The organism is Paracoccus hibiscisoli (assembly GCF_005048265.1).
Classification (GTDB): Bacteria; Pseudomonadota; Alphaproteobacteria; order Rhodobacterales; family Rhodobacteraceae; genus Paracoccus; species Paracoccus hibiscisoli.
In genome coordinates, this window is the sequence record NZ_SUNH01000014.1 from 1 (window position 1) to 56,929 (window position 56,929).

The following is a 56,929-nucleotide window of genomic DNA, read 5'->3' on the forward strand; positions in this document are numbered from 1 at the left end:
GCGCTCATGAACCGCATCAACGCACTCGGCACCCCCGAAATCGAGCGCGTGGAATGAGCTTAATGGGGTAAGCGGGAGCCCCGCTTCAACGCCCAGTTCTGAAACAATGCCGTTGCGATGGGGCTTGTCGCTCCGCTGACGCTGTTCCTGGGGACGGCCTCCGGCACGGCCGCCCTGGCCGCGATGGCCGCCCAATCGGGCAACCGGGCGATCCTGGCCGTGGGGCTGGTCTTTTGCCTGGGGATCGCCGTTGTTCTGCTGCGCAACGCGCTGGCGGTGCTGATCTTTGCGCTGGCCATGGCGCTGTCCTACAACCGGCAGTTCTACAGCTTTGACGACTGGCTGGGGGATTACGGCTCGTTCGGGCTGTTCTGGACCCTGGCCGACGGGCTGATGGTCGTCATCATGCTGGTGGCGCTGGCACGCGCCGCCGTGACGGGGCAGGGGTCCGCATCCGGGCCCCGCGGCCTCAGCGTCGAGGTCCCCCTGGTCCTGCTGGTCGCGGCGATGGCCCTGTCCGCCCTGCACACCGAAACGCTGCCGCCCGCGCTGTTCGAGATGATGCGCGTGGCCAAGTTCCTGCTGTATTTCCTGGTGCTGCGCGCGATCATGGACCGGGACCTGGCGCGCGTTCTGATGGTCGCCGTCGGCGTCATGATCGTGCTGCAATGCGCCTTGGGCGTGATGCAGGTCGCGCGGGGGGCGGGGGGCAGCGGCCTCGGCTCGCTTGAGGCGCAGACCGGAGAGATGGCCTATCGCGCGACCGGAACGACCGGGCATCCCAACATGTATGCGCCCTTTCTGCTGATGCCGACGCTTGGCTTTGTCGCGCTTGGCCTTGCCGGGCGGGCAGGGGTGCACCGCCTGGCCCTGCTGGCGGGGGCGGCGGGGGCGCTGGCGATCGTGCTGTCGCAGTCGCTCGCCCCGGTCGCCGCGATGCTGGCGGGGCTGGCCTGTCTGGCGGTGGCCCATCTGGCGCGCGGCGTGGTGCGGCCCCAGCGCGTTCTGGGCGCGGCGGTGGTTCTGACCACGCTGGGGTTTCTTGCGGTGCTGCCGCTGGCCTCGCGCATCATGGAGCGGCTGGCGGGCGACTTGGGCGGTTCGGTCGAATTTCGCGCCAGCTATAATGACGCGGCCATCGGCATCTGGCGGCTGGACCCGGTCGTGGGGGTCGGCCCGGCGCATTTCATGACCGAACTGCCCGCCTTTCACGCCGATTACGCGCGCATCAACGACGACATCCAGGCGGGCCGCAAGATCGCGAATGTCCGCGCCATCGCGCCGGTGCACAACGTCTATCTGTGGATCCTGGCCGAGATCGGCCTGCTCGGGCTGACCTGTTTCCTGCTGTTTCTGGGCGCGACGGGGTGGCTGTTCCATCAGGCCGCACGCGGTGCCGACCCGGGCAACCGGTTCTTTGTGGGCGTGTTCTGGGGCTTTGCGGGGCTCTGTGCCGTGCAGGTCACCGATTTCTCGCTGTGGTGGGACCATCAGCTGATGATGCTGACGCTGCTGCTGGCTTTGGCGGTGCAGGTGCGGCGGCAGGGAGGCGTGCCATGATCCGCGTGTCGGTCATCATCCCGACCTATAACCGCGCGGGCGATCTGCCACGCGTCCTGGATGCGCTGGCGGCGCAGAGCATGCCCGATTTCGAGGTGATCGTCGTCGACAATGGATCGACGGACGACACGGCGGCCCTGCTGTCGGACCGTGCGTCGCGGATGGCGCAGCCGCTGATCCACCTGCCCATCACGCCAAGCGGCCCGGCCGGTGCCCGCAATGCGGGCATGGGCATCGCGCGCGGCGCTTATCTGGCCTTCGTCGATTCCGATGTGGCCCTTGCCCCGGACTGGCTGGCCCTGACCCTGGCCGAGCTGGACCTGCATCCGGGACTGCCAGCGGTCGGCGGTGTCGTCATCTATCAGAACGATACGGGCCATGTGAACGCCTATGGCGGCCAGCTTAGCCCCATCGGCTTGGCCTGGGACGCCTGCGAGGGGCAGCCGGTCGCCCGCATCACCGGGCCCGCGCCACGGTTGTGGATCAACTGTTCGGCGCTGCTGGTGCGGGCCGATGCGGCCCGCGCGGTGGGCGGCTTTGCCCCCGATTTCTTCTACGGGTTCGAGGACAGCGATTTCGGCTGGCGGCTGTCGGTGGCCTTCGGGCCGCAGCGCGTCATTCCCGGGGCCCGCAGCTTTCACAATGTCGGCGACACCATCGGCCGGGCGGCGGGGCCGCTGGTCTATCACGGCTGCAAGAACCGGCTTGCCTCGCTGATCGCGAATGCGCGGGGGCGGCACCTGGTCTGGGCGCTTCCCGTGGCGCTGGCCTATGGGGTGGCGGACGCGGCCCTGCATGCGCCGCGGGGGCCCAGATGGCGGGCGCTGGCCTGGAACCTGGGGCATCTGCCCGCGACGCTGGCGCGCCGGCGCCTGCTGGCCCCGCTGCGACGCCACGACCGCGCCGTCGCCTGGCTGTTCGCGGATCGCTGGTTTCCCGCGATCCGGCTGCGGGGCATGCGGCGTCGGCCCAACCGGGTGCAGGACGTCTCGGACCCCGGCGCGCGCGACGACCGCATGACCGAGGGCGCATCATGAGCACCACCCCCCAACCCGCGCGCCTTGTCTGGCTGGACGCCCTGCGCCGCCTTACCATCGTGCTGATGGTCGCGGGCCATGTCGCGCGCGGCCTGTGGGCGACGGGGCGGATCGACTGGCCCGATTACCGGCTGTATGACGCGGCGCTCTATGTCTTTCACGGTCCGCTGTTCTTCGTGCTGTGCGGCATCACACTGTGCTGCGCGGGCGGCCGGGCGCGGCTGCTGGACGACTGGCCCCGCCGGCTTGGCCGCCTGGCGCATCCCTATCTGGTCTGGACGCTGATCACCGCGACGGCGACGCTTGCGATGGGCGGCGCGGTAAACAACCCCTTGGGCTGGTCGGCCTTTCTGACGATCGTGCTGGGCATGCCGGTCTGGCCCTACAGCATCTTCTGGTTCCTCTATGTGCTGATCCTGTGCCAGATCGCCATGGCCATCCTGCGAGAGCGTTTGGGCCACGGCGCAGGCCGCATCCTGGCCCTGTCGGTCGCCGGTCTGGCCGCGGGCTATGTGATCCGGGCGCTGGTCGGACCCATAGAGGCGTTCCAGGTCACGACCTTTCTGACGATGTTCTTCTTCTTCAGCTGGGGGCATTGGCTGGGCGCGCGGCCCGACATCCTGACGCGGCGGGTTCTGGTGGTGTCCTGCATCCTGTCGCTGCTGTGCTGGGGGGCGATCCTGGGCTTGGGCCGGACCATCGACACGCCGTTCGGCGGCTTTGCGGGCCTGTGCATCACGACCTTTCTGATCGCGCTGGTCCGACGCGGGGCCGGTTCTGTGCCCGGCGCCGTGATGGCCGCAGCCGCCACTGTCGGCATCATGTCGATGGAGATCTACGTGATCCACCACCTGCTGGCCGGGTTCGCGCGCATCGCGCTCAGCAGGCTGGGTGTCGAGGCGCTGTGGATCTATGGGGCGGTCGGCTTGATCGCAGGGGTGGTGGGGCCGATCCTTGTGGCGGCGCTGTTCCGGCGGGCAGGGGTCGCGGGCCTGCTGGGTCTGCCCCCGCCACGGCGGCCCGCGCCGGTCGCCCGGCCCGCCGTCGGTGCGGTGCCATGACCGGCCGGCACCCCGCAATCCTTGTCGACCATTGTGCAATTTTTCCTGGGGGAGGTTTTGGTCCATGATCAGCAACGAACAAACGCCCGATGTGCTGGTGCCCTTCGCGGGCATCGACGACGGCCCCGCCGCGCGCCCCGGCCCGCGCATCTGGCCCTTGGTCAAGCCGGTCTTTGACAGGCTGTTCGCGCTGGCCGTCCTGGTCTGCATCGCCCCGGTGCTGATCGCCATCGCGATCAAGCTTGATTCCCCCGGGCCGGTCCTCTTTCGCCAGCACAGGTTCGGGCGGCATCGCCGGATCATCCCGGTGACCAAGTTCCGCACCATGCGCCATGATCTGACCGATCACGGCGGGCGTCAGCAGGCGCTGCGGGGCGATGCCCGCGTCACCCGTCTGGGGGCCGTCCTGCGCCGCACCTGCCTGGATGAGCTGCCGCAGTTCTGGGACGTGCTGGCGGGCCGCCTGTCGGTGGTCGGCCCGCGCCCCCATCCGTTGAAGATGGAGGTCGAGGGCATTCCCGCCGAACTGGCGATCGCGAACTATCACGCCCGCCACGAGGTCAGGCCGGGCATCACCGGCCTGGTGCAGGTCCGCGGCAACAGCGGCCCGGTCGAGACGATCGCCAAGGGCCGGGACAGGATCGCCCATGACATCGAATACGCACGGCGCCAGTCGCTGTGGCTGGACCTGCGGATCATCGCCCGGACCTTTCACGTGCTGCTGGTCCAGCGCAGCAACTATTAGCCACGCGGCCCTGCCGATGGCGGTGACGGGTGCCCCCGCGGGGGGATCGCACCGGCCCGGTTCGGCCCCGGCGGTCAGGCCATAGCGTCAGGCGGAATGCGGTGCGACCAGATGCCCGTGGCCCGTGTCGATCAACGCGGCGGGCGCGGGCGGATCGCCGATCCGGCGCAGGGGGGAGGGGCTCTCTCCGGTCGGGCGCAGGTGGCCGCGTGACCGGCGCGTGGGGTCCGGGACGGGAACCGCCTCCAGCAGGCGGCGCGTATAGGGATGCTGCGGATTGCCAAAGACCTGATCGCGGGTCCCCATCTCGACGATCTGGCCCAGATACATCACCGCCAGGCGGTCGACGACGTTCTCGACCACGGCCATGTCGTGGCTGATGAACAGATAGGACATGCCCAGGCCGTCCTTCAGCTCCTGCAGCAGCGCCAGCACCCTGGCCTGGACCGACACGTCCAGCGCCGACACGCTTTCGTCGCAGATGATCAGCCGGGGGCGCAGGGCCAGGGCGCGGGCGATGCAGATGCGCTGGCGCTGCCCGCCGCTGAATTCATGCGGATAGCGCGACATCTGGTCGTCACCAAGACCCACTTGCCGGAACAGGTCGCGGGCGCGGGCGCGCCGTTCCGCCGGGGTGCCGATGCGGTGGATGACCAGCGGCTCCTCGACGGCGTCCCCGACCTTCATCCGGGGGTCCAGCGCGGCCATCGGGTCCTGGAACACCATCTGGACGTCGCGGCGGATTTCCTTGCGCTGGCGCGCGGACATCGCGGACAGGGGCCTGCCCCCGATCTCGATCAGCCCCTCATGGGGCACCAGCCCCGCCAAGGCGCGGGCGATGGTCGACTTGCCGCAGCCGCTCTCGCCCACCAGGCCAAAGGTCTCGCCGGGGCGGATGTCAAAGGACACGCCAAGCGCGGCGTGAACGCGGTGGGTCGGCCGGCCCAGAAGGTTGGCCCCGACATCGTAATGGACCGAGGCGCGGGACAGGCGCGCGACAGGAACCGGCGCCTCGGGGGGCGGGGGGGCGCCCCGCGCGGCCCCGGCGCCAAGGCGGGGCACGGCGGCCAGCAGATCGCGCGTATAAGCAGCCCGGGGCGCGGCGAATATCCGGGTGGTGGGGCCTTCCTCGACCATGCGGCCGGCCTGCATCACGACGACGCGGTCTGCGGTCTGGGCGACCACCCCCATGTCATGGGTGATCAGGATCAGCGCGGTGCCCGTCCGGGCCTGCAGGTCGCGCAGCAGGTCCAGCACCTCGCGCTGGACCGTGACGTCCAGCGCGGTCGTCGGCTCATCCGCGATCAGCAGGGCGGGGCGCAGCGCCAGGGCCATCGCGATCATCACGCGCTGGCGCATGCCGCCTGACAATTCATGCGGATACTGCCCCATCCGCCGCGCGGGCTCCGAGATGCGGACCTGGCGCAGCGCCTCGATGGCCTGCTCGCGCGCCACGGTGCGACCGACGGGGTCATGGGCGCGGATCGCCTCGATCAGCTGCGCGTCGATGGACTGCACCGGATTCAGCGAGGTCATCGGCTCCTGAAAGATCATCGCGATCCGGGCGCCGCGCAGGGGCCGCATCCGGGCCTCGGACAGCTGCGCCAGATCGGTGTCGTCCAGCATCAGCGTGCCGCCGGTGACGGCGACATTCGCGGGCAGCAGCCCCATCAGCGCCAGCGAGGTGATCGACTTGCCCGACCCGCTCTCCCCGGCGATGGCCAGCGTCTCGCCCGCCCGCAGATCAAAGGACAGGTCCGAGACGAGGGGGCGCACCACCCCCCGGTCCCGGACCGAGACGGTCAGGCCCCGCACCGACAGAAGCGGTGCGGCGATGGCCTGCTGCGGCATGATCATTCGAAGACCGATCGCGGGAAATAGAACGACACGACCCAGTTCGGCATGTCCACGATCTCGGATATCCGCAGATCGCCGCAGGTCGAGACCAGCATATAGGCATCGACCGCCGCCATGCCGTGCTGCGCGCACAGCAGCTCGACCATCTGTTCCACCGCCTGGCGCGCGCCGGTCATCAGGTCGGGGCCGATGCCGGTGGTGACCTCATAGCCCTTGGCATCCAGGTGCCGCGTGACCGGCCCCGGCGTGGTAAAGCGCGGCATCCGCAGGTTCGCGCCCTTGACCAGGTCCAGCGTCAGCGTGACATCCATCGGGCTTTCGATGGCGGTGCCGCAGACCTCGCCGTCGCCCTGCGCGGCATGGGTGTCGCCCACGGAGAACAGCGCCCCCGCCACTTCGACCGGCAGGTACAGGACCGTGCCCTTGGCCAGATCGCGGATGTCCAGATTGCCCCCCGTCCGGCGCGGCGGCACGATGGAATGCAGGCCCGGTTCCGCCTGCGCCACACCGATGGTGCCGGTAAAGGGCTTCAGCGCCACCTTGCCGTGCCGTCCCCACAATGCGGGGGCCAGGGTGTCCGCGTCGTATTTCCAGATCGTCAGGGCAGGGTCGGTGAACTGATCTGCCAGCAGACCGAAACCAGGAATGTTCGCCGTCCAGCCCCAGGCCGATCCGTCCTGCACGCGGGGGGCGAAATCCTGCAGCGTCACCTTCAGCGCGTCGCCGGGTTCGGCCCCCTCGACATAGATCGGGCCCGAGACCGGGTTGATCTTGCCGAAATCCAGCGCGGTGACATCGGCCACGGTGCTCGACGGGCCAAGCTGGCCCGCCGAAGAATCCATGCAGTTGAAAAGGATCGTGGAGCCCGGCGCGACCGTCTGGACCGGGGCAAGCGAATTGTCCCAACCGAAATGGTGCTGCGCGCCGTGGATCGTATAGTCGCAGTTCTTGCACATGGGATTACTCGGTCACGTAGACATAGTCGTAATTGACGGGGATCGACACCGGATCGACATAGAGCGCGTCATCGCCACCCATCCGGGCCGACTTCATCGTGTATCGCTGTTCGTTGAAGACCGGCACCCAGGGGGCCTGCGCCATCACCTGCTGATAGACCTGGGACCACAGCTCCAGCCGCTCGGGCGCGGTGGGGTCGGTAAAGCTGTCGGCCTCGGTCGCCATGGCGTCGATGCCCTCGTCGCAGAACCGGGACCAGTTCCAGCCGCCGTCGCCCGCCCCCGCGCAGCCCAGGATCGGCCCGTAGAAGTTCGAGGGGTCGGGGAAATCCGCGATCCAGGCCATGCCGCCCGACCAGATCATCGGCGCCTCGCCCGCGCCGCCGGCCTCGATCACGTTGGCTTGCGCCAGGCTGCGGATCTCGACCTCGACGCCGATGGCGGACAGGTCCTGCTGGATCGCCTGCGCGATGCGGGGGTTCGGGTCGGTGTTCATCACGTAAAGCTGGGTGGTGAACCCGTCCGCCAGCCCGGCCTCGGCCAGCTTGGCTTTCGCGCCTTCGGGGTCATAGGCAAAGCCGTCGAACCCTTGGGTATAGCCCGGCATGGACGGCGGCAGGGGCTGGGTCGCGGGCACGGCGCGACCGTTGATGACCTGGACGATGCGGTCCTTGTTGATCGCCATGTTCACGGCCTCGCGCACGGCCAGCTGATCGAACGGCTCCATGCCCACGTTCAGCGTGATATAGCCGGTGTGCAGCTGCCCGCCCTCGACCACGCGGGCGGCCTGATCGGGATCGTTCATCACCTCCTGGAACTTGGCGGGCGGGATGCCGTCGCCGGGCACGTCCACCTCGCCCTGCTGCAGGCGCAACAGCGCCACGACCGGTTCCTGCCCGACCTCGAAGGTGATGCCGTCCAGATAGGGCACGCCGTCGCGCCAGTAGCCCTCGTTCTTCTCCAGCACCAGGCGCTGGCCGATGACCCAGTCCGCCAGCCGGAAGGCGCCCGTGCCCACCGGAACCTTGCCGAAATCGGCGCCCGCCTCCTCGACCGCCTCGCGCGGCACGACCGAGGCAAAGTTCAGCGCCATCACGTGCAGGAAGGTGGCGTCGGGCCGCGACAGGGTGATGCGGACGGTCTGCGGGTCGACGACCTCGACCCCCGACAGCGTGTCGGCGGCCCCGGTCGAGATCTCGTCAAAGCCCTGGATCGAGGCAAAGAACCCCGCCCCCGGCGATTGCGTTTCCGGCAGCGTCACCCGGTCCAGCGAGTATTTCACATCCTCGGCCGTCATCTCGCGGCCGTTGTGGAAGGTGACGCCCTGGCGCAGCGCAAAGGTGAAGACGGTGCCGTCCTCGGACACCTCATAGCTTTCGGCCAGGCCGGGGCGCAGCTCGGTCGTGCCGGGAACGTAATCCATCAGCCCGTCGAACAGCGACTTGATCATGGACCAGTTCTGCCAGTCGTACCCGATGGCCGGGTCCAGCGTGGCGACGTCGTCCTTGTAGGTGATGGTGATCATCCCGCCGGGCGTGGCGTTCGGATCGGGGGTGTAATCCTGCGCCGCGACCGGCAGCGCAAGGGACAGCACGAGGGCAGAGGAGCAAAGCAGCTTTTTCATCTTGGTCTTCCCTGTTGTGGTTGTGGTTTCACCGCATCTTGATGCGCGGATCGATGAAGGGGGTGATGATGTCGGCCAGCAGGTTGCCCAGCACGATGAAGGCGGCGGACACCATCGTGACCCCCATGATGACGGGAATGTCGACGCGCTGGATCGCCTGCCAGGCCAGCTGGCCGATGCCGGGCCAGCCGAACACGCTTTCCACGACGACGATGCCCCCCATGAAGATGCCGATGTCGATGCCGATCATGGCGATGATCGGCAGGATCGCGTTGGGCAGGGCGTGGCGGAACAGGATGCGGCCCCGCGTCAGGCCCTTGGCACGGGCGGTGCGGATATAGTCCTGGCGCATCACCTCGATCATGGAGGAGCGCATCATCCGCGAATACCATCCCGACCCCATGATCCCCAGGGTGACGGCGGGCAGCACCAGATGCGCCAGCGTCCCATAGCCGCCGATGGGAAACCAGCCCAGCTGCACCGCAAAGACGTAAAGCAGCAGCAGCCCCACCACGAATTGCGGCGCCGACACCGCGACAAAGCTGGTCACCATCAGCCCCTGATCCAGCGGTCGCCCGCGATAGATCGCCGCGATCACGCCAAGGGTCAGCCCGATCAGCAGCTCGCACACAATGCCGCCCGCCATCAGCAGCAGCGACGCGGGCAGGCGCGATGCGATCAGCGTGCTGACCTCGGTCCGCTGCAGATAGCTGCGGCCCAGATCGCCCTGCACCAGGCCCGCCAGATAGCGCCCGTATTGCACCAGCAGCGGCTGATCCAGGCCCAGCTGCTGGCGGATGTTCTCGACCGTCTGCGCGGTGGCGGACCGTCCGGCGATCTGGCGCACCGGATCGGCGGGCAGCACGTAGAGCAGCACGAAGGTGATGAAGCTCACGCCCAGCAGGATCATCAGCGCGGCAAAGATGCGGCGCACCAGGTATCCGGCCATCAGTCGCGCCCCCGCTGCGTCGGGTCCAGCACGTCGCGCAGCGCGTCGCCGACCAGGTTGAAGGCCAGCGCCAGAGCCAAGATCGCCGCGCCGGGGATGAAGACCAGCCAGGGCGCCGCCTGGAAATAGGTCTGGTTCTCGAAGATGATGTTGCCCCAGCTGGGGGTGGGGGGCTGAACGCCCACGCCCAGAAAGCTGAGCGTCGCCTCCAGCAGCACCGTGACCGAGATGCCAAGCGTGCCCCAGACGATCAGCGTCGGCACCAGATGCGGCAGGATGTGGTGCCACAGGATGCGGGCGCGCGACGCGCCAAGCGTGCGTTCGGCGGCGATGAATTCGCGTTCCGACAGGCTGGTCGTCTCGGTATAGACGACGCGCGCGGTCTGGACCCAGTTCACCAGCGCGATCACCATGGCCACGATCCACAGCGACGGCTGAAAGATCGCCGCCAGGCAGATCGCCAGCAGCAGCGCCGGAAAGGCCATCATCAGGTCGGTGAAGCGCATCAGCACCGCCCCCACCCATCCGCGCAGGAACCCCGCCGTGATGCCCACCAGCGTGCCGATGGTCAGCGCCGCGCCATTGGCGACGATGCCGATGATCAGCGAGGTGCGCGCCCCGTACAGCATGCGGCTGAACAGATCGCGGCCCAGCAGGTCGGTGCCCATCAGGAAATCGCCGCCGGGCGGCATCGGCGCGCCCTGCAGGGTCAGACCGTCGAACAGCTGCTCGTTCGGGCCGAAACGGACGATCCAGGGCGCAAGGATCGCCCCGCCCACCACCGTCAGGATGATGGCCAGCCCGAACAGGGCCAGCTTGCGCCGCATCAGGCGGCGCAGCACGCCGGCCGGGGCCAGCGGCGCCTGTGCGGGGATGGGGGCGGCCTCAACCATCGTTGACCTCCTTGTCGCCGCCGGGACCGTCCATGATCCGCGCGGCGGCCTCCTCAAAGCTGACGCGCCAGGCCATGGCCATGTGCCGCAGCTGCTCGAAGGCCGCGTCCTCGGTCTTGCCGCGCGCGGCCAGCCGGGCCACGGCGCGCACGACCGTCTGCCGCTGTGCCAGGCGGGTGCGCAGGCTGTCGATCTGGTCGTTCATCTCGGCCCGCGCATCAAAAGTCGCCCGCGCGATCAGCAGCGCGGAATAGACCCCGGCGGTGCCCACGGGTTTCAGGATCTGCGCATCCGCCCCGAAGTTCATCAGCCACTCGATCCGCCCCGGCGCCTCGGACCCGATCAGCGCGATGGTGGGCATGGGCGCGCGGCCCGGCGGCCAGGGGAACTGGTCGTCATGCGCGGTGTCCACGTCCAGAAACAGGTAATCGGCGGCCTGGACGGCGGGCGACAGCTCGGGCCACTGGCACTGGGTCCGCAGGCCGATCGCCTCCAGCTGGCGGGACAGGGCCGCGACCGTCGCATGGGGGCGGTGCAGGATGACCGCGACCGCGCCGCCCAGATGGGGGATGCGCAGGTGCCGCCTCATGTCACGACCCGCAGCGCGGCACGCGGCATGTCGCGGGCGCCGGTCAGATAGGGGTCGCCGTCGATCGGCTCCAGCGCCCTGATGACGCTGAAGGCGCCGTCCTGCACCCGCGCGATGGCGACCGGCAGGCGGGTGTGATGGGTGCGCGCGCTGATCCCCAGCTGTCCGGCCACGGGCAGGGACAGCAGCTGCGACAGGGGCAGATCCTCGGCGCCGGGGCGGTTGTTCAGCAGCCGCGCCAGCATCATCACCGAATCATGGGCCGCGACCTCGAAGGACGATCCGAACCCGTGACCCCGGTCCCGGCCCGCCGACCGGGCTGGCATGCCCCGGAACCATGGCCCGGCGGCAATGATCCCGTCGGCGGCATCCCCCATCACCGGCAGCTCGCATTCCGTCAGGTTGCAGGACAGGACGGGGCAACGGGGGCTGGCGAAATGGGGGTCGCGCTGGCGCAGCTTGGCCATCTCGGCGATGAATTCGTATTGCGACGGCCCGATCAGCTGGTTCAGCACGAAATCCGGGCGCAGGGCCGCGATCTCGGCCACGATCCTGGCCACGTCGGTCGAGCCGAGCGGCAGATAGCGTTCCCCAAGGATCTCTCCCCCGGCGGCCACGGTCACCTGGCGCGCCAGGCGGTTCATCTCCCAGCCCCAGATATAGTTCGACCCGGTCAGATAGCCGCGCCTGCCATGGGCCCCAAGCGCATGCTCCAGCAGCGGCAGCAGGTGCTGGTTCGGGCAGGCATGGGTATAGACGATCCGGTCCGAGGCCTCGAACCCCTCATAGGGCACCGGATACCACAGCGCGCCGTTCAGCCGTTCCAGCGTGGGAATGACCTCCTTGCGGCTCCAGGATGTGGTGCAGCCGATGATATGGCGCGCCCGCGACGTGGCCAGGATATCCTCGCCAAGCGGCGCATAGGCATCGACATCGCCCGCCGGATCACGCTCGACAGGCTCGAAGGTCAGGTCCAGGTCGTTGTCCGCGTTGACGTCGGCGATGCCTTGCATGACGCCGCGATGGCTGGCCTCTCCCATCAGCCGGTAGGGCCCCGACCGGGAGAACAGAACGCCTATTTCCAGTTTTCGTGCCAAGGGGTTGCCCCAAACAAAAAAGCACCGCAGATCCCTTTGCTCAATCGAGCGAACGGATCGCGGGGCGCGGTTGCCAGCTATGTCCCGTTGAGGATGGCTCATGCCCCGCATGCCGGTCAACAGTTTATCCATGCGCAGGACGGTCGCTGCTGAAACAATGGGCAGGTCGCGGGTGTCGCTGACATGGACGCGCTTTGGTTCAGAGGCGCATTGCCGGGCCGGATAGGCCGCCCGTGATCGCAGTGGGGGCTGATCGTGCCCGAAGCGGGCCCAGCTCTAACCCAACCCGTCCAGAACGTCGCCAGCGATCTGCGCGGTGTCGGGCCAGCCGGGCAGGGCGGCGCCCGCGCGGGCGGCGGCGGCGGCGCGGGCGGCGCGGTCCTGGGGGTCGCTCAGCATCCGGCGCAGGGCCTGCGCCAAGGCGGGGGCGTCGTCCGGCGCGACCAGCAGGCCCGCATCGGCGGGCACCGTGTCGGGCACAGCCCCGGTCCGGGTGGTGACGATGGGCAGGCCATGCGACAACGCTTCGTCGAAGACGATGCCGTAACCTTCGTAGCGGGTGGCCAGCGCGAAGACCGAGGCGCGGCGATAGAGTTGCGCCAGGCGGTCCGCCTCGACCCGGCCCGCCAGCTCCAGCCGCGCGGACAGGCCCGAGGCCGCGATCTGCGCCTGCAGGTCGGTCACATGCGCCGCGTCCCAGGGGTTGCCCACGATCACCGCCTGCCAGTCCAGATCCGCCAGCCGGGCCAGCGCCGCGATCAGCACGTCATGCCCCTTGCGCGGATGCAAGATGCCCACCGACAGGATCAGCGGCGGGCTGACCGGCGCAGGCGCGGGGGGGATCGCCTGGCGGTCTGTGCCGGGTCGCGCCACCGTGATCCGGTCGGGGGTCACGTCATAGCGGTCGATCAGCATCTGGCGGGTATGCGGGCTGGGCACCAGGATGCGGCGGGCATGGGCCAGGTTCGCGCGTTCCGTCCGCCACAGGTGATCGGCCAGATCGGCGGGCAGGGCGCTTTCCTGCGCCAAGGGATGGTGGATCATCGCGACGATGGGTGCGCGTATGGCGGCCACGCCCTGGGGGTCCAGCGCGCCAAAGGCCAGCCCGTCGATGATCACCGGCTGATCGGCGGGCAGGGCCTGCAGCGCATCCAGCGCCTGGCTCATCTGCGCGGCGTCGGGGGTGGGAAAGGCGTCGGACAGGGCGATGACGCGGACGCTGCGGCCCTGGGCGCGCAGCCCCTCGACCAGGCGGCGGTCATAGATATAGCCGCCGGTCAGCGTGGTGATGTCGCCGGGCAGGGCAAAGGCCAGGGTGCGGGGGTCGGTCACGGATCGGCCTGTGCGGTTGTTGCGGAAACGGGGACGGGAACGGGCGCGCGCCGGTCGTGGCGCTGCGCCAGCAGGACCAGCAGGCCGGGCAGGGTGCTGGCCAGGAACATCAGCCCAAAAGCCAGGCTGGCCGCCAGCCCGGCCTGTGCGCTGGCGCCGACCAGCGGGAACAGCCCCGCCGCGGCCCCTTCGCGCAGGCCCCAGCCACTGACGGTCAGCGGCAGGATCATGGTCAGCAGGATCAGCGGCACCAGCACGGCAGTTTCTGTCACCGACAGCGCAGTGCCGGTGGCGCGGGCGCAAAAGGCGAAGGCGGCCAGGTTCGCCGCCGTGATCGCCAGGTTCAGCGCCGCCTGACGCGGCAGCGCACCGGGCGCCAGCAGCGTGACGCGCAGCGCGCCGCGCAGATCGCGCGCGGCGGTGCCCGCACGACCGGGCAGTTGCCCCGCGCCGCCCAGGGCCACCACCACGACCAACCCTCCGGCCAGCAGCGTCCCGATCAGCCCCAGCACCCAATTGGGCAGGGCCAGCCCGCCCGGCAGCACCGTCACCGCCAGCGCACCGGCGGCCAGCACCAGAAACAGCGCGACCTGTCCGGCCAGACGCTCGATCGCGACGGCGGCGCCGGCGCGGCGCAGGCCCGCCTGATGGCGCGCCCGCACGGCGCGGCCCGCATCGCCCAGAACGCCCCCCGGCAGCGACTGGTTGACGACCTGGGCCAGATAGTATTCGCCGATGGCATGGGTCAGCGGGATCGACTGGTCCAGCTGCCGCGCGGTCAGCCGCCAGCGCAGCGCCGACAGCACCGTCTGCGCCGTCAGCGCCAGCATCGCCGCCCCCAGCCACATCGGATCGGCCCGCGCCAGCAGGCGCAGCGCCTGCTGGCCGTCCAGACCGAACCACAGCAGCGACATCACCCCAAGGGCGACCAGAATTTGCACGGCGCGAAACTTTGTCATGCAGGAGCTACGTCCGCGCCCCCGGAAAAGTTGCGCAAAAACATGTCGCGCAGGCGTTCCATGTCGATGACCGGGCTGGCCGGGTCGGGAATCAGCCCCGGCGTCAGGCCCCAGCCCAGGGTGCGTTCGACCAGATGCGGCGGCCCGATCACGTGCATCGGCACCTGCCGACGGTCGTCCAGGCCGATGCTGCTGGCGGCCTGGTGATCGCCCACCAGCAGCATCAAGGGCGGCGTGTCGCCCTGGCGCGCGGCGTAATCCAGCACCGCCTGCAGCGTATAGTCGATGGTGTCGCGGTAATGCTCGCGCACCCGGTCGCGGTCGCGCCACAGCACGTTGGGGGGGTCGCCCTCCTGCGCCATCTCGTTGAAGACGGTGCCGTCGCCCAGCTGGTCCCAGTCCAGCATCCGCGGCACCGGCGTCCAGGGCGCATGGGACGAGATCAGGGCGATCTGCGCGAACAGGCGGCGCGGGTCGCTGCCGTCGCGCAGCAGCCGGTCGGTGGCGGCCAGGGTGAACTGGTCGGGCATGGTGACCCAGTTGAAGGGCAGCCCGCGATAGCCCAGATCGGGCGCGGCCAGGATGCGCTGAAAGCCCATGGTGGATGCCTCGGGCCAGGGGCGGACGATGGCGGGCATGACGGCGGCGGTGCGGAACCCCGCCTGCGCCGCGCGGTGGAACAGCGTCTGCCGCCCACTGGCCAGCGCCGCCTGATAGCGGGTCTGGTCGTTGATCCACAGCCCGTTGGACAGCGTGCCATGCGCCAGCCAGCTTTGCCCGCCATGCGTCGGAGAGGTCAGGAACCCCGATGCCATGGCCAAGCCGCGTTCCTCCAGCACGGTCTGGGCGGTGCGCAGGGTGGGCAGGTGCAGATCGGCAAAGATCGGGGTGTCGAAACTGGTCCGGCCATAGCTCTCCAGATAGATGATCAGCACGTCGCGGTCGATCAGCCCCAACGGATCGGCCAGACCCGCCGTGTCATCGACCAGCGCCATCTCTCGGAAGCGGCGCAGTTCGGTGATGGTGCGGTTGGCCAGCTGGGTCCGGTCGATGGCAAAGCTGGCCGTGGCAGGCGCAAACGCCGCGATGCCGTGGCGCGGCACGGTGGCCGTCGCCGCCAGCGCCAGCACCCCGAAGGCCAGCGCCACCCCGCGCAGGCCGATGCGCGCCGGGGCCAGCCGCAGCAGCACCCCCATCGCCCACCACAGCGACACCACGATCAGCAGGGTGGCCAGAACCGCGCCCACGACCGCCGCCGTGGCGGCCGGCACACCGATGCTGCCCGCGATCAGCCGGACCGAGGCGTCGATCAACGGCAGGTCCGCGACCGGGTTGAAGCGTCGGCCCAAGCTCTCCAGCATGGCCAGATCGGCGACCTTGAGGACGCTGACCAGCCCCAGCACCGCCGTCACCGCCAGCCGCAGCGCAGTCCCCGCAAGGCCGCGCCCCAGGGCCAGCGCCAGCAGCAGCAGGACCGCCAGTTCAGGCGTGGGGCGCGCCCAGGCCAGCCAGCCCAGCTGGTCGGGGCGCGGCGGCAGCGCGATCAGCGCATGCAGGACCGCCAGGGCGGCGGCGACGGTCAGCGCGCGGCGGATCACCGGTTGCGCCCCAGCCACACGACGTCGCGCGCAAAGGACCAGATCAGCGCGACCGAGGCCACGCGCGCCAGCACGATCCCCAGATCCTGCGGCATCAGCGGAATCTGCAGCGCGATCAGCGTCGCCAGCTGCAGCACGCAGCCCCCCTTGCGCCAGTAGCTGACCGGCAGGGGCGCCATGATCCACGGCCAGATCAGCCCGGCGCCCACGAACAGATAGCGCATGACCCCCAGGATCAGCACCTCAAAGCCCACGGGACTGCCCGACAGGGCGTGCAGCGCCAGCACCAGGGCCAGGGCCGCGTCGACCTCCATGTCGAAGCGGCCGCCGAAATCGGAACACAGCCCGCTGCGTCGCGCCAGATAGCCGTCCACCCCGTCCAGCGTCAGCGATATCGTGGCGATCGCCGCCACCGCCCAGCCCGCCGCCTGTCCGCCGACCAGCGGCGCGATCAGCGCGGCGGTCAGCGCCAGCCGCATCAGCGTGACCGCGTTGCACGCGCCCAGCCTGGCGTGCGGGTAGTGCTTGCGCATCGCCACGCAGACCAGCACGGCCCCGGCCAGATAGGCCCCCCCCGCGATCAGTGCGCCGGTGCCCTGGCCCAGGACCAGCACCCCGACCCCCAGGTTCAGCGCCAGTCCTGCGGGCAGGGCCAGGATCATCCCCTCGGGCAGGGGGCGGGTTCGGGGGACGGGCCGGGGTGCGGCAAGCTCGGGGCGCGATATCTGCATCGGCTGAACATATGACAGGGGTATGACGCGTCAAGCGGACATCGCGGGGGCTTGTTCCGTTGCGCCATCCCGCTATCGTATGAAAACAGAGAGGGGCTGCGCATGACGGACCGACCCACGGACCCGGCCAGGGGCTATGGCACGACGGCCCGCGTGCTGCACTGGCTGGTGGCGGCGCTGATCGTGCCGATGATCGGGGTCGGCCTGCTGATGGTCCGCCCGGGGCTGGAGCGGCCCTTGGGCGACGCGCTGTATCTGTTTCACAAGAACGTGGGCAGCCTGCTGATCGTGCTGGTCGCGCTGCGGCTGGTGTGGCGGCTGACCCATCCGCCCGCGCCCTTGCCTGCGGCCATGCCCGCCTGGCGGCGGCGCGCGGCGGGGCTGTCGCACGGCGCGCTTTATGCGCTGATGGTGGTGATGCCCCTGTCGGGCTATGTCCGGGTCCGGGCCGGCGGCTTTCCCATCGAGGCGCTGGACGCCATGGGCCTGCCCGCGCTGATCCCACGGTCAAAGGCGCTGGCCGATGCGGCCAGCAGCCTGCACCAGGCGGCGGGCTGGGCGCTGATCGCGGTGGTGGTGCTGCATGTGGGCGCGGCGGCGCATCACGCGCTGATCCGGCGCGACGGCATCTGGCGGCGGATCTGGCCGCCGCGCGCGCGGTGAGCTGTCGGGGGGCACCGGGTGACGGCGGTTCTGCCCCCTCGACAGGGGCGTGTGGTTTCGCTATGGCGGGTCCGCGCCGAGGGTCGGGTTCCACCGTTCGGCGACGATCATTCAAAAATCAATCACGTCCCGTTGAACGAATTCTCACCGCCGGGCGTTCGACGGTACCGTCGAGTTCATCAGTGACCTTCGCCCGCCAGGAGACTCCGTGCCCAAGACCCTAGACGTGACCATACCGGTCGTCATCGCGGCCGCCCTTTGCGGTGTTTTCCTGCTGGACATGATGGTTCCCCTGGGGACGGCGGTCTGGCTGATCTACATCCTGCCGCTGGCCCTGGCGATGTTCGGGCGCTGGCCGGCCCTGCCGGTTGTGACGGCCGTCGCCGTGTGCCTGGCGATGGTCATGGCCTTCCAGAAGGACAATACCGGGATCGACCCGACGGTTGCCGCGATCAATCGCGGGCTGGCGGGGCTGGTCTATCTGTGTCTGGGGTTGATCGGGCGGAGCCTGATCCTGAACCGCCAGCGATTGACGGACAATGACTGGATCACCGGCGCGCAGGTCGCCGTGTCGCGCGCGTTGCAGGGCGAGATGTCGGCCGACCGTCTGGGTCGCCAGATGCTGCAGGTTTTGGCCGAGCGGATCGGCGCGCGGGCGGCGGTGGTCTATGCCCGTGACGGGCAGGGGCATCAGCTGTTGGCGCAATGGGGCACGGACGGCACCACGCTGGCGGATCGCACTGATGCCGAACAGGGCCATCTGGGCCGCGCCGTCGCCGAGGGGCGCATGCTGCAGCTGTCGCTGGCACCCGATCAGGCCCTGGGCTGGGCCACGGGGCTGGCGCGCGGGCGCACGCCGCATGCGCTGATCGTGCCGATGCGCGACGGGCAGGCAGTCAACGGCGTGCTGGAATTCGGGCTGGACGGCCCTGCCTGTCCGCGCGTGCTGGACCTGTTCGAGCGGATGGGCGACAATCTGGGCATCGCGCTGCGGTCGGCCCAGTATCGCCAGCAGCTGCGCGACCTGCTGGAGGAGACCCGCCATCAGGCCGAGGAGCTGCGCGCCCATGGCGAGGAGCTGGCCGCCTCGAACGAGGAGCTGGAGGAGCAGACCCGCGCCCTTCAGGACAGCCAGCGCCGCCTGGAGGCCCAGCAGGCCGAGCTGGAGAGCCAGAACACCCAGCTGGAGGGCCAGACCCAGGAGCTGGAGGAACAGCGCGACGCCTTGGCCCGGTCGCGCCGCATGCTGGAGGATCAGGCCGAGGAGTTGGCCCGCGAGAGCCGCTACAAGTCCGAATTCGTCGCCAACATGAGCCACGAGCTGCGCACCCCCCTGAACGCGCTGCTGATCATGTCGCGCCTGCTGTCCGAGAACCGCGGCCGCACCCTGACCGAGGAGCAGGTCCGGTGGGCCGAGACGATCGAGGCCTCGGGCAAGGATCTGCTGGCGCTGATCAACGACATCCTGGACCTGTCCAAGATCGAATCGGGCAAGCTGGAGCTGTCGCGCGACACGGTCGATCCGCAGGCGCTGGCCGACAAGGTGGTGCGCGCCTTCGAGGCACAGGCCCGCCAGAAGGGGTTGACCCTGCAGGCCCGCGTGGCCCCCGCCGCCGTCCCCTTCGAGACCGACCGCCAGCGGCTGGAGCAGGTGCTGCGCAACTTCATCTCGAACGCGCTGAAATTCACCGAAAAGGGGCATGTGACGCTGCATGTGACGCCCGCCCCACAGGGTATCGACTTTGCGGTCGAGGATAGCGGCATCGGCATCGACACCACGCAGCAGGAGGCCGTGTTCGAGGCGTTCCGCCAGGCCGACGGCACGATCTCGCGCCGGTTCGGGGGGACGGGGCTGGGGCTGTCGATCTCTCGTGAATTGGCCGATCTGCTGGGCGGGCGCATCTCGTTGTCCAGCCAGCCGGGCAAGGGCAGCACCTTCACGCTGACGCTGCCCGCGACGCCCGCGCGGCAGTCGCCCGCCCCGGCGCGCCGTGCTGCCGCGCCCGCAGCCCTGCCCGTCCCGGCAGAGGACAGCGCGCTGATGCTGGACGCGCTGCCCGGCCTGACCGACGACCGCGCCCGCATCGCCCCCGGAGAGCGGGTGATGCTGGTCGTGGAGGATGACCCGGCCTTTGCGCAGGTCCTTTACGGTCTGGCGCAGGAGCTGGGGTTCCGCTGCGTCTGCGTGGGGCGCGCCGATGACGCGGTGCGCGCGGCGCGGCATTTCCTGCCGCATGCCATCGTGATGGATGTGGGCCTGCCCGACCATTCCGGCCTGTCGGCGTTGGACCGGCTGAAACGCGACACCACCACGCGCCACATTCCCGTGCACATGGTCTCGGCCGACGATTACACCCAGGAGGCGCTGGCCCAGGGGGCGATCAGCTACATGATGAAGCCGGTGCAGCGTGACCATCTGGCGACCGCGATCCGCAATCTGGAATCGCGGCTGGAGCAGCGCCTGCGCCCGGTTCTGATCGTCGAGGACGACCCCGCGCAGATGCTGGGCCTCAAGGCGCTGCTGTCCAGCGACGAGGTCGAGACGGTCGGCGCGGGCACCGCCGCCGCCGCGCTGGAGATCTGCCGCACGCAGACCGTCGATTGCATCGTGCTGGACATGACGCTGCCCGATGCGTCGGGGTTCGACGTGCTGGAGCGGCTGGACCAGGACGGGACGGCGTCCTTTCCGCCGGTCATCGTCTATACCGCCCGCGCCCTGTCCGAGGCCGAGGAGCAGCGCCTGCGCCGCTATTCGAAATCGATCATCATCAAGGGTGCGAAATCGCCCGAGCGCCTGATCAACGAGGTCACGCTGTTCCTGCATCAGGTGGTCAGCGACCTGCCCGACAAGCAGCGTGAGATGCTGGCGGCATCGCTGAACCGCGACGCCCAGCTGGAGGGCCGCCGCATCCTGGTGGTGGAGGATGACATCCGCAATGTCTATGCCCTGACCGGCGTGTTCGAGCCGCATGGCGCCACCGTCCAGATCGCCCGCAATGGCCGCGAGGCGCTGGAGGCCCTGGGCCGCATCAATGACGGGGCCGCGCCCAAGGTGGATCTGGTCCTGATGGACGTGATGATGCCCGAGATGGACGGCCTGACCGCCACGCGAGAGATCCGCAAGATCGACCGCTGGAAGACGCTGCCCATCATCATGCTGACCGCCAAGGCCATGGCCGAGGATCAGAACCAGTGTCTGGCGGCGGGCGCCAACGACTATCTGCCTAAGCCCCTGGACGTGGACAAGCTGCTGTCGCTGACCCGCGTCTGGATGCCCAGATGAGCGTCGAGCCCATCCCCCTGCGTCCCGCCGATTCGATCGAGCTGGACCTGTTCCTGGAGGCGCTGAACCGGCGGTATCACTATGATTTCCGGTCCTATTCGCGCAGTTCCCTGGCGCGGCGGGCCGATCTGGCCCGCGAGCGGCTGGATTGCGCCACCCTGTCCGAGGTGCAGGGCCGCCTGCTTCATGACCCAAGCGTGCTGCCCGACATCATCGACGCGATGACGGTGCAGGTCAGCGAGCTGTTCCGCGACCCGGATTACTATCTGGCGCTGCGCCGCGAGGTGCTGCCGCATCTGTCGACCTTCCCCTCGCTCAAGGTCTGGGTGGCGGGCTGCGCCGACGGAGAGGAGCTGTATTCGCTGGCGATCCTGTTCCAGGAGGAGGGGCTGTTCGACCGCACCCTGTTCTATGCGACCGAGATCAACCGCCGCGCCCTGAACCGGGCCGAGGCCGGGGTCTATGACATCGCCCGCCTGCCGGTCTTTTCGCAGAACTATCAGCGGTCGGGCGGGCGCGGGTCGCTGTCGGATTACTATACCGCCGCCTATGGGCGCGCGGCCTTTGACCGGCGGCTGCGCTCGCGCACGGTGTTTACGGAACACAACCTGGCGACCGACCAGGTGTTTTCCGAGGTTCATCTGATTTCCTGCCGCAACGTGCTGATCTATTTCGACAACACCCTCCAGGACCGGGCCGTGGGCCTGTTCGCCGAGGCCCTGGCCCGCGGCGGGTTCCTGGGCCTCGGCTCTCACGAGACCCTGCGTTTTTCCACCCACGCGACAGCCTTTGCCGCCTTTGCGGAACCTGACCGGATCTGGCGCCGCACCGCAGCCCTAGGGACAGACAATGCCTGACAGACCCATCCGTTTCCTGATCGTCGACGACACCGCCCAGAACATCATGGCGCTGGAGGCGCTGCTGCGCCGCGACGGGCTGATCGTGGACAGCGCCCAATCGGCGGCCGAGGCGCTGGAGCTGATGCTGCGCCACGACTATGCGCTGGCCTTTCTGGACGTGCAGATGCCCGAGACGGACGGCTATGAGCTGGCCGAGCTGATGCGGTCGACCGAACGCACGCGGGGCGTGCCGATCATCTTCGTCACCGCGGCCGAGATGGACGAGGCGCGCCGGTTCCGCGGATATGAGGCGGGGGCGGTCGACTATATCTTCAAGCCGATCGACCCGGTGGTGCTGAAATCCAAGGCCGAGGTGTTCTTTCGCATCGGCCGCCAGGCCAAGGAGCTGGAGCGGCAGCGCGACGAGATGCAGGACATCGCCCGCCACCGCGACCGCGTGATGGCGCAGCTCAAGGCGCATGCCGACAATTCGCCGCTGGCCTTTGTCACGCTGGACAGCAACCTGTGCGTGCGCAGCTGGTCCAAGGGCGCGGAGCGCATGTTCGGCCGCCCCGCGGGCGATCTGCTGGGCATGACGGCGGTCGCGGCGGGCTGGCTGGACGAGCAGGGGGCCGCGCTTCTGACCGGCTGGCTGGACAGCCAGCAGGAGGGCGCGCCGCGCTTTTCCGCCGAGATAAGCCTGGATCACGCCGATATCGGCCCGATCTGCTGCGAGGTCTATGGCTCGGTCCTGTCCGAGGGGGCGGGGCGGCAGTCGCTGTCCCTGCAGGTCCAGGACATCACCGAACGCAAGCAATCCGAAGAGGTCCGCGCCCTGCTGATCGGAGAGCTGAACCACCGCATCAAGAACACGCTGGCCAACGTGCAGGCCATCGCCCGCCAAAGCCTGCGCCAATCGGGCAGCCTGGCCGATTTCGAGGTCAGCTTTGGCGGCCGCCTGCAGGCGCTGGCACGGGCGCATTCGATCCTGTCCGATGCGACCTGGGCCTGCGCGCCGCTGGATCAGCTGATCGACGACCAGATCAGTTCGGGGACGCTGGACGGCGACCGGCTGCGCCGCGACGGACCGCCGGTGGAACTGTCGCCCGATACCATGCTGCGCCTGGCGCTGACCCTGCACGAACTGGGCACCAATGCCGCGAAATACGGCGCGCTGTCCGTGCCGCAGGGACGGATCGAGCTGTCTTGGCGGCTGGACGGCCCCTGCCTGGAGTTGACCTGGCGCGAGACCGGCGGCCCCCCCGTCACCCCGCCCGAACGCAGCGGTTTCGGCACCACGCTGATCGGGGCCGCGGGGGGCGGGGACGCCTCGGCCGCACTGGCCGACTGGCGGCCCGAGGGCGTCGTCTGGACCATCCGCCTGACCGAGGGGGTGACGCGGCTGGCCGCGTCCGCCTGTCCCGATGTCGCGCCGGTGACCGACGGTCCGCGCCGCCCCGCCACGCTGCAAGGCTCGCGCATCCTGCTGGTCGAGGACGAGCCGCTGGTCGCGCTGGACCTGCGCTATGAGCTGGAGGATGCGGGCGCCACCATCACCGGCATCGCCCGCACCGTGACCGAGGCCATCGCCGCCGCGCAGGCCGGCGGGATCGACCTGGTGCTGCTGGACGGCAACCTCAAGGGAGAGCCGGTGGACGAGGTCGCGCAGGTGCTGGACGGCCTGTCGGTGCCGTTCTGCTTTGTCTCGGGCTATGGGCGCGAACATCTGCCGCAGGGCTTTGACCATGCGCCGCTGATCGAAAAGCCGTTCCGCCCCGACATGCTGCGCGGCATCCTGACCGCGCTGCTGGCGCGCGGCCTGCCTGACGCCGCCGAATGATCCGCGCGCGATAAGGACGCCCATTCCGCCCCGCCCGGGGCGTGCCGCCCCCCTGTTCCGCGCGTCGCCGCCGCCCCCGCGCGCCGTTCCGCCCGGCGCGGGGCGGGGCGAACGGGCGTTTCGCGGCGCGGGCAGGGCGCTCGTTCCGACCGGCTTGCGCCCGGCTGCGCTTTCGGGCAGGACCGCGCCCTGACTTTCGACAGGCCATTCGGGGACGCATCATGACCGGCACGGCGCAGGGCGCGGCGATCTCATTTCAGGGCGTGGGCAAGGCCTACCCCAAGGCGGGCGGCCAGGTGACGGCGCTGGCCGATGTCACCCTGTCCGTGCCCACGGGCAGCATCACCGGCATCATCGGCCGGTCCGGCGCGGGCAAATCGACGCTGCTGCGCATGGTCAACGGGCTGGAGCGCCCGACCGAGGGCCGCGTCATCGTCGCGGGCCATGACGTGGGCGCGGCCCGGGGCGGGGCCTTGCGCGCGATCCGGCGCGACGTGGGCATGATCTTTCAGCATTTCAACCTGCTGGCCTCGCGCACGGTGCGCGGCAACGTGGCCCTGCCGCTGGAGGTCGCGGGCACGCCGCGCGCCCAGATCCGCGCCCGCGTCGACCAGCTGATCGAGCAGGTGGGCCTGGGCCCGCTGGCCGACCGCTATCCGGCAGAGCTGTCGGGCGGGCAGAAACAGCGTGTGGGCATCGCCCGCGCCTTGGCCACCGGCCCCAAGGTCCTGCTGTCGGACGAGGCGACCAGCGCGCTTGACCCCGAGACCACGCAGACCGTCCTGGACCTGCTGGCGCAGATCAACCGCGATCTGGGGCTGACCGTCCTGCTGATCACGCATGAGATGGCGGTGCTGCGCGACATCGCCAGCCACATGGCGGTGATCGAGGCGGGGCGCATCGTGGAATCCGGGGCCACCTATGACATCTTTGCCCGCCCGCAGCACGCAACCACGCGGCGGTTTCTGTCGGGCGTGACCGGGGCCACGCTGCCCGCCTTTGTCGCGGCGCGGCTGCAGGCCGAGCCGCCGGGCGATCAGGTGATCCGCGTGACATTCGCGGGCGCGCACGCGACCGACCCAATGCTGGCGCGGCTGGCGACCGATCTGGGCATCAGCGCCAACATCCTGGGCGGCACCATCGAGGAGATCGGCACCAAGCCCTTCGGCAACCTGCTGATTTCCGTCCCCCACGACCGGGGCGATCAGGCCCGCGCCTTCCTGGAAACCCACGGTCTGACCACGGAGGTGCTGGGCCATGTCCGCTAACCTGATCCCGATCCTGTGGGACGCCACCATGCAGACGCTGTACATGGTCGCCATCTCGGCGATCTTGGGCACTCTGGGCGGGCTGCCTCTGGGCGTGTTCCTGGCCTGCTCTCAGCGGGGGGAGCTGCTGTCCGCGCCCTGGGTCAACAAGGTGCTGGGGCTGGTGGTGAATGCCACGCGCTCGGTGCCGTTCATCATCCTGGTGGTGGCGATCATCCCCTTCACGCGGGCGGTGGTCGGCACCTCGATCGGGACGAACGCGGCCATTGTGCCGCTGACCCTGGCCGCGGTCCCCTTCATCGCGCGCCTGGTCGAGAACGCCATCCGCGAGGTCGATCAGGGCCTGATCGAGGCCGCCCGCGCCATGGGCGCCACGCCGTTCCAGATCATCCGCAAGGTGCTGATCCCCGAGGCGCTGCCCGGCATCACCCTGGGCCTGACCCTGGCCGTGGTCAGCCTGATCGGCTATTCCGCGATGGTTGGCGCCGTGGGCGGGCAGGGCCTGGGCGATCTGGGCATCCGCTATGGATACCAACGCTTCATGCCCGAGGTCATGGCCGCCGTCGTCGTCATCCTGATCGTGCTGGTGCAGCTGGTCCAGTCGCTTGGCGAATGGATCGCGGCCCGCGTCGACCGCCGCGCGCCCCGCAATCGCGGCGCCTGAATTTTCCGCAGACAAGAAAGGACAAATCCCATGCTGCGTCTGACAACCTTCGTTTCCGCCATCGCCCTGTCCACCGCCGCCATGGCCCAGGACATCACGGTCGGCGTCTCTCCCGGCGAACATGGCGAGATCATGGAGAAGGTGGCCGAGGTCGCCGCCCCCCTTGGCCTGAACATCGAGGTCATCGAATTCTCCGACTATGTCGTGCCGAACCAAGCGCTGGCGGATGGTGATCTGGATGCCAACAGCTTTCAGCACCGCCCCTATCTGGAGAACCAGATGAACGACCGCGGCTTTGGCCTGGTCGAGGTCGGCACCACGATCACCACGCCGATGGGCGTCTATTCCGACCGGATCGAGGATCTGGCCGATCTGCCCGAGGGCGCGCAGGTCGCGATCCCCAATGACCCGACCAATGGCGGGCGCGCGCTGCTGATCCTGCAGGATCTGGGGATCATCACCCTGACCGAGGGCACGGGCCTGGTCCCCAGCCCGCTGGACATCGCCGACAACCCCAAGGGCCTGCGGTTCCTGGAGCTGGACGCGGCGCAGCTGCCCCGCACGCTGGCCGATGCCGATATCGCGATCATCAACACGAACTATGCGCTGGCGTCGGGCCTGTCGCCGCGCGGCGATTCCATCGCGATGGAAAAGGCCGACAGCCCCTATGTGAACATCCTGGTCGTGCAGGAAGGCCGCGAGGCCGAGCCTTGGGTCCAGACCCTGGTCGAGGCCTATCAGTCGCCCGAGGTCAAGGCCTTCATCGACGAGAAATACGAAGGCGCGGTCATCACCTCCTGGTGACGCGCATGGGGGCCGCGGTTCAGCCGCGGCCCCGTTCCGTCAGGCGCTGGACCGCGCCCGCCAGCGCGAACAGCGCCAGCCCCATCGCCGCCAGCAGGGCCAGCGCCGCGAACATCAGGTCGGGCTGACCGCGACCGTTTGCCATCAGCATCAGATGCCCCAAGCCCCGGCTGGAGCCGACCCACTCCCCCACGATCACCGCAAAAGGGGCCTGCACCGCCGCCAGCCGCAGGCCCGACCCAAGCGCGGGCAGCGCATGCGGCAGTCGGATCAGCACCAGATCGCGCCAGGGTCGCGCCCCCATCGCGCGCGCCAGATCGGCCAGCGCGGGCGGCGGGCGCATCAGCGCGTCGAACAGCACCGAGGCCACCGGGAAATAGACCACCAGCGCCACCATCACCACCTTGCTGGGCGCGCCATAGCCCAGCCACAGCGTCAGGACCGGGGCCAGCGCAAAGACCGGCACCGCCTGCGCCGCGACCAGCATCGGCCGCATCAGCCAGCGCGCGGCGGGCGACAGCGCCAGGTTGATCGCGGTCACGACCCCCAGCACAATCCCGGCACTCATGCCCATCGCCAGATTGGCCAGCGTGAACCGCGCCTGTTCGGCCAGCATCGCGGCATTGCTCGCCAGCGCCTGCGCGACCCGCACCGGCCCCGGCAGGATGAAGGGCGGCACGCCCGCAGCCCAGACCACCCCCTGCCACAGGGCCAGCGCGATCAGCGGCACCAGCGCCAGGTTCAGGCTGCGCATGGCCGCACCAATGTCGCGAACAGCGCCGCCTGCGCGGCCAGCACCGCCGGGTCGTCCAGCGCGCGGGGCGGCGCGGTGGCGGGCAGGGGCAAGGCGCGGCTGCCCGCGGGGCCGATCAGGACGGCGCGGTGGCACAGGCGCGCGGCCTCCAGCGGGTCATGGGTGATCAGGATCACCGTCCGCCCCGCCAGGTGGCGCGCCGCCAGGTCCTGCATCTGCGCCCGGGTGCCCGCGTCCAGCGCCGAGAAGGGCTCGTCCAGGACGATGACGGGGCGATCCTCGATCAGGGTGCGGGCCAGGGCCACGCGCTGGCGCTGGCCGCCCGACAGATGCGCGGGGCGGCGCGCCTCCAGCCCGGCCAGGCCCAGCTCGGCCAGCAGGGCGCGGGCCCGATCCCGGTCGGGGCGCTGGCCGCGCAGCCGCGCACCGATGGTGACATTGTCCAGCGCGCTGGCCCAAGGCAGCAGCTGATCCTGCTGCCCCATCAGCGTGACGGCGCCTGTAACATCGGCGGTCCCCTGCAGGCGGGCCGGGACGGGCAGGCCCGCCACGATCCGCCCCAGGGTCGACTTGCCCACCCCCGACGCGCCCAGGATGCCCATCCAGGTCCCCGGCGCGCAGGTCAGGTCCAGCCCGCGCGCCAGGGGGCGGTCCTCCAGCCACAGGTCGCCGGTGATGCGGATCATGTCCGGTCCAGGCCCATCTGCCAGAACCCGACCTCCAGCCGGGTGGCCTGGGTGAAGTGATGCGCCAGCGTCCGGGCCCGGGGCAGGGAGGGCCAGTCGGGGCCAAGCCGCGCCTCCAGCGCGCTGTCGATCAGCGCGCCGACATCATGGCAGACCTTCTGATAATCGGCCCCGCCATAGGTCGCGGTCCATTCGCCGTAAGGCCCGCCGCTGTCCGCATGGATCAGCCCGATCTCTCCATAGCCGAAGACGCAGGGCGCCAGCGCGGCCAGCAGGTCCAGCATGTCGCCCGAATAGCCCGTAGCCTGCACGAAGCGCGTATAGGCCATGTTGGCGGGCGATTCAGGGGTCTGCTGCAGGGCGTCTTCGGATATCCCCTCGCGGCCGCAGATCTCGACATGCAGCGGCATCTCTCCGTTCAGCAACCCATGCGCGATGGAGGAGGCCAGCGCCATTTCCGACATCCGGTCCGATTTGGCAAAGACCAGCGCCCAGGACCGCGCGAAATGCAGCAGGAACACGTAATCCTGCTGCAGGTAATGCAGGAAGCTGTCGCGGGGCAGGGTGCCCCCCGCCAGCTGACGCACGAAGGCGTGGCCGACATAGGCGTCCCAATGGGGGTCCGCCGCCTGCCGCCACAGCGCAAAGGCGCGACCGTAATCCGGGGCGCTCATGGGGCGTTCACGTCGATGGCCAGGTCGGACAGCGGCAGCCCGCCGGGCGTCGCGCCGCGGTCGGCCAGGAACGCCTCGAACCGCTGGATGCGGCCCGCATCCAGCGCCGCGGGGCGGCTGGCGAAACGGGGCCAGGTGTCGTGCCAGGCGGCCTCGTTCAGGGGGGTACGCAATTCGGCGGCGGTGGCGGAAAACGCCTGCCAGGCGGCATCGGGGTCGTTCTTGATGAAGGCCGTCGCCCGTTCCGTGGCCGCCAGGAACGCGCTGATGGCGGCGGGGTCCATGCGGGCGGGGTCGGCCAGATAGATCAGCTCGTCATAGGCGGGGATGCCGTGGGCCTCAGGGTAGAGGCAGCGACCCTCGAACCCCTCCAGCCGCAGCTGGTTCAGCTCGAAATTGCGGAACGCGCCGATCACCCCATCGACCTGTCCCGACATCAGCGCCGGCGCGATCGACCAGCCGATGTTGATCTGTTCCACATCCGTGGGGGTCAGCCCGCCATCGGCCAGCATCGCGTCCAGCATCACCTCCTGCACGCCCGCGACGGCGAACCCCACGCGGCGTCCCGCCAGATCGGCGGGGGTGTCGATGCTGCTGTCCGCCAGCACGACCAGGCAGGTCAGCGGCGTCTCGACCAGGGTGCCGACCCGCGTGACGGGCAAGCCCTGATGGCGCGACAGGTGCAGCTGCGGCTGATAGCTGACGGCCAGATCGGCGCGCCCGGCCGCCACCATGCGCGGCGGATCGTTGGGGTCCGCGGGCGTCACCACCCGCACCGCCAGACCGGCCTCGGTGAAATAGCCCAAGCTGTCGGCCAGGATGATGGGGGCGTGGTCGGGGTTCACGAACCAGTCCAGCATCACGGTCAGTTCGGTGTCGGCATGGGCGGGCAGGGCCAGCAGCGCCAGCGACAGGGTCAGGGTCTTCATGGGCGTCCTTTCAGGTCGTCATCGGTCAGGGCCAGCAGGGCGATGTCCCCCGGCCAGCGGGATTGCAGCAGCTGGCCCGCATTCTGCGCGCGCAGCCCGGTGCGGCAGGCCAGCACCACGCGCGGCGTGGGGCCGGGGTCCAGATCCGCGATGCGGTCGGGGGGCAGGTGGCGCGCGCCCATGACGGGGTCGTCCTCGGTCCGCAGGTCGATCAGCAGATCGGCGGGGCGGACCTGGCCAAAGGCGATGAAGGGCAGGGGGTGCGCGGGCTCGGGTGCGCGGTCAAAGCGGAACCCACCCATCCGCCAGCTGCCCGCATCCCAGCTGACCAGCCGCCCCAGGGGCGGCGGGTCCAGCCCCAGCACCACGGCCAACGCCATCTGCGCCTGTAGCGCGCCGATCATGCCCACGACCGGTCCCAGAACGCCCGCGCTGGCGCAGCTGGCGGCCTGCAGCGGCAGGTCGGGGAACACCGCGCGCAGGCTGGGCGCCCCGCCGCAGCAGCCCGCCGCATAGCCCGACATCGCCAGCGCCGATCCGGTGATCAGCGGGCGCCCCGCCGCCATGCAGGCATCCGACAGGGTCAGGCTGACCGCAAAGCTGTCGGCGCAGTCCAGCACCAGATCGGCCCCGGCCACCAGCGCGGGGGCATTGGCCGGGGTCAGCCAGTCGGCGACGGGGGTCACCAGCACGTCGGGGTTCAGGGCGGCCAGGGCGGCGGCGGCGGCCCGCGCCTTGGGCTGGCCGATCTGGTCGGTGCGATAGAGCGGCTGACGGTGAAGGTTCGTCGCCTCGATGCAATCGGGGTCGACCAGGGTGATGCGCCCCACCCCCGCCGCCGCCAGATAGTGCAGCGCCGGACAGCCCAGCCCCCCCGCGCCCACGACCAGCAGATGCGCCTGCGCCAGCCGCTGCTGGCCCGCCGCCCCGATCTGGGGCAGGACCATCTGGCGGGCATAGCGGCTCATGCCGTCACCGCCAGCCAGCGGCGCATCCGGGCCTCGGGGTCGGGGTTCACGGTGATGTCGGTGACCGCTGACACGACATCCGCGCCCGCCGCCAGCGCCTGCGCGCCCCGTTCGGGGGTCAGGCCGCCGATGGCCACCAGCGGCACGTCGCCCGCCAGCTTTTTCCATTCGGTGACGCGGTCCAGCCCCTGTTCGTGCCAACGCATCTGTTTCAGGATCGTGGGCCAGACGGGCCCAAGCGCCACGTAATCGGGCGCCAGCGCCAGCGCGCGGTACAGTTCGGCGTGGTCATGCGTGGACAGCCCCAGCCTCAGCCCGGCGCGGCGGATGGCGGGCAGGTCGGCCCCGTCCAGATCCTCCTGGCCCAGATGCAGCCAGTCGGCGCCTTCATCGATGGCGATCTGCCAGTGGTCGTTGACCACCAGCGCCGCGCCATGCGCGCGGGCCAGCGCCAGCCCGCGCCGGACCTGATCGCGCAGATCGCCCTCCGCGTGGTCCTTCAGCCGCAGCTGGACCAGCCGCACGCCCAGGGGCAGGGCGCGTTCCAGCCAGGCGGCATCGTCAAAGATGGGATAGAATCGCGGCAGCATCACAACCAGGCCTTTCCGATCAGGGGGGTCGAAGGCACGCCCATGTCGCGCACGCCCATCGGGTCCGCGTCGCGGGCCAGCGCGCCCGCCTGCACGGCCAGCGCAAAGGCGCGGGCCATGGCGACCGGGTCGCCCGCCTGCGCCACGGCGCTGTTCAAGAGGACGGCGTCGAACCCCATCTCCATCGCGTCGGCCGCATGGCTGGGCAGGCCCAGGCCCGCGTCGATCACCATGGGCACGTCGGGAAAGGCCGCGCGCAGCATGCGCAGCCCATGGCGGTTGTTCAGCCCCAGCCCCGACCCGATGGGCGCGCCCCAGGGCATCAGCACCCGGCAGCCCGCATCCAGCAGGCGCGCGGCCAGGACCTGATCCTCGGTCGTGTAGGGGAACACCTGGAACCCCTCGGCACACAGCACCGTCGCGGCCTCCAAGAGGCCGAAGGGGTCGGGTTGCAGCGTGTCGGTATGCCCGATCACCTCCAGCTTGATCCAGTCGGTCTGGAACAGCTCGCGCGCCATGCGGGCGGTGGTCACGGCCTCGCGCGCGCTGTGACAGCCGGCGGTGTTGGGCAGCACGCGCACCCCCAGATCGCGGATCAGCGACCAGAAGGCCTGGCCCTGACCCGCCTCGCGGCGCAGCGACACGGTGGCCACGCCCGCGCGGCTTTCGCGGAACGCATCCGCCAGCACCGCCGGAGAGGGATATTGCGCCGTGCCCAGCATCAGCGCGTTGGGCAGGGTCACGCCATAGAAATCACGCATCGCCTATCCTCCTTGCATGGGGGCCAGAACCTCCAGCCGGTCGCCGTCGCGCAGCGCCTGCCCCGCGCGGGCCGATGAGGGCACGAAATCCCCGTTCAGCGCGGTGGCGACGCGGGCATCCGCCCAGCCCAGCTCGGCAAGGGCATCGGCCAGGGTGGTGGCGGTGATGTCGCGGGGGGTGCCGTTGACCTCAATCCTCATGGATCAGTTCTCCCTTGATGCGGTCGGTCAGATAGTCGGCGGCCTGCTGCGCCAGCGCGGGGGCCATCAGATAGCCGTGGCGGAACAGCCCGTTCAGATGCAGGACCCGCCCGCGCACCGTCACGCGGGGGATGTTGTCGGCGAAGGCCGGGCGCAGGTCGGTGCCCAGCTCGATGACCGACCCTTCGGCAAAACGCGGGTCCAGCGCATAGGCCGCCGACAGCAGTTCCAGCACGGAGCGTGCGGTGACGGGCGCGCGGCTGGCGCTTTCGATCTGGGTTGCGCCCAGCATGAACAGCCCGTCCGCGCGCGGCACGATATACAGCGGGTGGCGCGGATGCAGCAGGCGGACCGGGCGCGTCAGGGTGATCTCGGGGGCGTGGAGGACGGCCATCTCTCCACGCACGCCGCGCAGGCCGGGCAGGGCAGAAGACAGCCCGCGCGCGTCGATCACCGGACCGGGGATGTCCTGCGGATCGGCCTCGGCCCGTTCGACGGGGATGCCGCGCGCCGCCAGCCAGGCCAGCAGGTCGGCCAGCGCGCGGCGGGGGTCCAGATGCGCCTCGGTCGGAAAGAACAGGCCCGGGCGGGGCGGCAGGTCCGGCTCCAGTGCGGCACTATCGCAGGGCTGGTGGTCGCCCGCGCGGCGGGCAAAGCGCGACAGTTCCGCCCGGTCGCGGTCCAGCGCCACGACCAGCGTGCCGCGAGGGGTGACGGGCGTGACGGCGGACCAGGCCCGCGCCGCGTCCTGGCCCAGGCGGGTGATGACGGGTTCGGCGGTCACGCCCTCGCATTGGGGGGCCAGCATGCCGCCTGCCCACCACGAACAGCCATGCGGCCCCGGTGGGCCGTTGCGGTCCAGGATGCGCGGCGTGATCCCGCGCAGGGCCAGCACATGCGCCGCGAACAGCCCCGCCACGCCCGCGCCGATGATGGTCACGTCAGCCATGATGACATCCGACAGGGGGCCAGACCGCGTGGAAATGATGCACCGGCCCGTGGCTCGACCCCACGCCCAGCCCGTCGGCCGCCGCGATCGCGCCCTGCAGATAGCGATGCGCCCGCGCAACCGCCCGGTGCAGGTCCATGCCCTGTGCCAGGCCCGTTGCGATGGCCGCCGACAGGGTGCAACCAGTGCCGTGGGTGTTGCGCGTCACCTGTCGCGGCGCGGTCAGGCGGGTGACGCCCGCAGCGGTGACCAGCAGGTCGGTGCAGACGGGGCCGTCGGCATGGCCGCCCTTCATCAGCACCGCCCCCGCGCCCAGATCGCGCAGCGCCGCGGCCTGGTCGGCCATCTGATCCTCGGACGTGGCGGGGGCGCAATCCAGCAGGCAGGCGGCCTCGGGCAGGTTCGGGGTCAACAGCGTCGCGCGGGGCAGCAGCGCGCGCAGCGCGGCCATCGCCTCATCGGGCAGCAGCCGGTCGCCGGACTTGGCCACCATCACCGGGTCCAGCACCACCGGCAGGCCGCAGCCCTCCAGGCCCTGCGCGACGGTGCGGATGGCCTCAGCCCCGCCCAGCATGCCCAGCTTGACCGCCCGCACGTCCAGATCGTCAAGGACCGCCCGCATCTGCGCCGCGATCATCGCCAGGCTGGCGGGTTCGACCAACGCGACCGTGCGGGTGTTCTGCGCGGTCAGCGCCGTCACCACGCTGGCGCCATAGCAGCCAAGCGCCGAGAACGTCTTGAGATCCGCCTGGATTCCGGCGCCGCCGCCGGAATCGGACCCGGCGATGGTCAGGGCAATGGGTGCAGTCACGTCGTCCCTCCGCATGGCTGGCGGGGCAGGGACCGGGCGTATGGGGGGACAAAAGGCGGCACGGGGCCGCAAGCATCTGCACCGTTCCCTCCGCCGGTATGACCCGGATCAGGTTCGATGGGTTGGCTGTCGCCTCTCAGCCCCTGTGACGGGACACCCCAACGGTTTGCGGGACCAGCCTAGACCCCGCCGCCAGGGGCCGCAAGGGGGGACACCGCGCCGCGTTGCCGCGCCCCGCGCGCGGGATATGCTGAGCGCGAACGGACAGGGGGTGGTGGACATGGAACTGACGGCGACCCGCGCGGCGGGGTTGGAGCGGATGCGCGCATTCCAGCCGCGCATGGGCCTACGCTATGCCCAGGGGCGCAATGTGGATCATGGGCCGGGCCAGCATCGTGACGTGTCGGGCCTGTCGCCCTGGCTGCGCCGCCGCCTGCTGACCGAGCCCGAGGTGATCGCCACTGCCCTGGCCGCCCACGGCCCCGACCGCGCCGCCAAGTTCATCCAGGAGGTCGTCTGGCGCAGCTATTTCAAGGGCTGGCTGGAGCTGCGCCCGCAGGTCTGGGACAGCTATCGCTGTGGGCTGCGCGCCGATCTGGCGGCGCTGGAGCGTGACGATGCGCTGCACGACGCGGCCCTGCGCGCGCAGGAGGGGCGCACGGGGCTGGACTGTTTCGATGCCTGGGCGCGGGAACTGGTCGCCACGGGCTATCTGCACAACCACGCGCGGATGTGGTTCGCCTCGATCTGGATCTTCACGCTGCGGCTGCCGTGGCGGGTGGGGGCCGATTTCTTTCTGCGCCACCTGCTGGACGGGGATGCGGCGTCGAACACGCTCAGCTGGCGGTGGGTGGCGGGCCTGCACACGCGCGGCAAGCCCTATGAGGCGCAGGCCGACAACATCGCCCGGCTGACCGGCGGCCGCTTTGCCCCGCCGCCCGGCGATCTGGCCACCGTCACGCAGGGGCTGGAGGCGACCGAACCGGATGGCCTGCCGCCCACGCAACCGCTGCGCGCGGTCGTGGCGCCCGAACCGGGGCGCCCGACGGCGCTGCTGATCACCGATGACGATTGCTGTCCGGGGGATAAGCTGCCGCAGGGCTTGGACATCCGCGCGGCGGTCGCGCTGTCGGCGGGTCATCTGCGATCGCCGCTGGCGGTGTCGGAGGGGGTGCTGGCCTTTGATGCGGGCGCGCTGGCGGATGCGGCGGCACGGGCCGGGATGCGGGCCGATCCGCTGCGGGCGGAGGACCCCGCGGGCCTGGCGCAATGGGCGATGCGGGCAGGCGTGACGCAGATCGCGACGCCCTTTGTCACGCAGGGGCCGGTGCGCTATTGGCTGGATGCGGCGCGGCCCCATCTGGCGGCGCAGGGTATCGTGCTGTCCGAGGCGCGCCGGGACTGGGACGCGGCGGTCTGGCCGCTGGCCACGGCGGGGTTCTTCAAGGTCGGTCAGAGGATCCCGGCCCTGCTGGACCGGCTGATCCCGGCCTGATCAGGCCGGAACCCCGCACAGGCCCGCCAGCGCGTCCAGCATCGGCGCGCCGCGATGGGCCGGGGCGTCGCGACCCGGTGCCTCGGGCGCGTCAAAGCCGACATGGCCGGCCATCTCGGCCACCTCGATCGAGGTGACGGTCGGCTGCACGCCCAGCTGCGCCAGGATCGCGCCGATCCGCACCGCCGTGCGACGGTCGCCGACCCCCAGCACGTTGCCCGAGGGGATGCGGATCTCTCCTCCGGCCGGGCTGTTCGAGGGGCGCGCCGGCCAGTGGCAGATACCGAAATCGCGTCCTGCCGTCAGGCCCGACACCTGCTGGATCGCCTGTTGCAGGACCCCGCGGATGGTGCCCGGCAGGACCGGGGCCTGCTGCATGACGACGTGGAACCCGTCCTTCAGCGCCAGGATCTGGCCCAGGGTGCGCCCGGTGGCCTGCAGGGCGTGACAGCTGCTCTGGCCCGGCTCTGCGATGTCGCAGCCGCCGGTCACGATGGTCACGTCGCTGGCCAACACGGCGGGCAGGATGTCGTCCGATGCCTGGATGCGCCCCGCCAGGACGCCGCGACGGACCAGCGCCGCCAGGGCGGGTTCGATATGGGCGATGCGGCCCTGGGCCAGGGTCTCGACCCGGTCGGGATCGACATCGATGCCGATGACATGATGGCCCAGATCGGCCAGCACGGCCGCGGTCATCACCCCCTGCCGTCCCAGCCCCAGGACCGAGATCACCGGAAGCGGGCGCACCGACAGGGCCGGGCGGAAGGCCTGATGGGGAGGCTGGTGGATCATGATCGTCACTCCTGCTGCGGTCTTGCCCCCTTGTGGCAGATCGCGCCCCGCCGGTCGCGCGGTCGGAAGCATGGTGGCGGGGTGCAAAAGGCGCAGCCGATCACGACGAAGGGATAGCCCCTATCCGATCGGATAGGACGCCCACCAGCGGGCCGCGATCGCTAGGATTTTAGAAAGCTTTCCGTGGCAAACTATCCTTTCGGATAGGACACTATGCCGACGCTCCGACCGCCGGGGATGGTCTGCGTGCCAGACTGGGGGCTGTCCAACCCTTGCATCATGAGGCTTACCGATGAAGCGACTGACCCTCTTCCTGCTGCTGGCCCTGACCGGCCCGGCCCTTGCGGATGAACCCATGCTGACCGTCACGGGGCCCGAGGGCAGCCGCGGCTATGACCTGGCGGCCCTGGAGGCCTTGGGCGCGGTCAGCTTTGCGACCTCGACCATCTGGACCGAAGGGGCGCCGACCTTCACCGGCGTGCCGCTGCAGGCGCTGCTGGACGATGCGGGCATCACCGACGGGGTCGTCGCCGCCACCGCCATCAACGATTACGCCGTCCAGATCCCCGTGGACGAGGTCACCGCCGAATACCCGATCGTGGCCTATCACCTGGACGGCCAGGTGATGTCCGTGCGCGACAAGGGGCCGCTCTGGGTGGTCTATCCCTATGATTCGGATGCCGCGCTGCAGTCCGAGGTCATCTATTCCCGCAGCATCTGGCAACTGGACCGGCTGTCGGTGTCCAGATGATCGACGCCGTGGGCAGGGATGTGCAGGTGCCGCGCATGCGATGCTGCGTCCGGCTGCTGCCCGCGGTCTTTGCGCTGGTGATCCTGGCGATGGGGGTGACCGTCTGGACCCTGCAGGAAGACGCCCGCGCCCAGATCGAAGAGATGGGCACCGCCGCCACGGACAGCACCCAATGGTTCCTGGCTCAGTCCGAGGTCGAGGCCCTGGCCCTGCAGCGCGCGATCCTGCTGATGGAGGTGGATGCGACCGGTGATCCGGCGCTGGCCCGCGATCTGCGCCGGCGTTTCGACATTTTCTATTCGCGCATCCAGACCCTGCGCAGTGGCCGCACCTATCAGCGGCTGCGCAATGAGCCGGGCATGGTCGAGGCGCTGGCCGGGCTGCAGGCCATGCTGGACGCCCAGATCCCGGCGATCGACGGCGAGGATGCCACCCTGCGCGCGGCCCTGCCCGCAATGAGCGCGGCCATGGGTCAGGGCATTACGCAGATCCGGCACGTCTCGCTGGAGGGGGTGCGCGTCTTTGCGGACAAGTCCGCCGAACGCCGCGAGGGGGTGGCCCGGGCCATGACCACGCTGTCGCTGTTGGTCGTGCCGCTGTTTCTGGTGCTGGCCCTCAGCGTGGTCATCCTGTCGCTGATGGTGCGTGCCGCAGATACACGCAACCGCCGCATCGCGGCCGTCGGCAGCCGGATGCAGTCGCTGTTCGAGGCGTCGATCGACGCCATTCTGGTGGCGCGACCCGATGGGCGTATCCTGGGCTTCAACGCCGCCGCGCAGCGCATCTATGGCTATTCCCCGGCCGAGGCGATGGGCAGCGACATGGTCGATCTGCTGACCCCCCGCGATCAGCGCGCGGCGGTGCGTGCGCTGCTGGCCGAGGTGCGCGACCGGCGCGCCCGCCCGCGCGATGGCGGCCCCGACATCATCCAGGCGACCGCACGGCACAAATCCGGCAGGATCATCCCGGTCGAGGTGTCGATCTCGGTCGCGGAGGGCGAGGATGGGCCGCTGCTGGTGGGCTTTGTCCGCGATGTGTCGCGCCGCGCCGCCGAGGAGGCGGAAATGATCGAGGCCCGCGACCGCGCCGTTGCCGGAGAGCAGGCCAAGACCCGCATGATCGCCGTCATGAGCCATGAGATGCGCACCCCCCTGAACGGCATCCTGGGCCTGCTGGACCTGCTGTCCCTGACCCCGCTGGACGACCGTCAGCGCCAGTACCTGCAGGCGATGGAGCATTCGGGCCGAATGCTGCTGGGCCATGTGAACGACGTGCTGGACACGTCGCGGGCGCGGGGCGGGCGGCTGGTCCTGGCGGCGGCGCCGGTGGATCTGCGGGCGGTGGTGGCGGCGGCGGTGGATGGCCTTCAGGCGCAGGCGCGCGCGGCGGGAAACTGCCTGACGCTGGAGTGTCAGGGGGCGGATCATGGCCTGGTGGTGGGCGACGCCGCGCGGCTGGAGCAGATCGTCGTCAACCTGGTCGGCAACGCGATCAAGTTCACCGAGAACGGCACGATCAGGGTCGATCTGGACCGCACCGGCCCCCCGGGCCAGATCGAGCTGCGCGTGACCGACAGCGGAATCGGCATCCCCGAGGAGGATCTGGGCCGCATCTTTGACGAGTTCGTGACCCTTGGGTCGACCTTCGACCGCAAGGTCGAGGGGACGGGGCTGGGTCTCAGCATCGTCAAGGGCCTCGTCGATGCCATGGGCGGAGAGATCGACGTGGCCAGTGAGCCGGGGCAGGGCACGGCATTCCGCATCGGCCTGCATCTGCCGCCGGCCAAGGCCCAGCCACAGCGTCCCGACCTGCCCGCGCCGGCCCCGGTGGCCTCGGGTGATCTCAAGGTCCTGCTGGTCGAGGATAACGCCATCAACCGCCTTGTCGCCCGCGAAATGCTGCGTCGGCAGGGGTGCCATGTCCTTGAGGCAGAGGACGGCTTGGTCGGCGTGCAGATGGCGCAGGATGAGCGGTTCGACCTGATCCTGATGGATATCAGCATGCCGCGCCTGAACGGCATTGACGCCGCCCGCCAGATCCGGGCCGAGGGGGCCAACCGGCACAGCCCCATCGTCGCCCTGACCGCCCATGCCATGCCCGAGGATCTGGCCCGCTTTCGCGAGGCGGGCATGGACCGCGCCCTGGTCAAGCCGCTGTCGCGGGCCGATCTTGTCTCGATGATCGAGGGGCTGCGTCCGGCGCCCGCCGCGGATGATCTGGAGGCCCTTGATGCGGTGGCGGGCCACAGGCCGGGGTCGTTGCGCCAGCGTATCCTGGCCGAGCTGCGCGAGGGGTTGGACCAGCTGCCGGACGGGGGCGGCGCCGCGCTGGCGCATCGCCTTGCGGGCAGTGCGGCGGTGCTGGGGCTGGCCGAGATGCATCACGGTCTGATCGGGCTGGAGCGTGACCTGACCGCGGGATGCGCCAACGGTCAGATTGACGCAGATTTGCGCAAGTTGCGGAAAATGCTTGACAGTTATGCGCCCGAAACGGCCGTGCCGGAGGCTGAACCACGTCGACAGGCGGGCTCCGGTCCGTAAGATGGGCGGGCGCATGGGCGGTCCCGAGGCCCGCCCGACAGCAGCGAGGATGACATGAGGATATTGCTTGCCGATGACCACAGCCTCGTCCGCGAAGCCGTCTGCGCCTTTCTGACCGCCGAAGGGTTCGAGGATGTCACGGGCGTCAGCTCGCTGCACGAGGCGCTGGACCGGGTGGCCGATGATGCGCCCTTTGATCTGGTGTTGCTGGATTACGACATGCCGGGGATGAACGGGCTGGACGGCCTGTCGCGGATGCGTGCCGCCATGGGCGCGCGGCCTGTGGCGATGTTGACGGGCTCTGCCTCTCCGGCGGTGGCGCGGCAGGCGTTGGACGCGGGGGCGCGGGGCTTTCTGCCCAAGACCCTGTCGGCCAAGTCGCTGGCTGCGGCGATCCAGTTCATCGCCGCGGGCGGCGTGTTTGCGCCCTATGACCTGATGGCGGCCGCGCCGACGCGCCCCGCCGACGGGCTGACGCAGCGCGAATCAGAGGTGCTGTCCGGCCTGTGCGAAGGCAAGTCCAACAAGGAAATCGCCAACGATCTGAACCTCCAGGAGGTCACGATCAAGCTGCACGTCAAGACCCTGTGCCGCAAGCTGGGCGCCCGCAACCGCACCCAGGCCGCGATGCTGGCGCAGGATCGGGCGCTTCATCCGTAAGGGCCGGATTTGCGCTGGCATGCGCCGCGTTGCTGTTTCAGGATGCGGGCGCAGGGTTGCCACGGGGCCGAAGATGGACAGACGCGGGTTGGAGATGACGGTGCTGATGACGCCGGACATGGCGAATTTCAGCGGCAAGGTGCATGGCGGCGCGCTGCTGGCGCTGCTGGACCGGGTCGCCTATGCCTGCGCGTCGCGCTGGTCGGGGGAATATGCCGTTACCCTGTCGGTCGATCAGGTCACCTTCAAGGAGGCGATCCATGTGGGCGAACTGGTCACGTTCCGCGCCCGCGTGAACCATACCGGGCGCACCTCGATGGAGGTCGGCATCCGGGTCGAGGCCGAGCATATCCGCCGCGGGACCAGCAGGCACACCAATTCCTGCTATTTCACCATGGTCGCGGTCGATGAGCGGGGCAGGCCGCTGCCCGTGCCGCCTGCCGATCCGCAGGACGATCTGGACCGCGCCCGCTGGCGCGCGGCCGAGGTGCGTCGCGCCATGCGCCGCGAGATTGCGGCCCGCCAGGAGGCCGCGTCGACCGCACCGTGATTGGGCGTGGACTTTGGCGCGCGGGTGGCGTAACAGACCGCCTTTGGCCCTGCTTGTCCGGGGCGGCGGGTGCAGGGTGGGCCGGTCGCAGCGACTTTGGGTGCCGCTCACCGGATGCCGGTCAAGGCGTCCCCGCATTTGGCGAATCACATGACTGAACTGAATATCCCGGCGCCCCTTCAGGCGGCGCTGGCCGACAAGGGCTATGAGAGCCTGACCTCCGTGCAGACGGCCGTTCTGGCGCCGGAGGCCGCGGGCCGCGACGTGCTGGTCTCGGCGCAGACCGGATCGGGCAAGACCGTGGCCTTTGGCCTGGCGATCGGTGCCGATCTGCTGGACGGCGCGCGCATGATCGAGGGTCAGCTGCCGCTGGCGCTGGCCATCGCGCCGACGCGCGAACTGGCGTTGCAGGTCGCGCGCGAGCTGGAATGGCTCTATGCCGGGACCGGCGCGCAGATCGCGACCTGCGTCGGCGGCATGGATTACCGCAACGAAAAACGCGCGCTGCAGCGTGGCGCGCAGATCGTGGTCGGCACGCCGGGCCGCCTGCGCGACCATATCGACCGGGGCAGCCTGGATCTGTCGGACCTGCGCGCCGCCGTCCTGGACGAGGCCGACGAGATGCTGGACCTGGGCTTCCGCGAGGACCTGGAGTTCATCCTGGGCGCCGCACCGGTCGAACGCCGCACGCTGATGTTCTCGGCCACGGTGCCCTCGGCGATCGAAAAGCTGGCCCGCGATTTCCAGCGCGACGCCCTGCGCATCGCCGCCATGGGCGAGGCGCGCCAGCACGGCGACATCGCCTATCGCGCCTATACCGTGACCGCCCGCGACCGCGAGCCCGCGATCTTCAACCTGCTGCGCATCCACGAGGCGCAGACCGCCATCGTCTTCTGCAAGACGCGGGCCAATGTGAATCACCTGCTGGCGCGCATGTCCAACCGTGGATTCAAGTGCGTGGCGCTGTCCGGCGAGCTGTCCCAGCAGGAGCGGACCCACGCCCTGCAGGCGCTGCGCGACGGGCGTGCCCGCGTCTGTATCGCGACCGATGTGGCCGCACGCGGCATCGACCTGCCGGGGCTGGAGCTGGTGATCCATGCCGACCTGCCGACCAACCCCGACACGATGCTGCACCGCTCGGGTCGGACGGGGCGGGCGGGGTCCAAGGGGATCTCGGCGCTGATCGTGCCCTCGGCCGATTACCGGCGGGCGCAGCGCCTGCTGCAGAACGCCAAGGTGACCGCCGAATGGCTGGACGCCCCCACCGCGGACGAGGTGCGCGCCCGCGACGATCAGCGCATGCTGGACCACCCCGGCCTGCACGAGCCCGCGGGCGAGGATGCGCCCCTGGCCGCCCAGCTGCTGGAGCAGTTCAGCGCTGAACAGGTGGCCGCCGCCTTCCTGCGCATGTGGCGCGAAGGCCGCCCCGCCGCCGAGGAGCTGTCCGAGGCCCATGCCCCGCCCACGCCCATGGCGCCGCGGCCGCAGCGTGAATTCGGACCCTCGGTCTGGTTCACGCTGTCGGTCGGCCATTCGGGTCGGGCCGAGGCACGCTGGCTGCTGCCCAAGATCTGCGATGCGGGCGGGATCACCCGCGACGGCATCGGCGCGATCCGCGTCAAGCAGGACCTGTCCTATGTCCAGATCGCGGCCGACCAGGCCAGCCGGTTCGGCGATTTCATCGAGATCAGCGACGAGGTCACCATGCGCCGCATGGACGGCGCTCCGGATCTGGATGCGCCCATCGAACGCGCCCCACGCGCACCGCGCACCGACAACCGGTCGGAAGGCCGCAAGCCCGCGCCCCGCGCCAAGCCTGTCGCGTCGGACGAGGGCCATCAGAGCCGGGTCAAGGCCGCGCGTGGAGGCTGGGTCCCCGATGAGGCCCCCGCCGCCGACCCGCGCGACGCCGGACCCCATGGCGCCGTGAAGGCCTGGAAGAAGAAGCCCGCCGCCGCCGGCGCCGCCAAAGGCCCGAAACCGGCCTGGGCCAAGCCGCGCGCCGACAAGGCCCCGGCCGCGAAGCCGCATCGCAAGGGCCCCAAACGTCCCGATTGAGCTTTGCGCGTTGCCTGATTAACAGGCAACGTTCCGGCTTCCCTGCATGTCGTGCAGGTCCGCGCCCGGTGCGCCCCCCGGGGTTGCCGGGCGCGACGCGTTCGCGTCATGGAATGTCGTAATTGGTGTTGCCAGCCGCGGATGGCGGCGCGTAACCTTTCCCTTGCGCTGAATAACCAACGACAACAGGGAGAGCGCCTTTTGCTGGACGACCGCCACGGCGACGCTTTCGTCGCCTTCGAGCATGTGCAAAAAAGCTATGACGGACAGACGCTTGTCGTCAAAGACCTGAATCTTTCCATCGCCAAGGGAGAGTTCCTGACCATGCTGGGACCGTCCGGTTCCGGCAAGACGACCTGCCTGATGATGCTGGCGGGTTTCGAGACCGCCACCCACGGAGAGATCCGCCTGGATGGGCGCCCGATCAACCAGGTGCCGCCCCACAAGCGCGGCATCGGCATGGTGTTCCAGAACTATGCGCTGTTCCCCCACATGACTGTCGGAGAGAACCTGTCCTTTCCGCTGGAGGTGCGGGGCATGTCCTCGGCCGAGCGCAACACGCGGGTCGCCCGCGCGCTGGACATGGTGCAGATGGGCAAGTTCGCCAATCGCCGCCCCGCCCAGCTGTCGGGCGGCCAGCAGCAGCGCATCGCCCTGGCCCGCGCGCTGGTCTTTGACCCCGAGCTGGTGCTGATGGACGAGCCGCTTGGCGCGCTGGACAAGCAGCTGCGCGAGCATATGCAGTTCGAGATCAAGCATCTGCACGAAAGGCTGGGCATCACCGTCGTCTATGTGACCCATGACCAGGGCGAGGCGCTGACCATGTCGGACCGCATCGCCGTCTTCAATGACGGGCGCATCCAGCAGCTGGCCGCGCCCTCGGACCTCTATGAGCGCCCCGAGAACAGCTTTGTCGCCAGCTTCATCGGAGAGAACAACGCCCTGCCCGGCGTGATCGAGCAGCTGGACGGCGACAAGGCCCTGGTCCGGCTGGACGGCGGCGGGGTGATCGACGCCACCGCCGTGAACATCCGCGAGAAGGGCCAGCGCACCACCGTCTCGATCCGCCCCGAGCGGGTCGAGTTCAAGCCCGAGATGATGCCCTCCGGCGCCCATACCATCGAGGCTCAAGTGGTCGAGGTGATCTATATGGGCGACATCCTGCGCGCCCGCCTGAAGGTGGCGGGCAGCGACAATTTCGTCATGAAAATGCGCAACACCATCGGCCAGACCCGTCTGGACCCCGGCCAGGTGATCCGCATCGGCTGGCATCCGCAGGATGCCCGCGCCCTCGACCCGATCTGACTATCCAAGCGGAGACCTTGCAATGAAACGATTTCTGGCCCTCAGCACCGCGATCGGCCTGGTCGGCGGACCGGCGCTGGCTGATGTGAACCTGCTGTCCTGGGGCGGTGCCTATGGCAACAGCCACCTGGAGGCCTATGCCAAGCCCTTCACCGCCGAAACCGGCATCAGCGTCGTCATGTCCGACGCCGACAACCCCGCCACGCCGATCAAGGCGCAGGTCGAGGCGGGCAATGTCAACATCGACGTCGCCTCGGTCGAATATGCCGATGCGGTGCGCCTGTGCGACGAGGGTGCGCTGGAGGTGATCGACCCCGCCATCCTGCTGCCTGCCGAGGACGGCACCGCGGCGATGGACGATTTCATCGAGGGGGCGGTGACCGAGTGCTTTGTGGGCACGGACGTCTATTCGATGGTCCTGGCGTTCAACGACAGTGCGTTCCCCGAGGCCAAGCCCGCCAGCCCCGCGGATTTCTTTGACACGGCCGCCTTCCCCGGCAAGCGCACGATGCGCAAGGGCGCCAAGTTCAACCTGGAGCTGGCGCTGATGGCCGATGGCGTGCCCGCCGCCGAGGTCTATGAGGTCTTGGCCACCCCTGAGGGCGTGGACCGCGCATTCGCGAAACTGGACACGATCAAGACCGACGTGATCTGGTGGGAGGCCGGCGCCCAGCCCCCGCAGCTGCTGGCGGATGGTGAGGTCAGCATGGCCTATGCCTTCAACGGGCGCATCTTCAACGCGGCGCAGGCCGACGGGCAGCCCTTCGAGATCATCTGGGACGGCCAGATCTACGAGATGGAGGGCTGGGTGATCCCCACCGGCGCGCCGAACCTTGAGCAGGCGCTGGAATTCGTCGCCTGGACCACCGCCCCCGCGCCCCAGGCCCGTGCGGCCGAATTCATCAGCTATGGCCCGCCGCGCCGCTCGGCCGCCGCGATGGTCGGCAATATCGAGGGCACCGATCAGCCGATGGGCCCGAACCTGCCCACCTATGAGGCGAACATGGAGGGCGCGCTTGGCTCGGACCTGGAATTCTGGGTCGATCGCGACGCCGAACTGAACGAGCGGTTCAACAGCTGGCTGGCCAGCTGAACCCGCCTCTCCGGGCGGCCACGCGCCGCCCGGATCGCCCCGCAGGGGGCCAATGACAACGGGCGCAACAGCCCGAGACCATCCAACCGGGAGAAAACCACCGTGAAAACCACGCTTATTCTGTCGACCGCCCTTGGCGGGTTCGCCTTTGCAGCCGCCGCCCAGGAGGTCAATGTCGTGTCCTGGGGCGGCGCCTATGAGGTCAGCCAGGTCGAGGCCTATAACAAGCCCTTCACCGCCGAGACGGGCATCCGCGTCAACATGATCGCCGCCGACAACCCCGCCACGCCGCTGCGCGCGCAGGTCGAGGCGCGCAACGTCAGCGGCGACGTCTTTGACGTCGAGGTCAGCGACGCGATCCGCCTGTGCGACGAGGGCGCGCTGGTCGAGATCGACCCGGCCAGCCTGCCCGCCGCCCCTGACGGAACCCCCGCGGCTGACGATTTCGTGCCGGGCGCGCTGCTGGATTGTGCCGTGGCCAACATCGTCTGGGGCACGGTCATCAGCTATAACACCACCAAGTTCGAGGGCGACGCGCCCACCACGGCGGCGGATCTCTTCGACACCGAGACCTTCCCCGGCAAGCGCGGCCTGCCCAAGAACCCCAAGCGCACGCTGTATCTGGCCCTGATCGCCGATGGCGTCCCCGCCGCCGAGGTCTATGACCAGCTGGCCACCGAGGAGGGCGTGCAGCGCGCCTTTGACAAGCTGGACACGATCAAGTCGGACGTCGTCTGGTGGGAGGCCGGCGCCCAGCCCGTGCAGCTCTTGGCCGATGGTGAGGTCAGCATGACCACCGTCTATAACGGCCGCGTCTTCGACGCGATGGTGGCCGAGAACCAGCCCTTCGAGATCATCTGGGATGGGCAGTACATGGACATGGACATGTTCGTGATCCCGGTCGATGCGCCCAATCCCGAAGCGGCGATGGAATACCTGAAATTCGCCACCGACACGCAGCGGCTGGCCGATCAGGCGCGCTATATCGCCTATGGCCCGGCGCGGAAATCCTCGGCCTCGCTGGTCGGCCTCTATCAGGACGGCGTAACCGAGATGGGCCCGCACATGCCCACCAGCCCCGAGGCGCTGGCCAATGCCGTGATGGACGACCCGGAATTCTGGGCCGACCATGCCGCCGAGCTGACCGAACGCTTCAACAGCTGGCTGGCCTCCTCCTGATCCGAAACGCCGCCGCCCCATCGCGGGGTGGCGGCCCTGACTGCCGGGGACGACATGGCGAACGCCGCACTTGATCCACATGCCGCCATCGCCACCACCGCATCCGGGGTGGGGCAGGGGCTGCTGACCACCGCCGACGGCAAGCCGCTCGCCCGGGCCCTGGTGCGCAGCCAGCGCCGCGCGCGCAGGCGGGCCTTTCTGCTGGTCCTGCCGCTGCTGGCCTTTGTCGTCATCACCTTCGTGGTGCCGATCGGGCAGATGCTGCAGCGGTCCTTCTACAATGACGGGTTCTCGGCCAATATGCCGCAGGTCTCGGCCTGGTTCGCGGCCACCGAACGCGGCACCGACCCCGACGACGCGGCATGGACCGCGCTGGCCCAGGATCTGGTCGCCAGCGCCGACGCGCGCAGCATCGGCGTGGTGGGCACGCGGGTCAATTACGACATGCCGGGCACGCGGTCGCTGTTCACCGCCACGGGCCGCCAGGTCCGCGGCGGGCTGGAGCCGCCCTATCGCGAGGCCCTGCTGGAGATCAACGAGACCTGGGGCGATCCGCGCCTGTGGTCGGTGATGCGCGAGGCCTCGACCCCTGTCACCGCCAATTTCTATCTGGCCGCCGTGGACCGCACCCGCGACGACGAGGGCCGCGTCCAGCAAGTCGCCGAACAGCAGCGGATCTATGTGACCCTGTTCTGGCGGACCTTCTGGCTGTCGGCGGTGATCACCGCGCTGACCTTTGTTCTGGGCTTTCCCATCGCGCATCTGCTGGCGACGCTGCCCATGCGGCAGTCGAACCTGCTGATGATCCTGGTGCTGCTGCCCTTCTGGACGTCGCTGCTGGTGCGGACCACCAGCTGGATGGTGCTGCTGCAGCAGCAGGGCGTGATCAACGACATCCTGGTCTGGATGGGCGTGATCGGCGGCGGCCAGCGGTTGCAGATGATCTATAACCAGACCGGCACGATCATCGCGATGACGCATATCCTGCTGCCCTTCATGATCCTGCCGCTGTATTCGGTGATGCGCACGATCAACCCGTCCTATGTCCGCGCGGCGCGCAGCCTGGGGGCGACCAGCTGGACTGCGTTCCGGCGCGTCTATTTCCCGCAGACCCTGCCGGGCCTGGGGGCGGGCGCGATGCTGGTCTTCATCCTGGCGGTCGGGTATTACATCACGCCCGCGCTGGTCGGCGGGTCCTCGGGGCAGCTGATCTCGAACATGATCGCCTCGCACATGACGGGCACGCTGAACTGGTCCATGGCGGCGGCGCTGGCAGCCCTGCTGTTGGGCGCGGTGCTGGTGCTCTATTGGCTCTATGATCGCCTTGTCGGCGTCGACAACCTGAAACTGGGGTAAGCGCATGGCCGTTCCGACCTATGCCAGCCCGCTGGAGCGTCTGTGGCATTACACCCGCCTGACGATCTGCGCGCTGATCTTTGTCTTCCTGATCGCGCCGATCATCGTGATCATCCCGCTGTCCTTCAATGCCGAACCCTATTTCACCTTCACCGACCGGATGCTGTCCTTTGACCCCGAAGGCTACAGCACCCGCTGGTATTCCAGCCTGCTGACCTTCGGGATGCAGAATCCCGACGCCACGGGCTGGGCCTTCTGGTCGGATGCCTGGGCCAACGCGAACTGGATCAAGGCGGCCAAGAACTCGATCATCATCGGGGTGTTCTCGACGATTGTGGCCACGGTGCTGGGGACGCTGGCGGCCTTGGGCCTGTCGCGCCCCGAGATGCCGTTCCGCCGCGCGATCATGGCGATCCTGATCTCTCCCATGATCGTGCCGCTGATCATCACCGCGACGGGGATGTTCTTCTTCTATTCGAATCCCTGCGAGCTGCTGACACTGATCGGGCTGGACCCGCAATGCGGGCGGCTGGCGGGCACCTATCTGGGCGTGATCCTGGCCCACGCGACCTTGGGCATTCCCTTCGTCATCATTACCGTGACGGCGACGTTGGTCGGGTTCGACCAGTCTCTGAATCGGGCCGCGGCCAGCCTGGGGGCCAATCCGCGGACCACGTTCTTCAAGGTGACGATGCCGCTGATCCTGCCAGGGGTGGTGTCGGGCGCGCTGTTCGCGTTCGTGACGTCCTTCGATGAGGTGGTGGCGGTGCTGTTCATCGCCGGGCCCGAACAGCAGACCATTCCGCGCCAGATGTGGAACGGCATCCGCGAGCAGATCAGCCCGGCCATCCTGGCGGTGGCGACGCTGCTGGTGATCTTTTCGATCGCGCTTCTGACCACGGTCGAGCTGTTGCGCCGCCGGTCCGAGCGCATCCGGGGCGTCACGCCGCGATGACGCCCGAGGAGTTGGAGGACGAGGACGCGCGGCCCGCGCCGCCCGTCTATCCCGCGATCACGGGGGCCGAGCGCGCCCATGGCCGCCGTCTGGCCGCGATCCACGACATGTATCGGGCCGAGCTGGACGCTGTGGCACGGCTGCTGGATGCGATCAGGGCGGGCAGCGGGAATGCCGCCGACCTGGCACCGGCAGTGGCGGGGACGCAGCTGGCGCGCAACATGGCGCTGTTCGGCACCGCCTGCGGGCGCGATTGCGCGTTGCTGCAGAACCACCATGACATCGAGGAGCAGTGGATGTTCCCATCCCTGGCCGAGCGGGGCGGCGCGGTTCTGGCGCCGGTCATTGCGCGGCTGAAGGCCGAGCATGCGGTGATCCACGGGCTGATCGGCGCCCTGCACGAGGCGGCGCGCGATCTGGCGGCGTCGCCGGGGGCGGAGGGGTTCGCGCGCTGCGCGGCGGATTTCGCGGTGCTGGACCGGGCGATCCGGTCGCATTTCGGCTATGAGGAGCGGGCGTTGGAGGAGCCTTTGGGGGCGCTGCGCGTGCCGATCTGACGGCGGGGTTGCGTCCCGCGACGGCGGGGGGCCAGCCCCCCGCACCCCCCGCCGGGGAGCCTGCGGCCCCCCGGACCCCCGCGTCATGTCAAGGGAGAAGCGCCAGCCACATCCAGACGGACAGGGTCGAGAGGGCCGTCGCGATCAGCACGCTGGAGGCCGCAACCCGCCGCGCGGCGCCGTAGATGTTGGCGAAGAGATAGGCGTTCACCCCGGGGGCCATCGACGCGGTCAGCACCGCCGAGCGCATGCCGTCGCGGTCGAGGCCCAGCAGCCATCCCGTGCCGAAGGTGATCGCCGGGTGCAGGATCAGCGACGCCGCGCAGCACATCGCGATGGTCGCCATGTCGCCCTCGGGGCGATAGCGATAGAGGACGCCGCCCAGCCCGAACAGCGCCGCAGGCAGTGCCGCGCGGGCGATCATGTCGGCCGCGTCCCAGAACCCCTGCGGCAGCGCCAGGCCCGCCTGCATCAGCAGGTTCACCGACAGCCCCGCCAGAATGCCGATCACCAGGGACGTCCGCAGCACCCCCGTCAGCGCCTTGAGCGCCACGCGTCCGACGGACAGGCCGCTGCCGCGGGCACGGGTGAACTCCATCACCGTGATCCCGAAGGTGTAGAGCATGGGCGAATGCAGCGCGATGATGGCCCAGTTTCCCGCCAGCGCGTCGGGCCCATAGGCACGTTCGGTGATCGGCACCCCGAGCAGCAGCGTGTTCGAGAACAGGCACACAAAGCCGATCGCCACGCAATCGACCGGGGGGCGGCGGAACAGCCAGCGCGCCCCCGCCCAGCCCGCGCCGAAGGCCGCGAAGGCCCCGGCATAGAAGGGGATCAGCAGCTGGGCGCGAAACTCGGTCCCCAGATCCAGCCGCGCCATCGACACGAAGAGCAGCGTCGGCACGGCGAAGTTCTGGGCAAAGCTCATCAGCCCGTCGACGCCCGCGGCGCTGAACCAGCCGCGCCAGGTCACCAGATAGCCAAAGCCCACGATCAGGAAGACCGGAAGGATGATCGTGAAAAGGACGCTCATGCGGCGGGGGGCAGGTCGGGGCTGTGGGCGGTGGTCACGATCCGCATGCCGTCGAAGGCAGGTTCGACATGGGGCGGGGTCCGGGCGGCGACGGCGGCGTAATCCATCTCGATATGCATGTTGGTCAGCACGGCGCGCGGGCTGCGGGCGCGGGCGATCCAGTCCAGCGCCAGGTCCAGATGGGCGTGGCTGGGATGCGGCTCGGGGCGCAGGGCGTCGATGATGACGACCGGCGCGTCCTGGATCAGCGGCCAGGCGGTGTCGGGAATGTCGGACACGTCGGGCAGATAGACCAGCCCGCCGATGCGAAAGCCCAGGGCGGTGATCTCTCCGTGCTGGACGCGGAAGGGGATCAGCGTGATCGCGCCGCCCGGCCCGTCGATGGTGATGCGGCCGGTGATGGGGTGCAGGGCGCAGATCGGGGGATACTGGCTGCCCTCGGGCGTCTGGAAGACATAACCGAAGCGGGTGGTCAGTGCCTCGGCCGTGGGGCCGTCCGCCCAGAGGGGCAGGATGCGGCGGGCGTTGAAGACCAGCTGGCGCAGGTCGTCGATGCCGTGGACATGATCGGCATGGGCATGGGTATAGACGACCGCATCCAGCGTCGCCACGTCCGCATCCAGCATCTGCGGGACCAGGTCGGGGCCGGTGTCGATCAGCACCTGCGTGGTGCCGCCCGGCCCGTCGCGTTCGACCAGCAGCGAACAGCGGCGGCGCCGGTTCCTGGGGTTCGCGGGGTCGCAATCGCCCCATCGGTTGCCAAGGCGCGGCACGCCCCCCGACGATCCGCAGCCCAGGATCGTGGCGCGGATCGTGTCGGTCATCGGGCGGCCTTCCAGAACAGGCGGTCGAAATTCGCCTCGGTCCGGGCGGCGAATTCGGGCAGGGACAGGCCGAACAGCTGCGCCCCCACGGCGGCGGTATGGGCGACATAGGCGGGCTCGTTCCGGCGCCCGCGATGGGGGGGCGGGGCCAGATAGGGGCTGTCGGTTTCCACCAGGATACGGTCCAGCGGCGCGGCCGCGAAGATGTCGCGCAGATCCTGGGACCGCGGAAATGCCGCGATGCCCGACATCGACAGATAGAACCCCAGATCCAGCGCCGCCTGCGCCAGCGCGGGGGTCGAGCTGAAGCAATGCATGACGCAGCTGTAGGCACCTGCGCGGTGTTCCTCGGCCAGGATGCGGGCCATGTCGTCATCGGCGTCGCGGGCGTGAATGATCAGGGGCAGGCGGGTCAGGCGCGCGGCCTGAATGTGGATGCGCAGGCTGTCCTGCTGGGCCTGCGCGCTGTCGGCGGTGTAGTGGTAATCCAGCCCCGTCTCGCCGATGGCCACGAATTTAGGGTGATCGGCCAGGGCCACCAGCTGATCGACGGTGGCCATCGGCTCGTCCGCGACGCTCATCGGGTGGGTGCCTACGGCGTAGAAGACGCCATCATGCGCCTTGGCCAGGGCGCGCACGGCGGGCTCCTGGCGCAGGCGGGTGCAGATGGTGACCATCCGCCCGACGCCCGCGGCGCGGGCGCGGTCGATCAGGGCGGCATGTTCGCCGTCGAAATCGGGGAAATCCAGGTGGCAATGGCTGTCGGTCAGCCGGAGGGCCGCATCGGTCATCGGTCAGGCCTTGGTCAGGGACGCTTGCGCGGGCGGCAGCTGCGCCAGTTCCAGCACCATATCCATGACCAGCGCGGCAGGGTCAAGGTTGACCGCCCGACCCGTGCGGGCACGCGCCGACAGGCGGGACTGCGCCTCGGCCCAGATGCGGGCAGCGTGGTCGTCGGGCGACAGCCGCGCCATCAGGGCGCCTTCGCCGCGCGCGGCCTGGGGCAGGGGCGCGCCCATCAGCCCCGCGCGCGCCAGCCGGGTGACAAAGCGGTCCAGCACGGTGATGGTCAGATCGAACGGGTCGCCATCGGCGCCTGCGCGCCCCGCCGCGCCATCGGCGAATTTCGACGCGGCCAGGCGGTCCAGCCGGGGCAGGGTGGCGAACAGATCGACCAGCGCCTGATAGCGGTCCAGCCCCCCCTGACCCGCCAGCCGCAGCGCCTCTCCGACGGACCCGTCGGAGAGGGCCGACAGCGCCTCGGCATCCTCGTTCAGGCCCATGTCGGACAGAATCGCGGACATCTGGCGCGGCGGCAGGGGCGACAGGCGCAGCGTGCGGCAGCGCGACCGGATCGTGGGCAGCAGCCGCGCGGGCTGATGCGCGATCAGCAGGATCAGCGCGTCTGACGGTGGCTCCTCCAGCACCTTCAGCAGGGCGTTGGCGGCGGCGGTGTTCATCTCATCGGCGGCGTCGATGATGGCGACGCGGCGCCCCCCTTCGGCGGCCGACAGGTGGAAGAAGGACAGCAGCCGGCGGATCTCGTCCACGGTGATCTCGGCGCGCAGGCGGCTGGTCTTGTCGTCCCAGGGGCGGCGGATCAGGGCCAGGCGCGGCTCGGACAGGGCGGCGATGCGGCGGGCCTCGAGGGTGTCGGGGTCGACGGATAGATCGGCCCGCCCGGTATCGGCCAGAAGCCAGCGCGCGATGGCCCAGGCTAGCGTCGCCTTGCCCACGCCGCGCGGCCCGGTCAGCAGCCAGGCATGGTGCAGCCGGTCGCCCTGTGCCGCCTGCAGGAAAGACGCAACCGCCGCATCCTGACCGATCACGCGCGGCGCGTGGCGCGGATGGGGCGCGCCGGGAACCCGGTCGGGTTCGGGAATATCGTCGGGCGCGGTCTTCACAGCGCGGCCAGGATGCGGGCGGAGACGTCCCCGGCGGTGCCGCTGCCGTCGATCAGGCGCACGCGGTCGGGATATTCGGCGGCCAGCGCGCGGAACCCCGTCGCCAGCCGCTGCTGGAACGACAGGCCCAGGCTTTCGAACCGATCCTCGGCCCCGCCACGCGCATTGCCTCGCGCCAGCCCCGTCGCGGGGTCGATGTCGATGACAAAGGTCCGGTCCGGCTCGACCCCGATCATCAGCGCGTGCAGCCGGTCGACCATGTCGCGCAGATCGCCCCGCGCAGCACCCTGATAGACGCGGGTGCTGTCGGCAAAGCGGTCGGTCACCACCACGCGGCCCGCCTCCAGCGCCGGGCGGATGGTGCGTTCCAGATGATCGCGGCGGGCGGCGGTGAACAGCAGGCACTCGGTCTCGGGCGACCAGCGTTCGCCGGCACCCTCGACCAGCAGGCGGCGGATCTCCTCGGCGCCGGGGCTGCCGCCGGGCTCGCGGGTCAGCACCACGTCGCGGCCCTGGGCGCGCAGTGCGTCGGCCAGCAGGCGTCCTTGGGTGGATTTGCCGCAGCCGTCGATGCCCTCCAGGCTGATCAGCATCAGCCGGTGACGGCGGTGATGGCGCGCTGACCCAGCTGCATCACGGCGCCCTTCATGCGGCCCAGAAAGCCCGCCTCGGGGACGTCCTGGGTGGCGATCAGCGGCGTGACCGTGTCGCGGGTGCCGGGGATGGTCACGACCAGCTGGCCCAAGCGGTCGCCGCGCGCGATGGGGGCGGGGATGGGGCTGTCATAGACGACCTCGACCCGGACCTCGTCCTGGACGCCCGCGGGCACCAGCACGTTCACGCCATTGGCGGTGGTCAGGCCCACGCGGCTGGCCGTGCCCAGCCAGACCGGCGCGCTGACGACGGTTTCGCCTGCGGGAACAAGGCTCTGCATGGTGAACTGACGGAAGGCCCAGTTGACAAGACGCTCGGATTCCTCGGCCCGCGCGCGGTCCGATTGCAACCCGCTGATGACGAAGATCACCCGCCGCCCGTCCTGGATGGCCGAGCCGACCAAGCCGTATCCGGCCTCCTGGGTGTGCCCGGTCTTGAGCCCGTCGGCGGTCCAGTCCGCCGCCCCGATGGCCAGCAGCGGGTTGCGGTTGCGCGCATTCGAGGGCACCCGGTCCTTGTAGTTGAACGAGGTCATCGCGAAGTTCGGATAGAGGTCCGGGAATTCGCGGATCATGTAATCCGCCAGCAGCCCCAGATCCTCCATCGACATGCGGTGTCCGGGGTCGGGCCAGCCCGAGCTGTTGGTCAGCGTGGTATGCGTCAGGCCCAGCTGGGCTGCGCGCTCATTCATCAGGCGGGCAAAGGCATCCTCGCTGCCGGCCAGCCCTTCGGCGACCACGACGCAGGCATCGTTGCCGGAATTGATGATGATGCCATAAATCAGCTCTTCGACGGTTGGGCGGTCGGCGGGTTCGACGAACATCTTGGAGCCGCCCATCCGCCATGCCTTTTCCGAGACCGGAAAGGTGGTGTCCATCGCCACGCGACCGTCACGCAGGGCCTCGAACAGCATGGTCAGCGTCATCAGCTTGGACATGGATGCCGGGGGCAGGGGAACGTCGGCGTTCTTTTCCATCAGGACGGTTCCCGACTGGACGTCATAGACCCAGGCCGACGTGGCCGCGGTGTCAAAGGCCCGCGCGGGGGCGGCCATCGCCAGCGCCGCGGCGATCCAGATCAGGAATGTGCGCATGATGTGTCCCCTTGCCCGTTTTCCGCAATGGTTACATCAACCTCTGCGTGCCCGCAACGCGCGTTGAAAGCGCCGCGAAAAACGTGATCAGGCCCCCACCGCCGCGCGCCAATGACGACGGCAAAGAGACACATAGGTCTCGTTCCCGCCGACCTGCACCTGCGCGCCTTCGGTGATGGGGCGGCCCTGATCGTCCTGGCGGATGACCATGGTGGCCTTTTTGCCGCAATGGCAGATGGTGCGCACCTCGCGCATGTCATCGGCCAGGGCCAGCAGGGCCGCCGATCCGGGGAACAGCTCTCCGCGGAAATCGACGCGCAGGCCATAGCACATGACCGGAATGCCCAGATCATCGGCCACGCGGGCCAGCTGCCAGACCTGGTCGCGGGTCAGGAACTGCGCCTCGTCGATGAAGACGCAGGCCGGGCGCGGCAGGCTGGCCGCGATCAGCGCCATCAGGTCCGTCGCGCTGTCGAACGAGGCGGCCTCATCCGCGATGCCGATGCGGCTGGCGATGCGGCCCTGGCCCGCGCGGTCGTCCAGCGCCGCCGTCAGCAGCAGCGTGTCCATGCCGCGTTCGCGATAGTTGTAGGATGCCTGCAGCAGCAAGGTGCTCTTGCCGGCGTTCATCGTCGAATAGTTGAAATAGAGCTTTGCCATGACGCCGTGGGCCATACCCGCGCGACAGCCCCGCCACAAGCAAAAGCCGCCGGGGATCGCGCCCCGGCGGCTGTCTTGGGATCGCCTTCGCGGCGAGGATCAGGCCGTGCGGCTTTTGGGCGCACGCGACGGGCGGCGGGCCGGGCGCTTATGCGCACCCCCGTCCATCGGCTTGCCACGACCGCGCTGCGGACCGCCTGCGGGACCGGCCGCGGCGGCTGCGGCCGCGGAAGGCACATCGCCCCCGATCACGGGGATGGTGTTCTTCATCGCCTTTTCGATGGCGCGCAGCTCTCCCAGTTCGGCGGGCGAACAGAAGGCCACGGCGCGACCGTCACGGCCCGCACGCGCGGTCCGGCCGATGCGGTGGACATAGTTCTCCGGCACATTGGGCAGGTCGTAGTTATAGATATGCGCCACGTCCGGGATATCCAGGCCACGGGCGGCCACGTCGGTTGCGACCAGGACCTTGGTCTCTCCCTTGCGGAAAGCCTCCAGGGCGCGCTCACGCTGGCCCTGCGACTTGTTGCCGTGGATCGCGGCGACGGCAAAGCCCCAGCTGTCCAGCAATTTGGCCAGCTTGTCGCAGCCATGCTTGGTGCGGCCAAAGACCATCGCCATTTCCTGCGTGTGCTTGGACATGTATTCGGCCAGCAGCTTGGCCTTGTCGCCCTGGCTGACGAAATGCACGCCCTGGTCGATCTTCTTGGCGGCCTGGCCCGGGGGGTTCACGGCGACCTTGACCGGGTTGGTCAGATAGGTGTCCGACAGCTCGGACATCAGCTTGGGCATCGTGGCCGAGAACATCAGCGTCTGACGCTCGCGCGGCAGCATCCGCGCGATCTTGCGCAGGGTGTGGATGAAGCCGATGTCCAGCATCTGGTCGGCTTCGTCCAGCACCAGATAGGTGGTGGCCTCTAGGCTGATCGCGCGACGCTCGATCAGGTCCATCAGGCGGCCCGGCGTCGCGATCAGCACGTCCACGCCGCGCGACAGCCGCTCGGTCTGGGTGTTGATCGAGGCGCCGCCCACGACGCGGAACGACCGGATCGGCGTGCCTTCGGCATAGGCGTCGATGTTCGTCGCGATCTGGGTGGCAAGCTCGCGGGTCGGCGCCAGGATCAGCGCGCGGCAGGTCTTGGGGTCGGGCTTCTTGCCATAGTTGATCAGGCGGGTCAGCATCGGCAGGCCGAAGGCCGCCGTCTTGCCGGTGCCGGTCTGGGCCAGGCCCAGCACGTCACGGCCCTGCACGATGGCGGGGATGCCCTGTTCCTGGATCGGCGTAGGCGTGGTCAGGCCCATCGCGATGATGTTCGCGTTGATGCGGTGGTCGATGCCCATATCGGCAAAGGGTCCGGTGATGACCGGTTCGCGCGCGGGGGCGCGGCGGCCTTCGTTGGCCTGGATCGGCGCGCGGGCGGGAGTGGATTTGCCGCCACGGTTGGGGCGACGGCGGGTGTTGTTCTGTTCCATAGGATCTTTCGTCCCCATGCGTCCCCCGTATCGGACGCAAGGGCAGGGGCCGCACGACAGCGCGCAGCCAATGGCAGGGGTGCAGGCGCGATACGAGGATGCCTGCTGCCTCCCCGCGTGAATGGGAAACTGGAATGGGTGTCGGCGTCTCGGGCTATGCCCAGGGGCTGCTCACGCGGCAGCGGACGGCGATGAGGATCAGATGGGGCAGAATGACGCGAAAGTCAACCCCGATCCGCACTGTCCAGCCAGATCGTCACCGGACCGTCATTGGTCAGCGACACCTGCATGTCCGCGCCAAAGCGCCCGGTTTCGGTGGCGATCC

The 56,929-nt window shown here is 69.6% G+C and carries 54 protein-coding genes and 1 riboswitch (1 of these 55 cut by a window edge); of the genes, 23 read left to right on the forward strand and 31 right to left on the reverse strand.

Going from position 1 to position 56,929, the window contains the following annotated elements; translation table 11 throughout:
* Positions 1-117: 117 nt before the first annotated feature.
* The 4 genes from FA740_RS10685 to FA740_RS10700 all read left to right on the forward strand — a co-directional run bounded on the left by FA740_RS10685 (position 118) and on the right by FA740_RS10700 (position 4,403).
* A complete protein-coding gene (locus tag FA740_RS10685; RefSeq protein WP_136856767.1) occupies positions 118-1,560 on the forward strand; it encodes an O-antigen ligase family protein in 1,443 nt (480 codons plus the stop codon).
* Positions 1,557-2,597, forward strand: coding sequence for a glycosyltransferase family 2 protein (locus FA740_RS10690; protein ID WP_136856768.1), 1,041 nt, complete (start codon positions 1,557-1,559; stop codon positions 2,595-2,597). The genes FA740_RS10685 and FA740_RS10690 overlap by 4 nt, the downstream gene beginning before the upstream one ends.
* Complete coding sequence (locus FA740_RS10695; RefSeq protein ID WP_136856769.1) at positions 2,594-3,658, forward strand: acyltransferase family protein; 1,065 nt, start codon at positions 2,594-2,596, stop codon at positions 3,656-3,658. Before FA740_RS10690 ends, FA740_RS10695 begins: the two co-directional genes overlap by 4 nt.
* 64 nt (positions 3,659-3,722) lie before the next feature.
* The gene (locus FA740_RS10700) at positions 3,723-4,403 is read left to right on the forward strand and encodes a sugar transferase (protein WP_211243690.1); all 681 of its coding nucleotides are present in this window, start codon (positions 3,723-3,725) and stop codon (positions 4,401-4,403) included.
* An 87-nt stretch (positions 4,404-4,490) separates the two neighbouring features.
* Here the strand turns inward: FA740_RS10700 and FA740_RS10705 are convergent, their stop codons facing one another.
* From FA740_RS10705 to FA740_RS10755, 11 genes are all read right to left on the reverse strand, one after another.
* Positions 4,491-6,260, reverse strand: a complete 1,770-nt coding sequence (locus tag FA740_RS10705) for an ABC transporter ATP-binding protein (protein ID WP_136856770.1) — start codon at positions 6,258-6,260, stop codon at positions 4,491-4,493.
* Positions 6,257-7,216 (reverse strand): acetamidase/formamidase family protein, encoded by a 960-nt coding sequence (locus FA740_RS10710; RefSeq protein ID WP_136856771.1) that lies wholly within the window; start codon positions 7,214-7,216, stop codon positions 6,257-6,259. Before FA740_RS10710 ends, FA740_RS10705 begins: the two co-directional genes overlap by 4 nt.
* A gap of 4 nt (positions 7,217-7,220) precedes the next feature.
* Complete coding sequence (locus FA740_RS10715; RefSeq protein ID WP_136856772.1) at positions 7,221-8,840, reverse strand: ABC transporter substrate-binding protein; 1,620 nt, start codon at positions 8,838-8,840, stop codon at positions 7,221-7,223.
* A gap of 28 nt (positions 8,841-8,868) precedes the next feature.
* A complete protein-coding gene (locus FA740_RS10720; RefSeq protein WP_136856773.1) occupies positions 8,869-9,789 on the reverse strand; it encodes an ABC transporter permease in 921 nt (306 codons plus the stop codon).
* Positions 9,789-10,682 carry an ABC transporter permease gene (locus FA740_RS10725; protein WP_136856774.1) on the reverse strand — a complete coding sequence of 298 codons (894 nt, stop codon included), beginning with the start codon at positions 10,680-10,682 and terminating at the stop codon, positions 9,789-9,791. Before FA740_RS10725 ends, FA740_RS10720 begins: the two co-directional genes overlap by 1 nt.
* On the reverse strand, positions 10,675-11,271 hold the full coding sequence (locus FA740_RS10730) for an ANTAR domain-containing response regulator (RefSeq protein WP_136856775.1): 597 nt from the start codon (positions 11,269-11,271) through the stop codon (positions 10,675-10,677). The genes FA740_RS10725 and FA740_RS10730 overlap by 8 nt, the downstream gene beginning before the upstream one ends.
* Positions 11,268-12,368, reverse strand: a complete 1,101-nt coding sequence (locus tag FA740_RS10735; RefSeq protein ID WP_136856776.1) for a transporter substrate-binding protein — start codon at positions 12,366-12,368, stop codon at positions 11,268-11,270. Before FA740_RS10735 ends, FA740_RS10730 begins: the two co-directional genes overlap by 4 nt.
* Before the next feature lie 276 nt (positions 12,369-12,644).
* Positions 12,645-13,700: a glycosyltransferase family 4 protein gene (locus FA740_RS10740; RefSeq protein ID WP_136856777.1), complete on the reverse strand. Its 1,056-nt coding sequence runs from the start codon at positions 13,698-13,700 to the stop codon at positions 12,645-12,647.
* Complete coding sequence (locus FA740_RS10745) at positions 13,697-14,641, reverse strand: lysylphosphatidylglycerol synthase transmembrane domain-containing protein (RefSeq protein WP_246053585.1); 945 nt, start codon at positions 14,639-14,641, stop codon at positions 13,697-13,699. The genes FA740_RS10740 and FA740_RS10745 overlap by 4 nt, the downstream gene beginning before the upstream one ends.
* A 14-nt stretch (positions 14,642-14,655) precedes the next feature.
* Positions 14,656-16,257, reverse strand: coding sequence for a sulfatase-like hydrolase/transferase (locus FA740_RS10750; protein ID WP_136856779.1), 1,602 nt, complete (start codon positions 16,255-16,257; stop codon positions 14,656-14,658).
* A complete protein-coding gene (locus tag FA740_RS10755; RefSeq protein WP_246053586.1) occupies positions 16,254-16,988 on the reverse strand; it encodes a CDP-alcohol phosphatidyltransferase family protein in 735 nt (244 codons plus the stop codon). Before FA740_RS10755 ends, FA740_RS10750 begins: the two co-directional genes overlap by 4 nt.
* Before the next feature lie 102 nt (positions 16,989-17,090).
* On the opposite strand from FA740_RS10755, the gene FA740_RS10760 reads away from it, so the two are divergent.
* The 7 genes from FA740_RS10760 (at position 17,091) to FA740_RS10790 (ending at position 26,349) form a co-directional block, all read left to right on the forward strand.
* Positions 17,091-17,651, forward strand: a complete 561-nt coding sequence (locus tag FA740_RS10760) for a cytochrome b (RefSeq protein ID WP_136856780.1) — start codon at positions 17,091-17,093, stop codon at positions 17,649-17,651.
* A 208-nt stretch (positions 17,652-17,859) separates the two neighbouring features.
* On the forward strand, positions 17,860-20,934 hold the full coding sequence (locus tag FA740_RS10765; protein WP_246053587.1) for a response regulator: 3,075 nt from the start codon (positions 17,860-17,862) through the stop codon (positions 20,932-20,934).
* Positions 20,931-21,791, forward strand: coding sequence for a CheR family methyltransferase (locus FA740_RS10770; protein WP_136856781.1), 861 nt, complete (start codon positions 20,931-20,933; stop codon positions 21,789-21,791). Before FA740_RS10765 ends, FA740_RS10770 begins: the two co-directional genes overlap by 4 nt.
* A complete protein-coding gene (locus FA740_RS10775) occupies positions 21,784-23,613 on the forward strand; it encodes a response regulator (RefSeq protein WP_136856782.1) in 1,830 nt (609 codons plus the stop codon). Before FA740_RS10770 ends, FA740_RS10775 begins: the two co-directional genes overlap by 8 nt.
* Before the next feature lie 221 nt (positions 23,614-23,834).
* On the forward strand, positions 23,835-24,881 hold the full coding sequence (locus FA740_RS10780) for a methionine ABC transporter ATP-binding protein (RefSeq protein ID WP_136856783.1): 1,047 nt from the start codon (positions 23,835-23,837) through the stop codon (positions 24,879-24,881).
* A complete protein-coding gene (locus FA740_RS10785) occupies positions 24,871-25,545 on the forward strand; it encodes a methionine ABC transporter permease (protein ID WP_136856784.1) in 675 nt (224 codons plus the stop codon). Before FA740_RS10780 ends, FA740_RS10785 begins: the two co-directional genes overlap by 11 nt.
* Positions 25,546-25,575: 30 nt before the next feature.
* On the forward strand, positions 25,576-26,349 hold the full coding sequence (locus tag FA740_RS10790; RefSeq protein WP_136856785.1) for a MetQ/NlpA family ABC transporter substrate-binding protein: 774 nt from the start codon (positions 25,576-25,578) through the stop codon (positions 26,347-26,349).
* A 19-nt stretch (positions 26,350-26,368) separates the two neighbouring features.
* On the opposite strand, the gene FA740_RS10795 is transcribed toward FA740_RS10790, so the two are convergent.
* From FA740_RS10795 to thiD, 10 genes are read right to left on the reverse strand one after another with little or no spacing between them, the layout of a single operon-like run.
* Complete coding sequence (locus FA740_RS10795) at positions 26,369-27,103, reverse strand: ABC transporter permease (protein WP_136856786.1); 735 nt, start codon at positions 27,101-27,103, stop codon at positions 26,369-26,371.
* Positions 27,091-27,789, reverse strand: a complete 699-nt coding sequence (locus FA740_RS10800; RefSeq protein ID WP_136856787.1) for an ATP-binding cassette domain-containing protein — start codon at positions 27,787-27,789, stop codon at positions 27,091-27,093. The genes FA740_RS10795 and FA740_RS10800 overlap by 13 nt, the downstream gene beginning before the upstream one ends.
* Positions 27,786-28,463 (reverse strand): TenA family protein, encoded by a 678-nt coding sequence (locus FA740_RS10805; protein WP_136856788.1) that lies wholly within the window; start codon positions 28,461-28,463, stop codon positions 27,786-27,788. The genes FA740_RS10800 and FA740_RS10805 overlap by 4 nt, the downstream gene beginning before the upstream one ends.
* Positions 28,460-29,392 carry an ABC transporter substrate-binding protein gene (locus FA740_RS10810; protein WP_136856789.1) on the reverse strand — a complete coding sequence of 311 codons (933 nt, stop codon included), beginning with the start codon at positions 29,390-29,392 and terminating at the stop codon, positions 28,460-28,462. The genes FA740_RS10805 and FA740_RS10810 overlap by 4 nt, the downstream gene beginning before the upstream one ends.
* Positions 29,389-30,360 carry a HesA/MoeB/ThiF family protein gene (locus FA740_RS10815; protein WP_136856790.1) on the reverse strand — a complete coding sequence of 324 codons (972 nt, stop codon included), beginning with the start codon at positions 30,358-30,360 and terminating at the stop codon, positions 29,389-29,391. The genes FA740_RS10810 and FA740_RS10815 overlap by 4 nt, the downstream gene beginning before the upstream one ends.
* A complete protein-coding gene (locus FA740_RS10820; RefSeq protein WP_136856791.1) occupies positions 30,357-30,953 on the reverse strand; it encodes a thiamine phosphate synthase in 597 nt (198 codons plus the stop codon). The genes FA740_RS10815 and FA740_RS10820 overlap by 4 nt, the downstream gene beginning before the upstream one ends.
* A complete protein-coding gene (locus tag FA740_RS10825; RefSeq protein WP_136856792.1) occupies positions 30,950-31,711 on the reverse strand; it encodes a thiazole synthase in 762 nt (253 codons plus the stop codon). The genes FA740_RS10820 and FA740_RS10825 overlap by 4 nt, the downstream gene beginning before the upstream one ends.
* Positions 31,712-31,714: 3 nt before the next feature.
* The gene (gene thiS, locus FA740_RS10830) at positions 31,715-31,912 is read right to left on the reverse strand and encodes a sulfur carrier protein ThiS (RefSeq protein WP_136856793.1); all 198 of its coding nucleotides are present in this window, start codon (positions 31,910-31,912) and stop codon (positions 31,715-31,717) included.
* Positions 31,902-32,861, reverse strand: coding sequence for an FAD-dependent oxidoreductase (locus FA740_RS10835; protein ID WP_136856794.1), 960 nt, complete (start codon positions 32,859-32,861; stop codon positions 31,902-31,904). Before FA740_RS10835 ends, thiS begins: the two co-directional genes overlap by 11 nt.
* On the reverse strand, positions 32,854-33,687 hold the full coding sequence (thiD, locus tag FA740_RS10840) for a bifunctional hydroxymethylpyrimidine kinase/phosphomethylpyrimidine kinase (RefSeq protein WP_136856795.1): 834 nt from the start codon (positions 33,685-33,687) through the stop codon (positions 32,854-32,856). The genes FA740_RS10835 and thiD overlap by 8 nt, the downstream gene beginning before the upstream one ends.
* 53 nt (positions 33,688-33,740) lie before the next feature.
* Positions 33,741-33,843: riboswitch (TPP riboswitch) on the reverse strand.
* A 109-nt stretch (positions 33,844-33,952) separates the two neighbouring features.
* Here thiD and FA740_RS10845 point away from each other — a divergent pair.
* On the forward strand, positions 33,953-35,167 hold the full coding sequence (locus FA740_RS10845; protein WP_211243691.1) for an FAD-binding domain-containing protein: 1,215 nt from the start codon (positions 33,953-33,955) through the stop codon (positions 35,165-35,167).
* Here the strand turns inward: FA740_RS10845 and FA740_RS10850 are convergent, their stop codons facing one another.
* Complete coding sequence (locus FA740_RS10850; RefSeq protein ID WP_169306278.1) at positions 35,168-35,959, reverse strand: Rossmann-fold NAD(P)-binding domain-containing protein; 792 nt, start codon at positions 35,957-35,959, stop codon at positions 35,168-35,170.
* A 292-nt stretch (positions 35,960-36,251) separates the two neighbouring features.
* On the opposite strand from FA740_RS10850, the gene FA740_RS10855 reads away from it, so the two are divergent.
* The 11 genes from FA740_RS10855 to FA740_RS10905 all read left to right on the forward strand — a co-directional run bounded on the left by FA740_RS10855 (position 36,252) and on the right by FA740_RS10905 (position 48,963).
* A complete protein-coding gene (locus tag FA740_RS10855; RefSeq protein WP_136856797.1) occupies positions 36,252-36,710 on the forward strand; it encodes a putative pterin-binding protein in 459 nt (152 codons plus the stop codon).
* Positions 36,707-39,250: a hybrid sensor histidine kinase/response regulator gene (locus tag FA740_RS10860; RefSeq protein ID WP_169306279.1), complete on the forward strand. Its 2,544-nt coding sequence runs from the start codon at positions 36,707-36,709 to the stop codon at positions 39,248-39,250. The genes FA740_RS10855 and FA740_RS10860 overlap by 4 nt, the downstream gene beginning before the upstream one ends.
* Before the next feature lie 54 nt (positions 39,251-39,304).
* Positions 39,305-39,910: a response regulator gene (locus tag FA740_RS10865; RefSeq protein ID WP_136856799.1), complete on the forward strand. Its 606-nt coding sequence runs from the start codon at positions 39,305-39,307 to the stop codon at positions 39,908-39,910.
* 73 nt (positions 39,911-39,983) lie between these two features.
* Complete coding sequence (locus tag FA740_RS10870; protein WP_136856800.1) at positions 39,984-40,460, forward strand: acyl-CoA thioesterase; 477 nt, start codon at positions 39,984-39,986, stop codon at positions 40,458-40,460.
* Positions 40,461-40,610: 150 nt separating this feature from the next.
* Positions 40,611-42,518, forward strand: coding sequence for a DEAD/DEAH box helicase (locus tag FA740_RS10875; protein WP_136856801.1), 1,908 nt, complete (start codon positions 40,611-40,613; stop codon positions 42,516-42,518).
* Between the two features lie 201 nt (positions 42,519-42,719).
* Positions 42,720-43,823 carry an ABC transporter ATP-binding protein gene (locus FA740_RS10880; protein WP_169306280.1) on the forward strand — a complete coding sequence of 368 codons (1,104 nt, stop codon included), beginning with the start codon at positions 42,720-42,722 and terminating at the stop codon, positions 43,821-43,823.
* Positions 43,824-43,845: 22 nt separating this feature from the next.
* Positions 43,846-44,916 carry an ABC transporter substrate-binding protein gene (locus FA740_RS10885; RefSeq protein ID WP_136856803.1) on the forward strand — a complete coding sequence of 357 codons (1,071 nt, stop codon included), beginning with the start codon at positions 43,846-43,848 and terminating at the stop codon, positions 44,914-44,916.
* A gap of 102 nt (positions 44,917-45,018) precedes the next feature.
* Positions 45,019-46,095, forward strand: a complete 1,077-nt coding sequence (locus FA740_RS10890) for an ABC transporter substrate-binding protein (protein WP_136856804.1) — start codon at positions 45,019-45,021, stop codon at positions 46,093-46,095.
* A 54-nt stretch (positions 46,096-46,149) separates the two neighbouring features.
* Entirely contained in the window at positions 46,150-47,451 is a 1,302-nt protein-coding gene (locus tag FA740_RS10895) for an ABC transporter permease (protein WP_136856805.1), read from the forward strand.
* Positions 47,452-47,455: 4 nt separating this feature from the next.
* Complete coding sequence (locus tag FA740_RS10900; RefSeq protein ID WP_136856806.1) at positions 47,456-48,406, forward strand: ABC transporter permease; 951 nt, start codon at positions 47,456-47,458, stop codon at positions 48,404-48,406.
* A complete protein-coding gene (locus FA740_RS10905; RefSeq protein WP_136856807.1) occupies positions 48,403-48,963 on the forward strand; it encodes a hemerythrin domain-containing protein in 561 nt (186 codons plus the stop codon). Before FA740_RS10900 ends, FA740_RS10905 begins: the two co-directional genes overlap by 4 nt.
* A gap of 88 nt (positions 48,964-49,051) precedes the next feature.
* Here the strand turns inward: FA740_RS10905 and FA740_RS10910 are convergent, their stop codons facing one another.
* The 9 genes from FA740_RS10910 to dtd all read right to left on the reverse strand — a co-directional run.
* Positions 49,052-49,996, reverse strand: coding sequence for an AEC family transporter (locus FA740_RS10910; protein WP_136856808.1), 945 nt, complete (start codon positions 49,994-49,996; stop codon positions 49,052-49,054).
* Positions 49,993-50,820, reverse strand: coding sequence for an MBL fold metallo-hydrolase (locus FA740_RS10915; protein ID WP_136856809.1), 828 nt, complete (start codon positions 50,818-50,820; stop codon positions 49,993-49,995). Before FA740_RS10915 ends, FA740_RS10910 begins: the two co-directional genes overlap by 4 nt.
* Entirely contained in the window at positions 50,817-51,611 is a 795-nt protein-coding gene (locus tag FA740_RS10920; RefSeq protein ID WP_136856810.1) for a TatD family hydrolase, read from the reverse strand. The genes FA740_RS10915 and FA740_RS10920 overlap by 4 nt, the downstream gene beginning before the upstream one ends.
* 3 nt (positions 51,612-51,614) lie before the next feature.
* Entirely contained in the window at positions 51,615-52,724 is a 1,110-nt protein-coding gene (locus FA740_RS10925) for a DNA polymerase III subunit delta' (protein ID WP_136856811.1), read from the reverse strand.
* Positions 52,721-53,317: a dTMP kinase gene (gene tmk, locus FA740_RS10930; protein WP_136856812.1), complete on the reverse strand. Its 597-nt coding sequence runs from the start codon at positions 53,315-53,317 to the stop codon at positions 52,721-52,723. Before tmk ends, FA740_RS10925 begins: the two co-directional genes overlap by 4 nt.
* Positions 53,317-54,471 (reverse strand): D-alanyl-D-alanine carboxypeptidase family protein, encoded by a 1,155-nt coding sequence (locus FA740_RS10935; protein WP_136856813.1) that lies wholly within the window; start codon positions 54,469-54,471, stop codon positions 53,317-53,319. Before FA740_RS10935 ends, tmk begins: the two co-directional genes overlap by 1 nt.
* Before the next feature lie 87 nt (positions 54,472-54,558).
* A complete protein-coding gene (locus tag FA740_RS10940; RefSeq protein ID WP_136856814.1) occupies positions 54,559-55,131 on the reverse strand; it encodes a thymidine kinase in 573 nt (190 codons plus the stop codon).
* A 99-nt stretch (positions 55,132-55,230) separates the two neighbouring features.
* A complete protein-coding gene (locus tag FA740_RS10945) occupies positions 55,231-56,604 on the reverse strand; it encodes a DEAD/DEAH box helicase (RefSeq protein WP_409597520.1) in 1,374 nt (457 codons plus the stop codon).
* Between the two features lie 224 nt (positions 56,605-56,828).
* Positions 56,829-56,929 carry the 3' end of a D-aminoacyl-tRNA deacylase gene (gene dtd, locus FA740_RS10950; RefSeq protein WP_136856816.1) on the reverse strand. 349 nt of this gene lie beyond the right edge of the window, so 101 of the gene's 450 nt are visible here — the last part of the coding sequence; its start codon lies beyond the right edge, outside the window; it ends in the stop codon at positions 56,829-56,831.

Coding starts and splice junctions, on each gene's coding strand:
- FA740_RS10685 (WP_136856767.1), top strand. CDS start 118: ATGGGGCTTGTCGCTCCGCTGACGCTGTTCCTGGGGACGGCCTCCGGC.
- FA740_RS10690 (WP_136856768.1), top strand. CDS start 1,557: ATGATCCGCGTGTCGGTCATCATCCCGACCTATAACCGCGCGGGCGAT.
- FA740_RS10695 (WP_136856769.1), top strand. CDS start 2,594: ATGAGCACCACCCCCCAACCCGCGCGCCTTGTCTGGCTGGACGCCCTG.
- FA740_RS10700 (WP_211243690.1), top strand. CDS start 3,723: ATGATCAGCAACGAACAAACGCCCGATGTGCTGGTGCCCTTCGCGGGC.
- FA740_RS10705 (WP_136856770.1), bottom strand. CDS start 6,260: ATGATCATGCCGCAGCAGGCCATCGCCGCACCGCTTCTGTCGGTGCGG.
- FA740_RS10710 (WP_136856771.1), bottom strand. CDS start 7,216: ATGTGCAAGAACTGCGACTATACGATCCACGGCGCGCAGCACCATTTC.
- FA740_RS10715 (WP_136856772.1), bottom strand. CDS start 8,840: ATGAAAAAGCTGCTTTGCTCCTCTGCCCTCGTGCTGTCCCTTGCGCTG.
- FA740_RS10720 (WP_136856773.1), bottom strand. CDS start 9,789: ATGGCCGGATACCTGGTGCGCCGCATCTTTGCCGCGCTGATGATCCTG.
- FA740_RS10725 (WP_136856774.1), bottom strand. CDS start 10,682: ATGGTTGAGGCCGCCCCCATCCCCGCACAGGCGCCGCTGGCCCCGGCC.
- FA740_RS10730 (WP_136856775.1), bottom strand. CDS start 11,271: ATGAGGCGGCACCTGCGCATCCCCCATCTGGGCGGCGCGGTCGCGGTC.
- FA740_RS10755 (WP_246053586.1), bottom strand. CDS start 16,988: ATGCAGATATCGCGCCCCGAGCTTGCCGCACCCCGGCCCGTCCCCCGA.
- FA740_RS10760 (WP_136856780.1), top strand. CDS start 17,091: ATGACGGACCGACCCACGGACCCGGCCAGGGGCTATGGCACGACGGCC.
- FA740_RS10770 (WP_136856781.1), top strand. CDS start 20,931: ATGAGCGTCGAGCCCATCCCCCTGCGTCCCGCCGATTCGATCGAGCTG.
- FA740_RS10775 (WP_136856782.1), top strand. CDS start 21,784: ATGCCTGACAGACCCATCCGTTTCCTGATCGTCGACGACACCGCCCAG.
- FA740_RS10780 (WP_136856783.1), top strand. CDS start 23,835: ATGACCGGCACGGCGCAGGGCGCGGCGATCTCATTTCAGGGCGTGGGC.
- FA740_RS10785 (WP_136856784.1), top strand. CDS start 24,871: ATGTCCGCTAACCTGATCCCGATCCTGTGGGACGCCACCATGCAGACG.
- FA740_RS10790 (WP_136856785.1), top strand. CDS start 25,576: ATGCTGCGTCTGACAACCTTCGTTTCCGCCATCGCCCTGTCCACCGCC.
- FA740_RS10795 (WP_136856786.1), bottom strand. CDS start 27,103: ATGCGCAGCCTGAACCTGGCGCTGGTGCCGCTGATCGCGCTGGCCCTG.
- FA740_RS10800 (WP_136856787.1), bottom strand. CDS start 27,789: ATGATCCGCATCACCGGCGACCTGTGGCTGGAGGACCGCCCCCTGGCG.
- FA740_RS10805 (WP_136856788.1), bottom strand. CDS start 28,463: ATGAGCGCCCCGGATTACGGTCGCGCCTTTGCGCTGTGGCGGCAGGCG.
- FA740_RS10810 (WP_136856789.1), bottom strand. CDS start 29,392: ATGAAGACCCTGACCCTGTCGCTGGCGCTGCTGGCCCTGCCCGCCCAT.
- FA740_RS10815 (WP_136856790.1), bottom strand. CDS start 30,360: ATGAGCCGCTATGCCCGCCAGATGGTCCTGCCCCAGATCGGGGCGGCG.
- FA740_RS10825 (WP_136856792.1), bottom strand. CDS start 31,711: ATGCGTGATTTCTATGGCGTGACCCTGCCCAACGCGCTGATGCTGGGC.
- thiS (WP_136856793.1), bottom strand. CDS start 31,912: ATGAGGATTGAGGTCAACGGCACCCCCCGCGACATCACCGCCACCACC.
- FA740_RS10835 (WP_136856794.1), bottom strand. CDS start 32,861: ATGGCTGACGTGACCATCATCGGCGCGGGCGTGGCGGGGCTGTTCGCG.
- thiD (WP_136856795.1), bottom strand. CDS start 33,687: ATGCGGAGGGACGACGTGACTGCACCCATTGCCCTGACCATCGCCGGG.
- FA740_RS10845 (WP_211243691.1), top strand. CDS start 33,953: ATGGAACTGACGGCGACCCGCGCGGCGGGGTTGGAGCGGATGCGCGCA.
- FA740_RS10850 (WP_169306278.1), bottom strand. CDS start 35,959: ATGATCCACCAGCCTCCCCATCAGGCCTTCCGCCCGGCCCTGTCGGTG.
- FA740_RS10855 (WP_136856797.1), top strand. CDS start 36,252: ATGAAGCGACTGACCCTCTTCCTGCTGCTGGCCCTGACCGGCCCGGCC.
- FA740_RS10860 (WP_169306279.1), top strand. CDS start 36,707: ATGATCGACGCCGTGGGCAGGGATGTGCAGGTGCCGCGCATGCGATGC.
- FA740_RS10865 (WP_136856799.1), top strand. CDS start 39,305: ATGAGGATATTGCTTGCCGATGACCACAGCCTCGTCCGCGAAGCCGTC.
- FA740_RS10870 (WP_136856800.1), top strand. CDS start 39,984: ATGGACAGACGCGGGTTGGAGATGACGGTGCTGATGACGCCGGACATG.
- FA740_RS10875 (WP_136856801.1), top strand. CDS start 40,611: ATGACTGAACTGAATATCCCGGCGCCCCTTCAGGCGGCGCTGGCCGAC.
- FA740_RS10885 (WP_136856803.1), top strand. CDS start 43,846: ATGAAACGATTTCTGGCCCTCAGCACCGCGATCGGCCTGGTCGGCGGA.
- FA740_RS10895 (WP_136856805.1), top strand. CDS start 46,150: ATGGCGAACGCCGCACTTGATCCACATGCCGCCATCGCCACCACCGCA.
- FA740_RS10900 (WP_136856806.1), top strand. CDS start 47,456: ATGGCCGTTCCGACCTATGCCAGCCCGCTGGAGCGTCTGTGGCATTAC.
- FA740_RS10905 (WP_136856807.1), top strand. CDS start 48,403: ATGACGCCCGAGGAGTTGGAGGACGAGGACGCGCGGCCCGCGCCGCCC.
- FA740_RS10910 (WP_136856808.1), bottom strand. CDS start 49,996: ATGAGCGTCCTTTTCACGATCATCCTTCCGGTCTTCCTGATCGTGGGC.
- FA740_RS10915 (WP_136856809.1), bottom strand. CDS start 50,820: ATGACCGACACGATCCGCGCCACGATCCTGGGCTGCGGATCGTCGGGG.
- FA740_RS10920 (WP_136856810.1), bottom strand. CDS start 51,611: ATGACCGATGCGGCCCTCCGGCTGACCGACAGCCATTGCCACCTGGAT.
- tmk (WP_136856812.1), bottom strand. CDS start 53,317: ATGCTGATCAGCCTGGAGGGCATCGACGGCTGCGGCAAATCCACCCAA.
- FA740_RS10935 (WP_136856813.1), bottom strand. CDS start 54,471: ATGCGCACATTCCTGATCTGGATCGCCGCGGCGCTGGCGATGGCCGCC.
- FA740_RS10940 (WP_136856814.1), bottom strand. CDS start 55,131: ATGGCAAAGCTCTATTTCAACTATTCGACGATGAACGCCGGCAAGAGC.
- FA740_RS10945 (WP_409597520.1), bottom strand. CDS start 56,604: ATGGAACAGAACAACACCCGCCGTCGCCCCAACCGTGGCGGCAAATCC.